This window comes from Leifsonia sp. 115AMFTsu3.1 (assembly GCF_004362795.1).
GTDB lineage: Bacteria > Actinomycetota > Actinomycetes > Actinomycetales > Microbacteriaceae > Leifsonia.
Window position 1 is genome coordinate 109,955 of record NZ_SNYB01000001.1, and the last position, 54,957, is coordinate 164,911.

At 69.0% G+C, this 54,957-nt stretch carries 60 protein-coding genes and 1 tRNA gene (2 of these 61 only partly in view); 26 read left to right on the forward strand and 35 right to left on the reverse strand.

The window, feature by feature from the left end:
- Positions 1-356: the 3' portion of a rhodanese-like domain-containing protein gene (locus AXZ95_RS00600; RefSeq protein WP_018189041.1), read on the forward strand. The gene continues 67 nt to the left of window position 1, outside the view; the window shows 356 of its 423 coding nt (coding positions 68-423); its start codon lies off the left edge, out of view; the stop codon is at positions 354-356.
- Between the two features lie 6 nt (positions 357-362).
- On the opposite strand, the gene AXZ95_RS00605 is transcribed toward AXZ95_RS00600, so the two are convergent.
- Positions 363-1,226: a DNA-formamidopyrimidine glycosylase family protein gene (locus tag AXZ95_RS00605; RefSeq protein ID WP_018189042.1), complete on the reverse strand. Its 864-nt coding sequence runs from the start codon at positions 1,224-1,226 to the stop codon at positions 363-365.
- 48 nt (positions 1,227-1,274) lie between these two features.
- Here AXZ95_RS00605 and AXZ95_RS00610 point away from each other — a divergent pair, with 48 nt between their 5' ends.
- Positions 1,275-1,700, forward strand: coding sequence for an NUDIX hydrolase (locus AXZ95_RS00610; protein ID WP_026306989.1), 426 nt, complete (start codon positions 1,275-1,277; stop codon positions 1,698-1,700).
- Here AXZ95_RS00610 and AXZ95_RS00615 read toward each other — a convergent pair.
- Positions 1,697-1,900 (reverse strand): PspC domain-containing protein, encoded by a 204-nt coding sequence (locus AXZ95_RS00615; protein ID WP_029042900.1) that lies wholly within the window; start codon positions 1,898-1,900, stop codon positions 1,697-1,699. The genes AXZ95_RS00610 and AXZ95_RS00615 overlap by 4 nt on opposite strands.
- A gap of 78 nt (positions 1,901-1,978) precedes the next feature.
- Entirely contained in the window at positions 1,979-2,557 is a 579-nt protein-coding gene (locus AXZ95_RS00620) for a hypothetical protein (RefSeq protein WP_018189045.1), read from the reverse strand.
- 121 nt (positions 2,558-2,678) lie between these two features.
- Between AXZ95_RS00620 and AXZ95_RS00625 the strand changes: the two genes are divergently transcribed.
- On the forward strand, positions 2,679-3,218 hold the full coding sequence (locus tag AXZ95_RS00625; RefSeq protein ID WP_018189046.1) for a peptidylprolyl isomerase: 540 nt from the start codon (positions 2,679-2,681) through the stop codon (positions 3,216-3,218).
- 23 nt (positions 3,219-3,241) lie between these two features.
- On the forward strand, positions 3,242-4,099 hold the full coding sequence (locus AXZ95_RS00630) for a rhomboid family intramembrane serine protease (RefSeq protein ID WP_026306991.1): 858 nt from the start codon (positions 3,242-3,244) through the stop codon (positions 4,097-4,099).
- Positions 4,100-4,311: 212 nt separating this feature from the next.
- Here AXZ95_RS00630 and AXZ95_RS00635 read toward each other — a convergent pair whose 3' ends face one another.
- Positions 4,312-4,572 carry a cell division protein CrgA gene (locus AXZ95_RS00635; RefSeq protein ID WP_018189048.1) on the reverse strand — a complete coding sequence of 87 codons (261 nt, stop codon included), beginning with the start codon at positions 4,570-4,572 and terminating at the stop codon, positions 4,312-4,314.
- Positions 4,573-4,681: 109 nt separating this feature from the next.
- Between AXZ95_RS00635 and AXZ95_RS00640 the strand changes: the two genes are divergently transcribed.
- From AXZ95_RS00640 to AXZ95_RS00645, 3 genes are read left to right on the forward strand one after another with little or no spacing between them, the layout of a single operon-like run.
- Positions 4,682-5,443: a class E sortase gene (locus tag AXZ95_RS00640; protein ID WP_231371155.1), complete on the forward strand. Its 762-nt coding sequence runs from the start codon at positions 4,682-4,684 to the stop codon at positions 5,441-5,443.
- Between the two features lies 1 nt (position 5,444).
- Positions 5,445-5,603 (forward strand): hypothetical protein, encoded by a 159-nt coding sequence (locus AXZ95_RS19535; RefSeq protein ID WP_018189050.1) that lies wholly within the window; start codon positions 5,445-5,447, stop codon positions 5,601-5,603.
- Positions 5,600-6,238: an anthranilate synthase component II gene (locus AXZ95_RS00645; RefSeq protein ID WP_018189051.1), complete on the forward strand. Its 639-nt coding sequence runs from the start codon at positions 5,600-5,602 to the stop codon at positions 6,236-6,238. The genes AXZ95_RS19535 and AXZ95_RS00645 overlap by 4 nt, the downstream gene beginning before the upstream one ends.
- Before the next feature lie 43 nt (positions 6,239-6,281).
- Here the strand turns inward: AXZ95_RS00645 and pknB are convergent, their stop codons facing one another.
- The 7 genes from pknB to AXZ95_RS00680 form a co-directional block, all read right to left on the reverse strand.
- Positions 6,282-7,976, reverse strand: a complete 1,695-nt coding sequence (gene pknB / locus AXZ95_RS00650) for a Stk1 family PASTA domain-containing Ser/Thr kinase (protein WP_196802415.1) — start codon at positions 7,974-7,976, stop codon at positions 6,282-6,284.
- A gap of 78 nt (positions 7,977-8,054) precedes the next feature.
- Positions 8,055-9,779, reverse strand: a complete 1,725-nt coding sequence (locus AXZ95_RS00655; RefSeq protein WP_018189053.1) for a serine/threonine-protein kinase — start codon at positions 9,777-9,779, stop codon at positions 8,055-8,057.
- Positions 9,776-11,230 carry a penicillin-binding transpeptidase domain-containing protein gene (locus AXZ95_RS00660; protein WP_018189054.1) on the reverse strand — a complete coding sequence of 485 codons (1,455 nt, stop codon included), beginning with the start codon at positions 11,228-11,230 and terminating at the stop codon, positions 9,776-9,778. Before AXZ95_RS00660 ends, AXZ95_RS00655 begins: the two co-directional genes overlap by 4 nt.
- Before the next feature lies 1 nt (position 11,231).
- Positions 11,232-12,638 carry an FtsW/RodA/SpoVE family cell cycle protein gene (locus AXZ95_RS00665; RefSeq protein WP_018189055.1) on the reverse strand — a complete coding sequence of 469 codons (1,407 nt, stop codon included), beginning with the start codon at positions 12,636-12,638 and terminating at the stop codon, positions 11,232-11,234.
- Positions 12,622-13,872, reverse strand: coding sequence for a Stp1/IreP family PP2C-type Ser/Thr phosphatase (locus tag AXZ95_RS00670; RefSeq protein ID WP_018189056.1), 1,251 nt, complete (start codon positions 13,870-13,872; stop codon positions 12,622-12,624). Before AXZ95_RS00670 ends, AXZ95_RS00665 begins: the two co-directional genes overlap by 17 nt.
- 3 nt (positions 13,873-13,875) lie before the next feature.
- Positions 13,876-14,466: an FHA domain-containing protein gene (locus AXZ95_RS00675; protein WP_018189057.1), complete on the reverse strand. Its 591-nt coding sequence runs from the start codon at positions 14,464-14,466 to the stop codon at positions 13,876-13,878.
- Positions 14,463-15,200, reverse strand: coding sequence for a DUF3662 and FHA domain-containing protein (locus AXZ95_RS00680; RefSeq protein WP_018189058.1), 738 nt, complete (start codon positions 15,198-15,200; stop codon positions 14,463-14,465). The genes AXZ95_RS00675 and AXZ95_RS00680 overlap by 4 nt, the downstream gene beginning before the upstream one ends.
- Before the next feature lie 142 nt (positions 15,201-15,342).
- Between AXZ95_RS00680 and AXZ95_RS00685 the strand changes: the two genes are divergently transcribed.
- A tRNA-Leu gene (locus AXZ95_RS00685) sits at positions 15,343-15,426 on the forward strand.
- 73 nt (positions 15,427-15,499) lie between these two features.
- Here AXZ95_RS00685 and AXZ95_RS00690 read toward each other — a convergent pair.
- Positions 15,500-16,762 (reverse strand): TetR family transcriptional regulator, encoded by a 1,263-nt coding sequence (locus tag AXZ95_RS00690; protein ID WP_231374287.1) that lies wholly within the window; start codon positions 16,760-16,762, stop codon positions 15,500-15,502.
- A 127-nt stretch (positions 16,763-16,889) separates the two neighbouring features.
- Here AXZ95_RS00690 and AXZ95_RS00695 point away from each other — a divergent pair, with 127 nt between their 5' ends.
- The gene (locus tag AXZ95_RS00695) at positions 16,890-18,194 is read left to right on the forward strand and encodes an MFS transporter (protein WP_018189060.1); all 1,305 of its coding nucleotides are present in this window, start codon (positions 16,890-16,892) and stop codon (positions 18,192-18,194) included.
- On the forward strand, positions 18,191-19,972 hold the full coding sequence (locus AXZ95_RS00700; protein ID WP_018189061.1) for a glycoside hydrolase family 3 N-terminal domain-containing protein: 1,782 nt from the start codon (positions 18,191-18,193) through the stop codon (positions 19,970-19,972). The genes AXZ95_RS00695 and AXZ95_RS00700 overlap by 4 nt, the downstream gene beginning before the upstream one ends.
- 72 nt (positions 19,973-20,044) lie before the next feature.
- On the opposite strand, the gene AXZ95_RS00705 is transcribed toward AXZ95_RS00700, so the two are convergent.
- A complete protein-coding gene (locus AXZ95_RS00705; protein ID WP_231374288.1) occupies positions 20,045-20,614 on the reverse strand; it encodes a hypothetical protein in 570 nt (189 codons plus the stop codon).
- Between the two features lie 127 nt (positions 20,615-20,741).
- On the opposite strand from AXZ95_RS00705, the gene AXZ95_RS00710 reads away from it, so the two are divergent.
- Complete coding sequence (locus AXZ95_RS00710) at positions 20,742-21,350, forward strand: sigma-70 family RNA polymerase sigma factor (protein WP_018189063.1); 609 nt, start codon at positions 20,742-20,744, stop codon at positions 21,348-21,350.
- A complete protein-coding gene (locus AXZ95_RS00715; RefSeq protein ID WP_018189064.1) occupies positions 21,347-21,853 on the forward strand; it encodes a hypothetical protein in 507 nt (168 codons plus the stop codon). The genes AXZ95_RS00710 and AXZ95_RS00715 overlap by 4 nt, the downstream gene beginning before the upstream one ends.
- A gap of 281 nt (positions 21,854-22,134) precedes the next feature.
- Here AXZ95_RS00715 and AXZ95_RS00720 read toward each other — a convergent pair whose 3' ends face one another.
- Positions 22,135-23,559: a PucR family transcriptional regulator gene (locus AXZ95_RS00720; protein WP_018189066.1), complete on the reverse strand. Its 1,425-nt coding sequence runs from the start codon at positions 23,557-23,559 to the stop codon at positions 22,135-22,137.
- A gap of 113 nt (positions 23,560-23,672) precedes the next feature.
- Here AXZ95_RS00720 and AXZ95_RS00725 point away from each other — a divergent pair, with 113 nt between their 5' ends.
- Both AXZ95_RS00725 and AXZ95_RS00730 read left to right on the forward strand, forming a co-directional pair.
- On the forward strand, positions 23,673-24,770 hold the full coding sequence (locus tag AXZ95_RS00725) for a Zn-dependent alcohol dehydrogenase (RefSeq protein WP_018189067.1): 1,098 nt from the start codon (positions 23,673-23,675) through the stop codon (positions 24,768-24,770).
- A gap of 32 nt (positions 24,771-24,802) precedes the next feature.
- Positions 24,803-26,236: an APC family permease gene (locus AXZ95_RS00730; RefSeq protein WP_018189068.1), complete on the forward strand. Its 1,434-nt coding sequence runs from the start codon at positions 24,803-24,805 to the stop codon at positions 26,234-26,236.
- A gap of 22 nt (positions 26,237-26,258) precedes the next feature.
- On the opposite strand, the gene AXZ95_RS00735 is transcribed toward AXZ95_RS00730, so the two are convergent.
- The 7 genes from AXZ95_RS00735 to AXZ95_RS00765 form a co-directional block, all read right to left on the reverse strand.
- A complete protein-coding gene (locus AXZ95_RS00735; RefSeq protein WP_018189069.1) occupies positions 26,259-27,479 on the reverse strand; it encodes a HAMP domain-containing sensor histidine kinase in 1,221 nt (406 codons plus the stop codon).
- Entirely contained in the window at positions 27,476-28,144 is a 669-nt protein-coding gene (locus tag AXZ95_RS00740) for a response regulator transcription factor (protein WP_231371152.1), read from the reverse strand. Before AXZ95_RS00740 ends, AXZ95_RS00735 begins: the two co-directional genes overlap by 4 nt.
- A 50-nt stretch (positions 28,145-28,194) precedes the next feature.
- Complete coding sequence (locus tag AXZ95_RS00745) at positions 28,195-28,947, reverse strand: FAD:protein FMN transferase (protein ID WP_018189071.1); 753 nt, start codon at positions 28,945-28,947, stop codon at positions 28,195-28,197.
- Positions 28,944-29,474, reverse strand: coding sequence for an FMN-binding protein (locus AXZ95_RS00750; RefSeq protein WP_018189072.1), 531 nt, complete (start codon positions 29,472-29,474; stop codon positions 28,944-28,946). The genes AXZ95_RS00745 and AXZ95_RS00750 overlap by 4 nt, the downstream gene beginning before the upstream one ends.
- Positions 29,471-30,856 carry a ferredoxin reductase family protein gene (locus tag AXZ95_RS00755; protein WP_018189073.1) on the reverse strand — a complete coding sequence of 462 codons (1,386 nt, stop codon included), beginning with the start codon at positions 30,854-30,856 and terminating at the stop codon, positions 29,471-29,473. The genes AXZ95_RS00750 and AXZ95_RS00755 overlap by 4 nt, the downstream gene beginning before the upstream one ends.
- Before the next feature lie 93 nt (positions 30,857-30,949).
- On the reverse strand, positions 30,950-31,639 hold the full coding sequence (locus tag AXZ95_RS00760) for an aspartate/glutamate racemase family protein (RefSeq protein ID WP_018189074.1): 690 nt from the start codon (positions 31,637-31,639) through the stop codon (positions 30,950-30,952).
- A gap of 12 nt (positions 31,640-31,651) precedes the next feature.
- Positions 31,652-32,980, reverse strand: a complete 1,329-nt coding sequence (locus AXZ95_RS00765) for an APC family permease (protein WP_043742104.1) — start codon at positions 32,978-32,980, stop codon at positions 31,652-31,654.
- A gap of 174 nt (positions 32,981-33,154) precedes the next feature.
- On the opposite strand from AXZ95_RS00765, the gene AXZ95_RS00770 reads away from it, so the two are divergent.
- The 4 genes from AXZ95_RS00770 (at position 33,155) to AXZ95_RS00785 (ending at position 36,654) form a co-directional block, all read left to right on the forward strand.
- Entirely contained in the window at positions 33,155-33,847 is a 693-nt protein-coding gene (locus tag AXZ95_RS00770; RefSeq protein ID WP_018189076.1) for a hypothetical protein, read from the forward strand.
- Positions 33,844-34,416 carry a GNAT family protein gene (locus AXZ95_RS00775; RefSeq protein ID WP_018189077.1) on the forward strand — a complete coding sequence of 191 codons (573 nt, stop codon included), beginning with the start codon at positions 33,844-33,846 and terminating at the stop codon, positions 34,414-34,416. Before AXZ95_RS00770 ends, AXZ95_RS00775 begins: the two co-directional genes overlap by 4 nt.
- Positions 34,417-34,521: 105 nt before the next feature.
- Positions 34,522-35,283 (forward strand): EAL domain-containing protein, encoded by a 762-nt coding sequence (locus AXZ95_RS00780; protein WP_018189078.1) that lies wholly within the window; start codon positions 34,522-34,524, stop codon positions 35,281-35,283.
- A 51-nt stretch (positions 35,284-35,334) separates the two neighbouring features.
- Positions 35,335-36,654: a diguanylate cyclase gene (locus AXZ95_RS00785; protein ID WP_018189079.1), complete on the forward strand. Its 1,320-nt coding sequence runs from the start codon at positions 35,335-35,337 to the stop codon at positions 36,652-36,654.
- 75 nt (positions 36,655-36,729) lie between these two features.
- Here the strand turns inward: AXZ95_RS00785 and AXZ95_RS00790 are convergent, their stop codons facing one another.
- From AXZ95_RS00790 to AXZ95_RS00800, 3 genes are read right to left on the reverse strand one after another with little or no spacing between them, the layout of a single operon-like run.
- Positions 36,730-37,308: a DUF3618 domain-containing protein gene (locus AXZ95_RS00790; RefSeq protein WP_018189080.1), complete on the reverse strand. Its 579-nt coding sequence runs from the start codon at positions 37,306-37,308 to the stop codon at positions 36,730-36,732.
- Positions 37,305-37,721 carry a phage holin family protein gene (locus tag AXZ95_RS00795; protein WP_018189081.1) on the reverse strand — a complete coding sequence of 139 codons (417 nt, stop codon included), beginning with the start codon at positions 37,719-37,721 and terminating at the stop codon, positions 37,305-37,307. Before AXZ95_RS00795 ends, AXZ95_RS00790 begins: the two co-directional genes overlap by 4 nt.
- Positions 37,718-38,536 (reverse strand): hypothetical protein, encoded by an 819-nt coding sequence (locus AXZ95_RS00800; RefSeq protein ID WP_018189082.1) that lies wholly within the window; start codon positions 38,534-38,536, stop codon positions 37,718-37,720. Before AXZ95_RS00800 ends, AXZ95_RS00795 begins: the two co-directional genes overlap by 4 nt.
- 159 nt (positions 38,537-38,695) lie before the next feature.
- Here AXZ95_RS00800 and AXZ95_RS00805 point away from each other — a divergent pair, with 159 nt between their 5' ends.
- Positions 38,696-39,628: a hypothetical protein gene (locus tag AXZ95_RS00805; RefSeq protein ID WP_018189083.1), complete on the forward strand. Its 933-nt coding sequence runs from the start codon at positions 38,696-38,698 to the stop codon at positions 39,626-39,628.
- 30 nt (positions 39,629-39,658) lie between these two features.
- On the opposite strand, the gene AXZ95_RS00810 is transcribed toward AXZ95_RS00805, so the two are convergent.
- The 4 genes from AXZ95_RS00810 to AXZ95_RS00825 all read right to left on the reverse strand — a co-directional run bounded on the left by AXZ95_RS00810 (position 39,659) and on the right by AXZ95_RS00825 (position 43,105).
- Positions 39,659-41,593, reverse strand: coding sequence for a PKD domain-containing protein (locus tag AXZ95_RS00810; RefSeq protein WP_018189084.1), 1,935 nt, complete (start codon positions 41,591-41,593; stop codon positions 39,659-39,661).
- 110 nt (positions 41,594-41,703) lie between these two features.
- The gene (locus tag AXZ95_RS00815) at positions 41,704-42,261 is read right to left on the reverse strand and encodes a dihydrofolate reductase family protein (protein WP_018189085.1); all 558 of its coding nucleotides are present in this window, start codon (positions 42,259-42,261) and stop codon (positions 41,704-41,706) included.
- Positions 42,262-42,316: 55 nt separating this feature from the next.
- Positions 42,317-42,574, reverse strand: coding sequence for a hypothetical protein (locus AXZ95_RS00820; RefSeq protein ID WP_018189086.1), 258 nt, complete (start codon positions 42,572-42,574; stop codon positions 42,317-42,319).
- A gap of 132 nt (positions 42,575-42,706) precedes the next feature.
- Positions 42,707-43,105, reverse strand: coding sequence for a MerR family transcriptional regulator (locus tag AXZ95_RS00825; RefSeq protein ID WP_018189087.1), 399 nt, complete (start codon positions 43,103-43,105; stop codon positions 42,707-42,709).
- A 92-nt stretch (positions 43,106-43,197) separates the two neighbouring features.
- Here AXZ95_RS00825 and AXZ95_RS00830 point away from each other — a divergent pair, with 92 nt between their 5' ends.
- Complete coding sequence (locus AXZ95_RS00830) at positions 43,198-43,425, forward strand: hypothetical protein (protein WP_018189088.1); 228 nt, start codon at positions 43,198-43,200, stop codon at positions 43,423-43,425.
- A gap of 7 nt (positions 43,426-43,432) precedes the next feature.
- On the opposite strand, the gene AXZ95_RS00835 is transcribed toward AXZ95_RS00830, so the two are convergent.
- From AXZ95_RS00835 to AXZ95_RS00845, 3 genes are all read right to left on the reverse strand, one after another.
- Positions 43,433-43,870, reverse strand: coding sequence for a MarR family transcriptional regulator (locus AXZ95_RS00835; protein WP_018189089.1), 438 nt, complete (start codon positions 43,868-43,870; stop codon positions 43,433-43,435).
- 28 nt (positions 43,871-43,898) lie between these two features.
- Positions 43,899-44,141 carry a DUF6458 family protein gene (locus tag AXZ95_RS00840; RefSeq protein ID WP_018189090.1) on the reverse strand — a complete coding sequence of 81 codons (243 nt, stop codon included), beginning with the start codon at positions 44,139-44,141 and terminating at the stop codon, positions 43,899-43,901.
- Between the two features lie 83 nt (positions 44,142-44,224).
- The gene (locus AXZ95_RS00845) at positions 44,225-45,040 is read right to left on the reverse strand and encodes a shikimate 5-dehydrogenase (RefSeq protein ID WP_018189091.1); all 816 of its coding nucleotides are present in this window, start codon (positions 45,038-45,040) and stop codon (positions 44,225-44,227) included.
- A 111-nt stretch (positions 45,041-45,151) separates the two neighbouring features.
- Here AXZ95_RS00845 and AXZ95_RS00850 point away from each other — a divergent pair, with 111 nt between their 5' ends.
- From AXZ95_RS00850 to AXZ95_RS00870, 5 genes are all read left to right on the forward strand, one after another.
- A complete protein-coding gene (locus tag AXZ95_RS00850; RefSeq protein ID WP_018189092.1) occupies positions 45,152-46,342 on the forward strand; it encodes an ROK family transcriptional regulator in 1,191 nt (396 codons plus the stop codon).
- A gap of 118 nt (positions 46,343-46,460) precedes the next feature.
- Entirely contained in the window at positions 46,461-48,008 is a 1,548-nt protein-coding gene (gene mmsA, locus AXZ95_RS00855; RefSeq protein WP_018189093.1) for a multiple monosaccharide ABC transporter ATP-binding protein, read from the forward strand.
- 2 nt (positions 48,009-48,010) lie between these two features.
- Positions 48,011-49,354, forward strand: coding sequence for a multiple monosaccharide ABC transporter permease (mmsB, locus tag AXZ95_RS00860; RefSeq protein ID WP_018189094.1), 1,344 nt, complete (start codon positions 48,011-48,013; stop codon positions 49,352-49,354).
- A 61-nt stretch (positions 49,355-49,415) separates the two neighbouring features.
- Positions 49,416-50,510 carry a sugar-binding protein gene (locus tag AXZ95_RS00865; protein WP_018189095.1) on the forward strand — a complete coding sequence of 365 codons (1,095 nt, stop codon included), beginning with the start codon at positions 49,416-49,418 and terminating at the stop codon, positions 50,508-50,510.
- A 234-nt stretch (positions 50,511-50,744) separates the two neighbouring features.
- Entirely contained in the window at positions 50,745-51,413 is a 669-nt protein-coding gene (locus tag AXZ95_RS00870) for a GntR family transcriptional regulator (protein ID WP_018189096.1), read from the forward strand.
- Positions 51,414-51,937: 524 nt separating this feature from the next.
- Here the strand turns inward: AXZ95_RS00870 and AXZ95_RS00875 are convergent.
- The 4 genes from AXZ95_RS00875 to AXZ95_RS00890 all read right to left on the reverse strand — a co-directional run bounded on the left by AXZ95_RS00875 (position 51,938) and on the right by AXZ95_RS00890 (position 54,617).
- On the reverse strand, positions 51,938-52,840 hold the full coding sequence (locus tag AXZ95_RS00875; RefSeq protein WP_018189098.1) for a DUF3800 domain-containing protein: 903 nt from the start codon (positions 52,838-52,840) through the stop codon (positions 51,938-51,940).
- 157 nt (positions 52,841-52,997) lie between these two features.
- Positions 52,998-53,303 carry an AzlD domain-containing protein gene (locus AXZ95_RS00880; RefSeq protein WP_018189099.1) on the reverse strand — a complete coding sequence of 102 codons (306 nt, stop codon included), beginning with the start codon at positions 53,301-53,303 and terminating at the stop codon, positions 52,998-53,000.
- Positions 53,300-54,040: an AzlC family ABC transporter permease gene (locus AXZ95_RS00885; RefSeq protein ID WP_018189100.1), complete on the reverse strand. Its 741-nt coding sequence runs from the start codon at positions 54,038-54,040 to the stop codon at positions 53,300-53,302. Before AXZ95_RS00885 ends, AXZ95_RS00880 begins: the two co-directional genes overlap by 4 nt.
- A gap of 31 nt (positions 54,041-54,071) precedes the next feature.
- A complete protein-coding gene (locus tag AXZ95_RS00890) occupies positions 54,072-54,617 on the reverse strand; it encodes a TetR/AcrR family transcriptional regulator (RefSeq protein ID WP_018189101.1) in 546 nt (181 codons plus the stop codon).
- Between the two features lie 89 nt (positions 54,618-54,706).
- Between AXZ95_RS00890 and AXZ95_RS00895 the strand changes: the two genes are divergently transcribed.
- Positions 54,707-54,957 carry the beginning of an MFS transporter gene (locus AXZ95_RS00895; protein WP_018189102.1) on the forward strand. Its footprint extends 1,006 nt past the window's final position, so 251 of the gene's 1,257 nt are visible here — the first part of the coding sequence; the start codon lies at positions 54,707-54,709; its stop codon lies off the right edge, out of view.

The window sequence follows — 54,957 nt, forward strand, 5'->3', positions numbered from 1 at the left end:
ACGCCGCGTTCGAGCGTGGCGAGCGCTTCGTCCTCATCGACAGCAGGGCCGCCGCCGCATGGAGTCACGGACGCGTGGCGGGAGCCGTTCACCTCCCGACCGCGGAGATCGAACGTCGGGCGCCGGGGTCGATTCCCCTGGACATGCCCGTCGTCGTCTACTGCTGGGGTCCGGGATGCAACGGCTCGACGCGCGCGGCCCTCGCGTTCAGCCGGTTGGGCTACGAGGTGCGGGAGATGATCGGCGGCTACGAGTACTGGGCGCGAGAGGGACTCCCGACCGTGGATGACTCCGGGCCGATCGAGCGGTCGGTCGACCCGCTCACCGCGCCTCCCGGGTTCGAGTGCGCCTGCTGAACCGGACTACTTCAGGAGCCGGGAGAGCACACGATCGGCCAGCGGCTTGCCGCCGGTCTGGCACGTGGGGCAGTACTGGAAGGTCGAGTCGTGGAAGATGACCTGCCGGATGGTGTCGCCGCACACAGGGCACGGCTGACCGGTGCGCCCGTGGACGCGGAGGTTCGACTTCTTCTCGCTCTTCAACTCTGAGGCGGCGAGTCCGTCCGCTCGGGCGAGAGCCTCCCGCAGCGTCGACTGCATGGCCTCGTACAGGCGGGCGATGTCGTCGGCCGCCATGTTGGCCGGCTTGTACGGCGACATCTTGGCGACGTGGAGGATCTCGTCGGAGTAGGCGTTCCCGATCCCCGCGATGAGCGATTGATTGCGGAGCACGCCCTTGATCTGCGCGCGCCCCTGCCCGGCGAGGATGCCTGCGAACGCCTCCTCGGTGAACGACGGGTCGAGCGGGTCGGGTCCGAGGCGCTGGATGCCGGGCACCTCGGCCGGATCGCGCACGACGTAGATGGCGAGGCTCTTCTTCGTTCCGGCCTCGGTGATGTCGAGTCCGGAGCCGTCGTCCAGAACGAGCCGGGCAGCGAGAGGGCCCTTGCCCAGGCGCCCGTTGGGCGGTGGCGGAGGGGAGTCGCGCCAACGGATCCAGCCGGCCCGCGCAAGGTGCACGACGATGTGGAGCTCTCCTGCGGCGATGTCGAGGAACTTGCCGTGACGGCTCACTCCCGTGATCGTCAAGCCGTGCAAAGCGTCGGCCGGCGGGTCGAAGGTCTTCAGTGCGGAGAAGGCGACGATGCTCAACCGGTCGATGACACGCTGCTTCAGCCGGCCATCGAGGTCGGCGGCGAGGGCGGTGACTTCCGGCAGTTCGGGCATCACCCCTAGTCTGCCCTCGACCACCGACAATGGCAGTACGTTGGTTCGATGGATATCAGAGTGGCTGCATATGGCGTCATCGTCGACGGCGACCGCATCCTGCTCGCGCACTGGAACGACGGCGGCCGCTCGGGCTGGACCCTGCCGGGCGGCGGCATCGACCCGGGAGAGGACCCGGTGGATGCCGTGGTCCGCGAGATCGCGGAGGAGACCGGCTATGTCGCCGAAGCCGGCGACCTGCTGGGGATCGACTCGAAAGTGATTCCGGCTGAGCACCGGTTCCTACCGGATGCGGGGCCGCTGCACGCCCTGCGGATCGTCTACCGCGCGCAGGTCGTCGGCGGATCGCTCACCAACGAACTCGACGGCACCACCGACGAGGCGGCGTGGTTCCCACTCGACCGCATCCCGAGTCGCCGCGTCGAGCTCGTCGACACGGCACTCGAGATGGCGGGACTGACCGGCCGTCGCTAGACCGTCGCGGCGCCGCGTCCCTGCTCGCCGGGGATGACGATCCACATCACCAGGTAAGCGATGAACTGCGGGCCGGGAAGCAGGCACGACAGCAGGAACAGGACGCGGACGGTCCACGGCCGGAGGCCGAACCGGTTCGCCAAGCCGGCGCACACGCCGGCGATCACACGGCCATCACGGGGACGCATCAAAGTGCTCATGCATCCCAGACTCGCAGCGGCGCGCACGCCGCACCATCGGGGTAACCCCCGAACAGACCCTGAGCGGGTGGTCGAACCCTACTGCTGCGCCGTGTCGGTGGCCGCGGGCGTCGTCGGGGTCGTGGGCTCCTCGTCGGCGACCCACAGCTCGTCGTCGGCGCGGAAGGTCTGCCACACGGCGTAGAGGAGGCCGACGGCGGCCACGATGCCGAGACCGATCGCGATCACACCACCGGCGCCGGGGCCGGACTTCTTCGCGGGTGCCTTCGGCTTCTTCGAGAGCTCCTTGCCCGCCTTCTTGAAGTCGCCGGAGAAGGCGGCCGCACGAGCGGCGCGCGCGTGGTCGACGACCGAGAGCGCAGTGCCGACGGCCGTGCCCACAGCGGGGATGACGTCCGTCACGACGCGCTGGCGTGCCTGGCCCGCGTAGTGGCTCGCCGTGTCCTTCGCGGTCTGAGCCGCGGGGCGCACGTACTGGTCGTAGCCGTCACGGACGCGCGGCGCGATCTCCTCACGCGTGTAGTAGGCCGCCTGCTTGCGCGCCTCGGCAGCGAGGGCGTTGGCGGTGGCCAGTACCTCCTGCTGCTGAGTCCACAGGTCCTCGGCTCCGCTGCGCAGTCGCTTGAGCTCCTTCTTGCGCTTCCGTGTCAGGCTCATCTGTTCCTCCGTTGGTCGGGGTGGCGACTGACTCCATCTTGCCACCGAAAGGGCTGGGGATGGCCCGAGAGGTCTCGAGCCCGCCCAAGTCAGCTATACGCGCTGTGCAAGAATTGATGCCATGTCTAAGCACACCGCTGTCGCCACGCTCCACACTAACTACGGAGACATCAAGGTCAACCTCTTCGGCAACCACGCGCCGAAGACGGTGCGGAACTTCGTCGGGCTGGCGACGGGCGAGATCGAGTGGACGCACCCCGCAACGGGCGAGAAGTCGAAGACTCCTCTCTACGACGGCGTGGTCTTCCACCGCATCATCCCGGGCTTCATGATCCAGGGCGGCGACCCGCTCGGACAGGGCGTCGGCGGACCGGGCTACCAGTTCGACGACGAGATCAGCCCCGATCTCGACTTCACGCAGCCGTACATCCTGGCCATGGCGAACGCCGGCATCCAGGGCGGCCGGGGCACCAACGGCTCGCAGTTCTTCATCACCGTCGCGCCGACCACCTGGCTGCAGGGCAAGCACACCATCTTCGGCGAGGTCGCCGACGACGCGTCGCGCAAGATCGTCGACAAGCTGGCCGAGGTCCCGACGGACGCTCGCGACCGGCCGCTGGACGACGTCGTCATCGAGTCCATCGACATCGAGCAGGTCTGAGGAAGGACGGGCGAGCAGGACACATGACTCAGCCCGTCGACGCACGCGCGAACTACTGCTACCGGCATCCTGACCGGCAGAGCTATGTGCTCTGCCAGCGGTGCGGCCGGACGATCTGCCCTGAGTGCCAGACCCCGGCTGCCGTCGGCGTGGTCTGCCCGGAGTGCATGGCGCAGCAGCGTGCCACCCACCCCCGCACGAAGCCGGCGTGGGTGACGCGGCTCACCGGCTCCGGCGCGCCGGTCGTGACGTACGCGATCATCGCGGTCTGCGTGCTCGTCTTCATCGTCCAGACGCTGGGATCGCTGCTCAACCTCCCGGTCAACTCGGCCCTGGTGTACGCGGGGGCTTACTCGTACCCGAGCGGGACGTTCGGTGTGGCCTTCGAGCCGTGGCGGATGTTCACCAGCGTGTTCGCGCACGCCAACATCATCCACATCGCCCTGAACATGTACACGCTGTTCATCTTCGGGATGGCGCTGGAACCCCTGCTCGGTCGTGCGCGTTATCTCGCGCTCTTCCTGATCAGCGGGTTCGCGGGCTCTCTGGGCGTGCTGCTGCTCGCATCGCCGGTCCAGCCCGTTCTCGGAGCGTCCGGCGCCATCTTCGGTCTGTTCGGCGCCTTCTTCATCATCCAGCGCCGTCTGGGCGGGAGCGCGACGCAGATGCTCGTGCTGCTGGCGATCAACCTCGGCATCGGATTCCTCCCCGGGTTCAACATCGCCTGGCAGGCGCACGTCGGCGGACTGATCGGCGGCGTCCTGGTCGGCCTCATCTATGTGGAGACCCGGCAGCCGCAGCGCCGACGCTGGCAGTTGCCGCTCCTCGTGTTGCTCTGCCTCATCTTCGTCGCCGTGAGCCTCGTCCACTTCTTCGTGTAATTCCCCACACGGCGTGGATAAGTTATCCACAGGCTTATTAACACTGTGAGGAATTACACGCCTGTAACTCTCCACAGGCTTATTAACACTGGGGAAATCAGCGCAGAACGCGCGGCAACTGTTCACAGGGTGCCTGTGGACAACTGTGGAAAACACGAAGCCCGGGGCGGCTGACGCCGTCCCGGGCCCGAAAAGACACGGAGAGTCGCGGGCTACCGCCAGCGGGTGGTCATCAGGAAGCCGATGAACGCGATGCCGAAGCCGACGAGGATGTTCCACGCGCCGAGCGCGGGGATGGGGTACTGGTTCTGGCTGACGTAGAAGACGATGATCCAGATCAGGCCCAGCAGCATGAAGCCGAACATGACCGGCTTGAACCAGACGGGGTTCGGAGCCTCTTCGCCGGATGCCGCGGCGCTGCGCTCGGCGCGGACGGGGCGCTCGGTTCTGGTCTTGGACTTGCTGCGTGCCATAGCACCACAGTGTAGCGGGGAAGCTCCGGAGGACGCTGATCCCCCCGTCCGGGGGAGGGCCTGTGGACAACCGTGACGATTCTCAGCGAGCATCCCTAGAATCAGCGACGTGACTTCGAGGGAAACCCGCGCCGGACGGCCGCATCGCCGCCCGACGGTGCTCGGCGTCCTCGGCGAGCTGCTGATCACGGCGGGAGTCCTGGTCCTGCTGTTCCTCGGCTGGCAGATCTGGTGGAACAACCTCGTGCTGGCCGGCCAGCAGACGAACGCGGCGGCGCAGCAGAGCCAGAAGTGGATCGACGACGCAGTGAAGGCGCCGAAGCCCACGCCCGACACGTCGACCGCTCAGGTCGATCCGCCGGTGATGGCGAAGCCCGCTCCCTACCAGCCGTTCGCGGTCATCTATGTTCCGCGCCTCGGCCCGGACTGGAAGCGCACCATCCGTCAGACCGTCGATGTCGAGCGCGTGCTCAACAGCTACACCGCGGGGGTCGGCCACTACATCGACACGCAGCTGCCCGGTCAGGTCGGCAACTTCGCCGTCGCCGGCCACGACTCGGGATGGGGCAACACCTTCATCGACCTCTCCAAGCTGCGGATCGGCGACCGGATCTACGTGCAGACCGCCGACGGCTGGTACACCTACACCTTCCGTAACTTCGAGTACGTGCAGCCCTCAGCCGTGCAGGTCCTGCTGCCCGTGCCCCGTCAGCCGCAGGCCACCCCGACCGAGCGGCTCATGACCATCACGACCTGCAATCCGCCGTTCCACGCGGGGGAGCGGCTCATCGCCTACAACGTCTTCCAGTCGTTCGCGCCGCCGCAGGACGTTCCGAGCGAGATCGCCGCAGCGGTCGGGCAGGGAGGCTGACATGTACGGAGCTCTGTGGCGCGTGCTGCCCGGTCCGGTCTGGCTGCGCATCATCCTGCTGCTCGTGCTCGTGGCCGTGGTGCTGTTCGCTCTGGTGACCTGGGTATTCCCCTGGGTGGATTCGCTCCTCGGGCCACAGGAAGGTACCGTGGGCCCGTGACTCGCGTACTCGTCATCGACAACTACGACAGCTTCGTCTACACGCTGAACGGCTACCTGCGCGAACTCGGCGCGGAGACCGACGTCGTGCGCAACGACGACGTCGCCGTGGCCGACCTTCCGGCGAAGCTGGCCGAGTACGACGCCGTGCTCGTCTCACCGGGCCCGGGCAAGCCGGCCGACGCGGGAGTCTCCATCCCGGTCGTCGAGCAGGCGCTTCGCACCGGTCAGCCGCTGCTCGGGGTGTGCCTCGGTCACCAGGCCATCGCGGAGGCGTTCGGCGGCGTGGTCACCAACGCCGAAGAGCTCATGCACGGCAAGACCTCGCAGGTCAGCCACGACGACAGTGCTCTGTTCGACGGTGTCGCTCAGCCCTTCACGGCCACGCGGTACCACTCGCTGGCGGTCGTCGATGGGACACTCCCCGAGGACCTCCACGTGACCGCGCGCACCGCCGGCGGCGTGATCATGGCCCTGCAGCACGCGGATGCGCCGATCTACGGCGTCCAGTTCCACCCCGAGTCGGTGCTCACCGAGGGCGGATACCGGATGCTCGGCAACTGGCTCGAGGTCGCCGGTCTGGCGGGCGCCGCAGAGGCATCCCGCGCCCTCAACCCGCTCGTCAAGCTGGGCTGACGCAGGCGGGGACGCAAAAGCGAACCCCGCCGGCCGCTCGGACTCAGCCCGAGCAGTACGTCAGGTCGACCGTGGTCCCTTGCGGCACGTCGCCCGGAGCGACCGACTGTGTGTGCACCATCGTCGCGCCCTTGTCCTGCGGGCAGCTGGGATCCGGCTTTGGATTACCGGTCAGTCCGAGCTGCGACAGGATCCCCGTGGCGGCCTGGATGGTCTGACCGGTCAGATCGGTCAGCGTCACCTTGCCGCTCGACACGTGGAGCCCGATCGCGTCGCCCTCGTGCGCCGAGGTGTTGGCGGCCGGATCCGTCTTGATCACCACGTTCGCGGGCACGCTCGACGAGTTCTCGGACGTTGTCGGGCCGACGGTGAGTCCGGCCTGCTGCAGCGCCTGTGTTGCAGCATCCACGGTCATGTTGTGGACATCCGGGACCGTGACGGTCTTCTTGCCCGTCGAGACGTAGAGCGTGATGGTGTCGCCCGACGCCACCACGATGCCGGCGCCCGGATCCGTCCGGATCACCTGGCCCTCGGCGTAGGTGGGGCTCGCCTCGGTGACCTGCGCCCACTTCAGCTTCATCTCGTCGAGCTGCGCGGTGGCCTTGTCGAGCGTCTGGCCCGACAGGTTCGGCACCTTGTGCGACGAGTCCGGCATGGTCGTGCTCGGTGCGAGACGCAGCACCCAAGCGAGCACGGCCACGATGACGACCGCCATGATCGCGATGCCGGCCCAGATCCAGATCACGGGTGGGCGACGCTGGGTGCGCGTCATGGTCTGGTCTTCGGCCAGCTGACGGAAGGCGGCCTCCGGACCGGAGACGGCGCTCGGCGGAGCGCCGAACAGGGTCTCGGCCAGCTCGTCCTCGTGCTTGCGCTTCGGGATGCGGCCCGCGGCGGCCTCTTCGAGGTCGGCTCGGAACTCCGCCACCGTCTGGTAGCGCTCGAAGCGGTCCTTCGTCATCGCGCGGGCGACGACGACATCCATCGCCGGCGACACCTTGGGGTTGATGGTGCTCGGGGGGACGGCGGTCTCGCTGACGTGCTGGTACGCGATCGCCACCGGGGTGTCGCCGCGGAACGGCGGACGCCCAGTGAGCATCTCGAACAGCACGACACCGGTCGAGTAGAGGTCGGTGCGCGCGTCGACGGACTCGCCCTTGGCCTGCTCCGGGGAGAAGTAGCTGGCGGTGCCCAGCACCGCGGTGGTCTGCGCCACGGTCGCCGAGGAGTCGCTGATGGCCCGGGCTATGCCGAAGTCCATCACCTTCACCTGGCCGGCCTTCGTGATCATCACGTTGCCCGGCTTGATGTCGCGGTGCACGACGCCGGCGCGATGCGAGTACTCGAGCGCGGTGAGGATGCCCTCGGTGATGCGCACGGCCTCCGCGCGCTCCAGCGGGCCCTTCTTGATCAGGTCTTTGAGGAGGACGCCGTCGACGTACTCCATCACGATGAAGGGCAGCTGCGCCTCGTGGCCGTTCGGCTCGCGCACCGTCTCTTCTCCGGCGTCGAAGACGCGGACGATCGTGGGGTGCGTCATGCGGGCGGCGGCCTGCGCCTCCTGCCGGAACCGGGTGCGGAACGCCGGGTCGGTCGCGAGGGACGGCTTGAGCAGCTTGATGGCCACGGTGCGGCCCAGGCGGGTGTCGGTGCCGCGATGGACGTCCGACATACCGCCCCGGCCGATGAGTTCGCCCACCTGATATCGGCCTGCGAGCAGGCGGCTATCTGGGCTCAATGCGAACTCCTTCTCGGTGACGACTCCGGCTAGTGTAGCGGGGCGATTCTGGATGTCTCCTCGGGCGTATTCGGCTGCTCAGCCGTTGCCGCCGCCCGTGTTGCCGCCACCGCCGCCGGCACCCGGCGTCGGAGTGGATCCGACGACCTCGTACGACGTTGCGGGCGACTGGCTCGACTCCACCGACTCGCCGCAGAAGATCGTGTACGTCAGCTGGTACGTCGCCGCGGTGCTCGGCGACCACACCATCTTGGTGTCGTTGACCGGAGTCTGCGGCTGCCCGTTGATGTACAGGCGGCGGCCGACCAGGTTCTGCCCTGCGGGGCAGGTGGCCGAACCGAAGTTCACCGTGATCTGCGAATTCGGGGTGCCCTGACCCGACGGTGGCGTGGCCGAGACGGTGTCGGTCGGCGTCGGGATCGGCGCGACAGGACCGTAGACCTTCACCGAGACGGTCGAGCCCTTCGGCACCGGACCGGTCGGGTTGACCGAGTAGACCTTGTTGGCCTGGTCGTTGGTGGTCGCCGCGTTGCCCTGCGAGACGTCCGCGACCATCCCGAGACCCTGCAGCTTGTCGCGGGCCTGGTCGGCGGTGAGGCCGAGGAAGTCGCTCTCGGTGATCTGGACCGTGTTGCTGGTGGGCGTCGGGGTGGGCTTCGGCGTCGTCGGCTGCGTCTGCGTCGGAGTGTTCGACGGCGTGGGCGTCGGGGGCGCCTTGGGTGCGACGACCAGGGTGATGATCGTGCCGATCAGGACGAGCGCGAGCAGCGCGATGAGGGCGATCAGCGGCCATGTCCAGCGGCTGCGCTTGCGCTCCTCGACGGGGGCGGCGGCCTCCTCGTCGACGACGGGCGCGACGGCGGTCGCGGGGAGCACGGTGGTCGCGGCCGTCGGTGCCGCTGGCGGCTGCATCAGGACGGTCGCGGCATCGGTCATGGCCGCGCCGCCGAGGATCGCGGGCACGGACTGAGCGGCGGCGCGCACGTCGCCGCGGCGGAGCGCCTGGGCGGCGCGCGCCAGGTGGGCGGCGGAGGCGGGGCGGTCGGCCGGGTTCTTGGCGATGCACGCGAAGACCAGGTTGCGAACGGGCTCCGCGACGGTGGCGGGGAGCTCCGGCGGCGCCTCGTTGATCTGCGCCATGGCGATGGCGACCTGCGACTCGCCCGTGAACGGCCGACGGCCGGCCAGGCACTCGTACGCGACGATGCCGAGCGAGTAGATGTCGGTGGTCGGCGAGGCGGGGTGACCGGACGCCTGCTCGGGCGAGAGGTACTGAACGGTGCCCATGACCTGACCGGTGGCGGTGAGCGGCACCTGGTCGGCGATGCGAGCGATGCCGAAGTCGGTGATCTTGACGCGGCCATCGGGCGTGATGAGGAGGTTGCCCGGCTTGATGTCGCGGTGGACGAGACCGGCGGCGTGAGCGGCGTGCAGGGCGGCGGCCGTCTGAGCGACGATGTCGAGCGTCCGGTCGGTGCTGAGGACGTGCTCCCGCTCCAGGATGCTCGAGAGCGCCTCGCCGGGGACGAGCTCCATGACGAGGAAGGCGCTGCCCTCCTCCTCGCCGTAGTCGTACACATTGGCGATGCCTTCGTGGTTGACGAGGGCGGCGTGACGCGCCTCCGCGCGGAAGCGCTCGAGGAAGCCCGGGTCGCCGAGGTACTCGTCCTTCAGGATCTTGATGGCGACGGTACGGCCGATGACGAGGTCGGTGGCCTGCCACACCTCGCCCATACCGCCGATCGCGATCCGCGACTGCAGCTCGTAACGTCCCCCGAAGGTGAGCCCTGCTGTGGGTCTCATTTATTCAGCACCGCCTCTAGTACTTTCCTCGCGATCGGAGCGGCGATGGAGTTACCCGTGCCGCTCTGACCCTGTCCACCGCCATTTTCGACAACTACAGCCACAGCGAACTCCGGGTCGTTCGCCGGCGCGAAACCGGTGAACCACAGCGAGTAGGGGTCGTCATCCCCGTTCTGCGCCGTGCCCGTCTTACCGCCGACCTGAACCCCACCTATTCTTGCATTGCTCGCCACGCCGTGATCGACGCCGTCGACCATCATCTGCTTGATGGTGTCGGCGTTCTGCTGGCTCAGCGGCTGCGAGAACTCCTTGGGCTGGAAGCTCTCCAGCGTCTGCAGATCGGGTGACCGGATGGAGTCCACCAGGTTCGGGGTCATCAGCGTGCCGCCGTTGGCGATCGCCGCCGAGACCATCGCCATCTGCAGCGGCGTCGCGCGGTCGTCCTTCTGTCCGAAGGAGCCCAGAGCGCGCTCCGCCGCGTCGGGATAGAGCGGGTACACGCTCTTCTCGACCGGGATGGGGATGCTGAACGACTGGTTGAACCCGAACTTGTCGGCCTGGTCCTTGATGACCTCGGGCTTCAGCTGCATGCCGAGCTCGGCGAACGGGATGTTGCACGACAGGATCTGCGCCGTCGCGATCGAGACCGTCGCGCCCGGCCCGCAGGTCGTGAGCGAGTCGTTCTTGACGACCGTGGGGGAATCGGGCAGCGGGAGGGAGGCCGGGTTGGGGAGCTGGCTGTCCTTCGTGTACTGCCCGGTGCCGAAGGCGGAAGCGCTCATCACCGGCTTGAACGTCGAACCGGGCGGGTTGAGGTCTCCGCCGATCGTCCGGTTGATGAGCGGGTCGCCCGGGGCGGCGAGGAGCTGGTTGTAGGTCGACTCGACCGCCTTGCCGTCGTGCGACGCCAGGGTGTTCGGGTCGTACGTGGGCTTGGACACCATCGCCAGGATCTTCCCGGTCTTGGGCTGCAGCAGCACCACGGCGCCCTGGTAGTCGCCCAGCGCATCCCACGCCGCCTGCTGCGCAACGGGGTCGATCGTCGTCTCGACCGTCGCGCCCTGCGGGTTCTTGCCGGTCAGGATGGCGTTCACGCGCTCGAAGAACTGGGAGTTCGACGAACCGCTCAGCTTGGAGTTGAGGGCGCCCTCGAGGCCGGTCGGCTCGCCGTTGATCGGGAAGAACCCGGTCACGGCCGAGTACAGGGGACCGTTGCTGTAGACGCGCTGCCACTTGTAGACGTCGTTGGACGGCACGGACTGCGCGATCGGCTGACCGGCGACCAGGATCGCGCCGCGCTGCGCCGAATAGCTGTCGTTCAGGGCACGTGTGTTGCGCGCATCGGCGCCCAGCGCATCCGCCTGGAACACCTGGAGGATGGAGGTGGACACCAGCAGCGCCAGGAACATCGCCAGCACGATCGTGCTGACGCGCTTGATCTCGCGGTTCATCTCAGCTCACCACCAGCCGGGGTTGGTTGCGGACGGTGTCGGACAGTCGCAGCAGGAGCGCCACGATGATCCAGTTGGCGACCAGCGACGACCCTCCGGCAGCGAGGAACGGCGTCGTCAGACCGGTGAGCGGGATGACGCGGGTCACACCGCCGATCACGATGAAGCACTGCAGGGCCACGGTGAACGACAGGCCGACCGCGAGCAGCTTGCCGAAGTCGTCCGCGCCGGCGAAGCCGATGCGGAGGCCGCGCGCCACGAAGACCAGGTACAGCGCGAAGATGGCGAAGATGCCGGCGAGACCGAGCTCCTCGCCCAGGCTCGCGATGATGTAGTCGCTCTGAGAGACGGGGGTGATCCACGGCTGGCCTTGGCCGAGCCCCGTTCCGATCAGCCCGCCGTGCGCGAGCCCGAACAGCCCCTGGACCAGCTGGAAGCTGCCGCCCTGTGCGTCGTAGACGCCCTGCGAGAAGGGGGTCAGCCAGTTCGCGAAGCGGTCGTGCACGTACGGGAGTACCTGGCTGGCGACGACGGCGCCGCCGACGATGAGCAGGAGGCCGAGGATCACCCAGCTGATGCGCGCCGTGGCGACGTAGAGCATGACGAGGAACAGGCCGAAGATGAGCAGACCGGTTCCGAGGTCGCGCTGGAAGACGATGACGGCCATCGACATCAGCCAGACGATGAGGATCGGTCCGAGGTCTCGAGCGCGCGGGAACCGCATCCCGAGGAACTTCTTGCCCACCATGGAGAGGGAGTCGCGCGCCTGGACCAGGTAGCCGGCGAAGAAGATCGCGAGGCAGATCTTCGCGATCTCGCCGGGCTGGAAGCTGAACGGGCCGATTCCGATCCACACGCGGGCGCCGTAGATCTCGCGGCCGATGCCCGGGAGCATGGGCAGCAGCAGGAGCACCAGCGCGGCGAACCCGAAGAGGTAGGTGTAACGCTGCAGGATGCGGTGGTTGCGGATGAGGACCACGACGAGGATCGCGCAGATGATCGCGATGGCGCTCCACACGATCTGCTTGACGCCCGCGCTGTCCCATCCGGCGTCCTTGTAATGGATGTCGATGCGGTAGATCTCGGCGATGCCGATGCCGGTCAGCAGCGTCGCGATCGGCAGCAAGAATGGGTCGGCCTGCGGGGCGACGAACCGGAGCGCGATGTGCATGCCCAGCACCAGAGCCGAGAGCCCTGCCCCGAGGTAGACCAGCGTGAGATCGACGTGGCCGAGCGCGCCCAGCTGCACCAGCACGACGGCCGCCGCGTTGATCGCGCACGCGATGACCAGGAGGAACAGCTCACGGTTGCGGAGCTTCGCGGGCAGGCGCAGCCGTTTGACCGGCCCGGTCGCGTTCCGGGGCGGCGTCGCCTGCTCGCGCGCGGCCGTTCTACTGTCCGCCGGCATCGCTCAACTGCTCCACGATCGTCTTGGCCGCCGGAAGGTCGTCGGCGTTGATGGTCTGCTCCACCTGCTGTTTGTCGTACTCGGGGAGGTCGTCCACCTTCACGTCGGACTCCTCGTACAGGTGCGAGAGGCTGATGGGCCCGATGCCCTGCTGGACCCCCTGGTAGATCGCGACGTGGCGGTCCGGTGACATGCCCACGAAGTAGCGGGACTGCGTCCACTGGTAGCCGAAGAAGATGGCGAGCACGATGGCGACGACCAGCAGGATGAGGCCGATCATCCAGGTGAGCCGGCGGCGACGGACGCGACGGGCGTCCTCCTCGATCAGCTCGTCGAGGTAGTCCTCGGACTGCGGCTCGAAGTGGGTGGGGCCGGTGGCCGGGCGGATGGGATGCAGGCGCAGTCCGGGAAGGCGCGCCGCGCGGGTGGTCGGCTTCGGCTCGGTACCGAACTGGAGAGGCGACGCGGCGGACCCGACCGTGACCGGCTCTTTGAGCACCTCGCCGCGGGACGTGTCGGCGATGTCGACGATGACCACGGTGACGTTGTCGGGCGCGCCGGCGTCGAGGCTGTGTTTCAGCAGCCGGTCGGCGACCTGCTTCGGGCCGTCCTTCGACGCGAGCGCCGCCAGCATGTCGTCGTGCTTCACCACGCCGCTCAAGCCATCGGAGCAGATGAGCCAGCGGTCGCCCGGGCGCGTGTCGAGCGTCCAGGTGTCGATCTCGGGGGACGCATCCACATCGCCCAGAACGCGCATCAGCACGGAGCGGCGGGGATGGACCATCGCCTCCTCCTCGGTGATGCGTCCGCTGTCGACCAGACGCTGCACGAAGGTGTGGTCGGTGGTGACCTGCTTCAGCTCGCCGTCGCGGTAGAGGTAGATGCGGGAGTCGCCGATGTGGGCGAACGCGATCTGGTCGCCGACGCGCACCATCGCACTGACGGTGGTGCCCATCCCGGTGAGCTCGGGATGCTCGAACACGGTCTCGGCGAGGAGCGAGTTGGCGGCGATCAACGCGGACTGCAGGGCGAACTCGGCTTCGGAGGCGGAGGCGTACTCACGGTCGGCCTCGCGGATGCGGGTGACCGCGATCGCCGAGGCGACGTCTCCGCCGGCGTGACCGCCCATGCCGTCGGCGACGACGAACAGGTCCCGGCCGGCGTAGCCCGAGTCCTGGTTGTTCGAGCGGATCTTCCCGACGTGGGAGAGGGCCGCCGCCTTGTTCGCCGCCACCGTCTACCGCCGCAGCTCGAACGTGGTCGTGCCGATCTTGATCGGCGTGTCGAGCGGGACCTGGGTCGGGACGGTCACCCGGCGGCCGTCGAGGAACGTGCCGTTGGTGGAGTCGAGATCCTGGATCATCCACTCGTCGTTCCAGAGGAGCAGGCGGGCGTGGTGGGTGGAGGTGTAGTCGTCGCGGATGACGAGGTTCGATTCGCCGGAGCGGCCGATGGTGATGGGATCGCGGCCGAGGGCGAGCTCGGTGCCGGCGCGCGGTCCGGACGTGATGACGAGGCGGTGCGCGCTCTGGACGCTGGCGTTCGTGTGGCCGCCCGCGCGGTTGGCGCCCGACGGCAGCGACGAGACCGGTGCCGACTTCATCACCGGTTCGGTCGGGCCGGCGGGCGCAGCGGCAGCGGGGGCGCTCGCCGCGGCTCCGGCCGGGAACGGCGAGGCGGGTGCGGGCTGAGCCGATTCGGGCAGCTTGCGGACACGCTGGCCGAACATGTCGCTGCGCAGTGCGTAGACGATGCCGAAGACGAAGAGCCAGAGGACCAGCAGGAAGCCGAACCGCAGCACCAGCAGGGTCAGCTCGCTCGGGTTCACGATGGGCTCCAGAAGTTGCCGACGTCGTGCCGCCGGGTGGCATCCTCCGCACGGCCACGGGGGGCGGGCGCCGCCTGGGGGAGGACACGGAACACGATGCGGGTGCGCCCGAGGGTCACGACGGATTCGGGCTCCAGGATCGCCTTGCGCAGGGGCTCTCCGTCGAGCTTGGTTCCGTTGGTCGAGCCGAGGTCCTCCACCTGGGCGCGGCGGCCATCCCACGTGATCATGACGTGGCGGCGGGAGATGCCGGCGTCGTCGACCGTGATGTCGGCGTCCGCCCCGCGCCCGACGACGGTGCGGGAGTGGGTGAGCGGGTAGTGCTTGCCGTTGATGTCGAGGACCGGGGTCCAGGCGACGTCGCCCTTCACGTTCTCGGACTCGACCTGGAGCATCCCGACCGACAGGTCCGGGTCTTCCGCGAGGTCGATGGAGATGCCGCCGGCGAACGCGTAGTGCTGGCTCGCCGCGTGCTTCTGGACGAAGTCGATCAGCTCGTCGGTGAGGGCGGCGCCCATCGATCGCATGCGCGCGTAGTCGGCGGACGACATCCGCAGCACGAAGCTGTTGGGGGCGAGGACGCGGTCGCGCGCGACCACGGCGGCCTTCGTGTCGAGTTCCTTGCGGAGCGCGCTGGTGAGCTCGACCGGCTGCAGCCCGGAGCGGAAGGTCTTCGCGAACGCGCCGTTGACGGCGCGCTCGAGCCCCCGCTCGAAGTTGTCCAGAATGCCCACAGTCTCCCGCTTCCGGCTCGATGACTACATGCATGTTAGTCGGAACCCTGGAAAAGGGACTGGCTATACGGTGAAGATCAGCCCTGCGGAGGACGCCCGGATTCGTGAACGATCCCGGCGTCGTGTTAGAGTTCCTGGGTTCGCGCGAGTGGCGGAATTGGCAGACGCGCTGGCTTCAGGTGCCAGTGCCCGCAAGGGCGTGGGGGTTCAAGTCCCCCCTCGCGCACGGACGTGAAAGGGCCGGATCGAGACATCGATCCGGCCCTTTCCGCATGTCCGGCAGGCGTGCGCGAAACCGGTCAGCTTCGCGTTTCGGGCAGGATGTCCGCGAAGTGTGCGCGCAGCTGCGCGGCTACGTCGACCGTGTCGTGGTCGTAGAGCCACTGGTATTGCAGGCCGTCCCAGAGGGCGAGGAGCCACAGCGCTTCGTGGTCGGGATCGCGGTGAGGCGGGAGGACGCCGTCGTCCGCGGCGGCCCGGAGAAGGGTGGCGAAGCCGTCGAGCGCGACGGCGAAGCGGTGCTCGAAGTAGGCGTGCGCATCGTGGGTTCGCGGTGTCGCCTCGGAGGAGATGACGGCGTAGAGCTCGATCAGTCCGGGCTGCTCCGCCTCGTTGGTGGCGGCTCCGTCGGCGAAGCTGCGGAGGACATCGGCGGCGGATGCCCCCGCGTCCGGCGTACCGCGGTCGTCGATGCGGCGGTCGCGCTCCCGCATGACCTCGTGCAGCAGAGCGTCCTTCGAGGAGAAGTGGTGGTACAGCGCCGACTTCGAGACGCCGACACGTGTGGCGATGTCGAGGAGGCTGGTGTCGCCGTAGCCCTCCCGCGCGAACAAGGTCATGGCGCCGTCGACGATCTTCGCGCGGCGCTCCCGTCCGGTGCGGTAGCCCGTCTCTGCGGCGGACGGCTCCTCGGCGATCGGGGGGAGCGGGGGCGCAGGCGGAAGCGGATGCGTCGCCGGGTGCGTTCCGGGCTCCCGCCAGCCGAGTGGACGCGCGATCAGCTCCTGATGGCGGTCCAGGGTGGCGGCGACATCGACGCGGTCCCGAAGGTACTGCTGCAGCATCCGCAGGCCGTCCCAGGCTGCGGTCAGGCGCAGCGCCTCGTCCTCGACCGACCGGTCGGCCGCGACGAGGCCGCTGTCGACGCCCGCGGCGAGGGCCTCTGCGCGCCGGGCTCGCAGCTCGGAGGCGCGGTCGCGCATCCATTCGTGCAGGGGATGCGAGGGTGCTGAGGCCTCGCCGGTGAGTGCGGCGAAGAGGGCCGCGTGACCCGGGACGGCGTCCTGTCGGTGCGCTGTGGCGGCGAACGGCAGCGCGTCGGGCGGGGTCGCTGCTGCTGCTGCGGAGGCATCGAGCCGGCGGGCGACCTGGCCCAGCAGCTCCTCTTTGCCGGCGAAGTGCTTGAGGAGCGCGGGATGCGTGATGCCGGCCTCCGCCGCGATGTCGCGCAGCGACACGAACCGGTAGCCGTTGCGGCAGAACAGATCGGTGGCGGCGTCGAGGATCGCCTGCCGTGTCGCGGCGGCGCGCGCGAACCGTGTCCCATCGATGACCGACGTCACGTGCACCTCCCCGACCTCATCATCGTAGTCAGGTTACCGTAGCGTCGGATTTCAGTTACCACGCGGTCGCTTTTGTGTGTATGCTGGCCGCCATCGTCAAAGCCGACGGTACGAAAGGACTCGAGAAATGACAGAGCTGTCTCCCGCCGCGACAGCGGCGGCAACCGGGACCACCGGTATCAAGACGCCCGGCACTACGCCGGCGCGAACTCCCCGCGGCTACACGCCGGCGCTCTCGGCCGTGAACTTCGGCGTCCTCCTGGCGCTCCTCACTCCGGTGCTCGTGTCGATGGCCTTCAAGGTGCAGCACCTCAGCGCATCCACGGAGGAGGCGACGGCGCAGCTCGGACTCGTCCTCGGCGTCGGAGCCCTGTTCGCCCTGGTGGCGAACCCGCTCGCAGGCCGGCTGTCGGACCGCACCACCTCCCGGTACGGGATGCGTCGCCCGTGGATCCTCGGCGGCAGCATCGTCGGCGTCGGCGCGTTCCTGCTGATCGGTGCGGCGACATCCATCTGGGTCGTGCTCATCGGATGGTGCCTGGTGCAGGCCTCGCTCAACGCCGTGCTCGCAGCCGCCAACGCGACGCTTCCCGATCAGGTACCCGCGGCCAGCCGTGGCAAGGTCTCGGGCCTCGTCGGCGTGACCACGCCCCTTGCGATCCTCGCGGGCAGCTTCCTCATCAACTTCATCGGCGACGACCTCCTGCGCTTCCTCATCCCCGGCCTGATCGCGCTCGTGCTCGCGGTGATCTTCGTCGCAGTGCTCAAGGACCGCCGCCTCATCGAGAAACCGCGCCAGAAGTTCACCGTCGGGCAGTTCTTCGGTTCGTTCGTCTTCAATCCGGTCAAGCACCGCGACTTCGGCTGGACGTGGCTGACCAAGTTCTTCGTGATGTTCGGCTACGCGGGCATCGCGACCTTCCTCCCCTTCTACCTGACCGAGAAGTTCCACCTCGACGAGCAGGGCGCCATCTCGACGATCCTGCTGGCGAACCTGGCGTCCACCGTCGGCATGGTGATCTCCAGCCCCATCGGCGGTTACCTCTCCGACCGGCTCGGCAAGCGCCGCCCGTTCGTCGCGGCGGCGGGCGTCATCATGGTCGTCGGACTGGTCGTTCTCGCGTTCGCGCCGACGGTGGCGATCGTCATCCTCGCGCAGGCCGTGATCGGCCTCGGAGCCGGGTCGTTCTTCTCCGTCGACCTCGCCCTCGCCACCCAGGTGCTGCCGAGCCCCGACGACACGGCCAAGGACCTCGGCGTGCTCAACATCGCCAACGCCCTTCCGCAGTCGATCGCTCCCGCCATCGCACCGGGGATCATCGCGCTCGGCTCCGCGACCGCGATCGGCGGTTACTCGGTGTGGTACCTCTTCGGCGCCCTCATCGCACTGCTCGGCGCCGTGCTCGTCTACCGGATCAAAGGAGTGAAATGACCGACACCGCCACGGACACCGCCCTCGCCACCCGCCCTTGGCTGGACGCGCAGCGTCCCGTCGCCGAGCGCGTGGAGCTGCTGCTCGCCGAGATGACCCTGGAGGAGAAGGCCGGGCTCTTCTTCCACACCATGATCGGGATGGGTCCCCTCGACGAGCCGAACCCGACGTTCTCGCTCCCCTCCGCGGTGGAGTACGTGGAGCGCCGGCACATGTCGCACTTCAACCTGCTCGGCGTCGCGCCGACCGGGCGGGAGATCGCGGAATGGCACAACGCTCTGCAGCGGCTGGCCGCATCCACTCGGCTCGGGATTCCCGTGACGCTGTCGACGGACCCGCGGCACTCATTCACCGACAACCCCGGGACCGCGATGCTGTCCGGGCCGTTCTCGCAGTGGCCGGAGCCGCTCGGGCTCGCGGCGATCCGCAACGAGGACACGGTCGAGCGTTTCGCTGACATCGCGCGCCAGGAGTACCTGGCGGTCGGCCTCCGCGTGGCACTCCATCCGCAGGTCGACCTGGCCACGGAACCGCGCTGGTCGCGCCAGGCGGCGACCTTCGGCGAGGATGCCGAGCTCACCTCCCGGCTGGGCGCCGCATACGTCCGCGGCTTCCAGGGCCGATCGTTCGGCGCAGGATCCGTGTCGACGATGACGAAGCACTTCCCGGGCGGCGGTCCGCAGAAGGACGGGGAGGACCCGCATTTCGCCCACGGACGCGAGCAGGTTTATCCCGGCGACGCCTTCGAGCTGCACCTCCGGCCGTTCGAGGCGCTCATCGAGGCGGGCACGCGCCAGATGATGCCCTATTACGGGATGCCGGTCGGAACCGCGTACGAGGAGGTCGGGTTCGGCTTCAACCGGTCGGTCATCACCGGTCTGCTCCGCGAGCGCTTGGGATTCGACGGGCTGGTGTGCACGGACTGGGGACTGATCACCGATGCCGAGATCTTCGGGCAGCCGTTCCCCGCGCGGGCCTGGGGCGTGGAGCACCTGACGCCGCGCGAGCGGATGAAGAAGATCATCGACGCCGGCGCCGACCAGTTCGGGGGAGAGGCGTGCCCGGAGCTGCTGATCGACCTCGTCGAGTCCGGCGATGTCCTCGAGTCGAGGATCGACGAGTCGGCGCGGCGCATCCTGCGCGAGAAGTTCGAGCTCGGACTTTTCGAGTCGAGCCTGGTCGACGCGGAGGCCGCTGACGCGATCGTCGGGAAGGACGACTTCCGTGCCGAGGGAGAGAAGGCGCAGCGCGCATCCATCACCCTGCTGGTCAACGGTCACGATGGCGAGCCGGTGCTGCCGCTGCGCGGGCGCCCGCGGCTCTACGTCGAGGGCATCGACGCTGAGCGCGCTGCAGCCTATGGCGATGTCGTCGCGACGCCCGCCGACGCCGACGTGATCGTGGTGCGGCTGCAGGCGCCGTACGAGGAGCGTCCGACGGTGTTCGAGAGCCTGTTCCACTCGGGGTCGCTGGAGTTCCCCGCCGAGGTCGTCGACCACGTGCGGGAACTCGCCGAGCACGCGCCGACGATCGTCGACGTGTACGCCGATCGGCCGGCGATCCTCGAGCCCCTGGTGGATGCGGCCAGCGCTCTGACCGTCAACTGGGGCGCAAGCGCCGAAGCGCTGCTCGATGTGCTCACCGGCCGGTTCTCGCCGCAGGGGTCGCTGCCGTTCGACCTGCCGCGCTCGATGCGCGCCGTGGAGGAGTCGCGCCCTGATGTGCCGTTCGACACCGCCGATCCGCTGTTCCGGTTCGGCGACGGGCTGCGTTACTGACGCGACCGAGTCGCACGCCCTGCCCGAGCGGGACCCCCGATCTTCCCGGGGGTCCCGCTTTCGTGTGCCGGGCTACCGGAGGGTCACCGAGTTGGCCTGGTCGTTCATGCTGCCGAGCGACGACGCGTTGACGGCGTAGCCGTAGGACGCACCCGTGTATGCCGTGCCCTGCCACAGCTTGGTGCTGCATCCGGAGAAGCTCTTGAACGAGCTGACCCGGCCCGACCAGCCGACGTTCCCGAGCGGGCCGAAGTACCAGGTGGTGCTTCCGTTGCAGGCGCTCGAGTTGGTGATCTGGAAGAACGATCCGCCGTACCCGGCGTCGTCGAAGAGCTGGCTCTGCACGAAGGTGGCGCGCACACCCTCGGGAAGGACGCGGGCGGCGGGTGCGGCGTCGGTGGCGGCGACCGGCCAGCTCGGCGGCGTGACCACCAGCAGGTGGGTCTGGTCCAGCACGGCCCGGTTGAGATCCTCGCCGGCATCCACGCACACCAGCGTGCGCGTGCCCAGGTCGTAGGAGCAGGACTGCGCGGGCGGCTCGGCAGCGGCAGCGGGCACGACCGTCACGAACGTCGCCGCGATGGCCGCCGCCGCAGCCAGAACCGACGCCGCACGGCGCGTCAAAACAGACGATCTCTTCATCGACTTCCCCCCGAAGCGGATACTGCCCGGCCCCTGCCGAGCACGCCCATTCTGCCCCACCGACGTCGCGGCCGACCGATTTCGAGATTCGTTGAGAGGATTCGGCGGGGGGACACATTTCCTGGATATGAGCGAGTTGGCCGAGCCGCACCGTGCGGCGGATGCGGGGGAGGAGTCCGTTCCGACGGACCTCGACCTGCTGCGGCGACTCGCCGACGGCAGCAAGGCTGCGCTCGCCGCCCTCTACGACCGGTACAGCCGCGTCGTCTACGCCTACACCGCCGCGCGCCTCGAACCCCGCGAGGATGTGGAGGAGATCAGCCAGGACGTGTTCGTCACCCTCTGGCGAAAACGGGCGACCATCACCATCGCCGGCGAGTCGGTCCTTCCCTGGCTGCTCGTCACCAGCCGCAACCTGATCGCCAACCGCCGCCGCTCCCTCCAGGTGGTGGAGAAGCGCCGAAGCGACAGCCCCGTCGACGGATCACTCGCCGACGCCCGGCCGGGGCCGGAGGAGCTCGCCGAACGCGGCCAGCTGCTCGCCTACGTCGAAACCGTGGTCGCCGCGCTCACCGAGCCCGACCGCACCGTGTTCGAGCTGTGCATCCGAGGCAATCACAGCTATGAGGAGGCTGCCCGCCAGGTGGGCCTGAGCGAGGGCGCCGTCCGCAACCGCCTCTCCCGGCTCCGCGGGCGCCTCCGGAACGAACTCCGCACCCTCAGGGGGATGCCATGACCAATCACGACCTCCTGCCCACCGACGAGCGCTTCGAGCAGATCAAGGCGAACCTGTTCGAGACCATCGCCGTCGACGACCGCCGCCGGACCCGGAAGCACCGCATCATCGCCATCGGAGTGGCCGGCGCCATCGTCGCAGGGACCACGGCCGGCGCGATCGCGGTCGCCCTCGCCTCCCAGGGTCAGATCAACAACGTCACCGATTGCTACGCGGCTGCCGACCTGAATTCCCGTCACGGCACCTCGGTGATGGTGACCGCCGACCTGGACGAGAAGACGCCCAACCCGCTCGATGCACGCATCCGCCTCGCCGAGGACATGTGCGCTGCCACCTGGCGCACCGGCGTGTTCTCACCGGAAGGGTCGTCCAGCACGGCGGAGTATCCGGTGCCCCACCTGGAGACCTGCCAGCTGCCCGACGGGCGACTGGCCGTGTTCCCCTCCGACCAGGCCCTCAGCGAGCTGTGCTCGCGGCTGGGCCTCACGATCCCGCGCGAGTGACGAGAAGGGGTACTCCACCACGCGCGGGAGAAGGGACGGTGCCCGCCGCAACAGACGCCTGGGGGAAGGCGGCGGCGGGCACCTCCCGGCCTCACATCCGAGAACGACGAACCGACGACAGACAGAGAAGCAAGACAGAGAAGAAGGAGACGCCATGAGGACCATCGACCCGGCCGCACTGGAGCTGCCGCCCACGGAGCCCATCGACATGACGGCGCTCATCCAGCAGGCACTCGCGGGCGAGGGCTGAGCGGGGCCGTTCGGCCCGCGCCGGGCTCGGTTCACGCGTGCAGGGCGCGCAGGGCGAGCCACGCCGCCGTGCGGTCGTCCGCATCGGCCAGGGAGAGCCCTAGGAGGCTCTCGACGCGGTGGATGCGCGCGGTGAGCGTCTGGCGGTGGACGCCGAGCCGCTCAGCCGCGGCGCCCCAGGCGCCGTTCTCGGCGAGGAACACGCGGAGCGTCTCCGTCAGCTCGCCGTGCCGGCCCGTCGCATCCCGCAGCGGGTCGAGCAGGCGCGCGATGCGCTGGGCGTCATCGTCGTCGAGCCGGTCGAGGACGAGCGAGATGGTCGGGATGGACCGGTAGCGCACGACCCGCCGGCCCTCCGCCCGTGCCGATTCCACCGCGTGCCGTGCCTCGGCCGCGCTCCCCGCCAGCGTGTCGGTCGGCGCGGGCGCGCCCACACCGAGGAACATCGCGGACGAGTACGCCTCCACGCGAGTCGCCACCGCATCCACGTGGTCGTCGCGGAGGAACCCGGTCACCAGGCCGTGACTCTCGGTATGGATGTGGGCAGCGCCCAGTTCGTCGAGCCAGTGCGATACGAGGCGCTCCACTTCGACGGATGCCGACCGCGCGGTCAGGGCGAACGCGGTGAGCGAGCTCTCGTGCACACCCCACATCCGCAGGAGGGAGACGGCGGGAGGGCCACCGGCCAGCAGCGCGTCGATCATGACCGCGCGTCCGAGACGCTCGGTGCGGGTCGGGTCGTCCGTCCGCAGCACAAGGTCGAGCAGAGCGGCCGCCTGCGACCCGAGTTCGCGAGCGCGGCTCGACGACTCGGTCCGCGGGCTGACGACGAGCCGGGCCGAGAGGTCTTCGCCGGAGCCGACCGTGTGCACCTGCAGCGAACGGTGGCGCACGCGCACGGGACGGGAGAGTGCGACCGCCATCGCATCCTGCACGTGCAAGCCGCCGGCGCCCGCGCTCGTGATGACCTGGCCGTGCCGATCGAGGAGCACGGCCCAGCCGTCGATGCGGTGCGCCAGCTCGGCGACGACGCCGGAGACACCGCCGCGGCGGGCAGCCAGAGTCAGCACCTTCATGGCACTGGTGACCGCGCGATCCTCGGCGGCCTGGTCGACGGCCAGGAGCGCGGTGAGGCTGGGGGCGAGCAGCGCGTCGGAGGCCGAGGTACCGACGATCGCGGTCGTGCCCGTCCGGTCGAGCGCCCTCAGGAGAGCCGTGTCGGCGCCGTGGCTGACGATGACGGCGTGCCGGAGTGCCTCCGTGCGTTCGTCCTCCGCGGTCAGGGCGGCCACAGCGGCTCGGGCGGGCGCCACGACGAGTGTCGCGAACGCGGGATGGCCGACCACCGAGAAGTCGTCGAGGCCGACCACCGCATCCACGCGCGTCCCGGCATCGAGGCGGCCTTCGACCAGCCGACCCTGAACGGAACGCGCGACGGAGGCGATGTCGCGGCTCATGGCCTCAGTGTACGGAATGTCGAGTCAGCCCGAGGCATCCACACTTTCTGTGAATGACAACGCCCGCGAGCGCTTCCTAGCATCGAGCGAGACCCGCGCACGAAGGAGTACCCATGCAGGCCGTCATCTTCACGGAACCGTCCGAGCCCATCCAGTTCACCGAGGTGGACCTCGCGGCGCCCGGCCCGGGGGAGGTGCGCGTACGTATCGCCGCGGCGGGCGTCTGCCACTCGGACCTGCACGTGAAGCGCGGAGAGTGGGATGCTCCGGCACCGCTTGTCATGGGACACGAGGGCTCCGGTGTGGTCACCGAGCTCGGGGAGGGCGTCACCTCGCTGGCCGTCGGCGATCATGTCGTCCTCAGCTGGGTGCCGCCGTGCGGCGACTGCCGGTACTGCCGCTCCGGGCACGAGGCGCGCTGCCAGAAGGTCGCCACCATCGTCGCGCCGAAGGGCGTGCTCTTCGACGGCACCTCCCGACTGTCGCGCGACGGGGAGACCATCCATCACTACCTGGGTGTCTCGTCCTTCGCCGAAGAGGTCGTCGTGCCTGCATCGGGCGCCGTGAAGGTGCGCGACGACGCACCCCTCGACGTGATCGCGGTCGTCGGCTGCGCAGTCGCGACCGGCGTCGGCGCCGTGCTCAACACCGCTGCGGTCGAGCCGGGCTCCACCGTCGCCGTGATCGGCTGCGGCGGCGTCGGCCTCAACGTGGTGCAGGGCGCGCGACTGGCCGGGGCCGAGCGGATCGTCGCGATCGACGTGCTCCCGGACAAGACCCAGATGGCCCTGCAGTTCGGAGCGACCGACCGGATCGACGCCTCCCGAGCGGACGCGGTCGAGCAGCTCTTCGAACTCATCCCGGACGGCGTCGACTACGCGTTCGACGCGATCGGCCGCACCTCCACGACCGAGCAGGCGATCCGGATGCTCGGACTCGGCGGTGCCGCCGTCATCGTCGGCCTGCCGCCGACAGGCGCGAAGGCGTCGTTCGAACCGCTCGTGCTGGCGGAGGCCGACCAGCGCATCCTCGGTTCCAACTACGGCTCCGTGCGCCCGTCCATCGACATCCCCGCGCTGGTCGACCGCTACATGGACGGACAGCTGCTGCTCGACCCGCTGATCTCGGGCCGGCGACCCCTCGCGGAGGCGGCGGAGGCCTTCGACGATCTCGAGGCCGGCTCCGTGCTCCGCACCCTCCTCATCCCCTAGCCCCCGAACCCTAAACGACTCACTGGAGAGCCATGTCAACCACCGAAACCCGGGCGAGCAGCCCGACCGACGCCGGACTCCGGCGCGGAGTCATGAGCGGGCCCGAGCTGGCGGCTCAGGCGATCGCGAACATCGCGCCGAGCGCCGTCATCGCGTTCACGGCGATGTCGATCTTCGTCGGCGCCGGCAACGGGACGATCTACTCGTTCGTGCTCGCCACCATCGTCATCCTCTGCGTCGGCTACTGCGTGGTCGTCTTCGCCCGCAAGCACGCGTCGGCGGGCTCGCTTTACACGTACGTGGCGAAGGGCCTCGGCCCCACCGGCGCGTACCTCGCGGGCGTCACCCTCGTCATCGGCTGCTGGGGCATCGCCGCCGGCTCGCTCGGCGGCGCGGTGTCGTACTTCAACCAGTTCCTGGTGCTCCTCGGAGTGCCCGCGGGCGGCGTCGGCTGGTACATCGGCCTCGCCATCGTGCTGGGCGGCCTCGCGACGCTGTTCACCATTCGCGGCATCCGGCTCTCGGCCCGGGTCTCGCTGGTGCTCGAACTCGTCTCGGTGACGATCATCACCATCCTGCTCATCGCCGCGCTCGTCTGGGCCGGACCCGCCGCGTGGGATCCGGCGCAGGTGTTCGCCGAGGGAGCCCCGTTCCAGGGCATCGCCGCCGGAATGGTGCTCGGCATCCTCGGGTTCGTCGGATTCTCGTCGGCCGACGCGCTCGGCCGCGAGGCCAAGAACCCGTACACCGCCATCCCCCGCGCCATCATGTGGAGCGCCGTCGTGGTCGGCGTCCTCTACGTCTTCGCCGCGTACACCCAGATCGCAGTGCTCCACGGCGACCTCGCGACGAGCGCCAGCCCGCTGGAGGACATCGCGAAGCTGATCGGGATGCCGACCTGGTTCGGCCCGATCCTCACGTTCGGCGTCGGCGCCTCGTTCTTCGCCGTCGTCGTCGCGCCGCTCAACGTCGTCGGTCGCGTCATCTACGTGATGGGCAAAGAGGGCGTCGTCCCGGAGCGGTTCGGCCGCACGCACGAACGCCACCTGACCCCGCACCGCGTGCTGCTGGTCGCCGGTCCCGCGGCCATCGTCCTCGACGTCATCCTGCTGGCTGTCGGCGCGAACCCGATGGACATCGTCGTCTGGGTCGACACGTACGGCACCTATGGCTACATGGTCGCGTACGCGCTCGTGGCGATCGCGTGCATCGCCTACACGCGCCGCGCGGGCATCCCGAACACGCTGGTCTGGGTGTGCGCCGTCGTCGCGGTCGCCGCCATGGCTTATGTGTTCTTCGCGAACGTCTGGCCGGTTCCGGCGTTCCCGCTCAACGTCATCCCGTACCTGTTCCTGCTGACTCTGGTCGCCGCGGTGGCCTGGTTCGTCCACCTGCGGAGGCGCCGGCCGCAGGTCATCCAGAACATCGGCAACACCGAGACGGACGCCCTGGAGGGTGTCGGCTAGGGGCCCCGAAAGGCCGCAGGAATCACAGACGACGCGGGAAGCGCACGGTCACGACTGCGCCTCCCGTGTCCCCATTCGCGGCCTGGACGGTTCCGCGATGGCGGTTCACCACCTCGGCGACGAGGGCCAGGCCGAGGCCGTAGTGGCGGCCGCGGTCGTCGCCCGGCTGCGCATCCCGCGCGGTCGCGAAACGCTCGAACGCGCGGTCCTCGACGCCGGCCGAGAACCCGGGGCCGTCGTCCTCCACGGTGAGGATGACGCGGTCGCGTGAGGTGGAAACGCTCACCCGGACATCGGCGGCGGCGTGATCCAGTGCGTTGTCCACCAGGGCGACGATCATCCGCCGGAGGGACACGGGTGCGCCGGTCACGACGGCGCCCGGCTCGCTCTGCACGACGATCGTGAGGCCGCGCTCGTCGGCCCGGCCCTTCGCCGAACGGACGACCGTCGCGGCCAGGTCGCCGAGGTCGACTCCCTCGCTCTCCGCCGTCTGCCGCGGATCGGCGGCGGTCAGGAGATCCTGCACGATCTCGGTGAGGGCCCGGCTGTCGTCGACGATCTCGTCCAGGCCCGACCGCAGTTCTTCGTCCGGCGCGCCCGTCGACTGCGCTGAGACATGGCGCCGCAGCAGCTGGGCGCGCGTGCTGAGCAGGGTGAGCGGGGTGCGGAGCTCGTGCCCGGCGTCGGCGACGAAACGTCGCTGCAGGGCGAGCGCGTCCGCGAGGGGCCGGATGGATCGCCGGGCCAGGATGAGGCCGATGCCCCCCGCGGCGATGGTCGCGATCACCCCGGAGACGACCAGCGCGATCACCAGCCGGCTCAGCTCCTCCTGCTGCTCGCCGAGTCCGTAGGCGACCTGGACCACCTTGCCGTTCCGCACGTCCGTCACGGTGAGGTAGCGCTGCCCGTCGGTCTCCACCGACCCGGAAACCGGGTTGCCGGTGCGCACCACCTGCTCGATCGCGTCCTCGTCCGGGAGCCCGTCCGGCATGTCGGGGGAGCTCTGCCGGCCCTGCGGTGTGACCACCGTGACCAGCAGATCGCGGGGCGCGTCGTGTACCGAGTCGACCATGGAGGCATCGGAGAGCGCCCGTTTCGCGGCCTCGGCCTGCCCGGCAGCCACGACGCTGTAGACGACGATGCCGAGCGCGACGAAGAGGCCGACGATGATCAGCGCGAACTGGGCCGCGAGGCGCCGGGAGGCGGAGCGGAGCTCGGTGTCGCGCAGCGTGCGGTCGCTCACGGGAGCGACCCCATCCGGTAGCCGACGCCGCGCACGGTCTCGACGAGGGAGCGTCCGAATTTGCGGCGCAGATGGTGCACGTAGGTGTCGACCACGCCCGGGTCGTCGGCGGCCGCGAACACCTCGTCGAGCAGCAGCGTGCGGGGGAAGACCTGGCCCGGTCGTCGGGCGAGCAGCTCCAGGAGGTCGGATTCGCGCTCCGAGAGCACCGTCCGTGAGCCGTCGTCGAGGGTGACCGTGCGGCTGCCGGTGTCGAGCCGGCCGCCGGGAAAGCGGACCATCGGCACCACGGCAGCGGCTCGGCGGGTCAGCGCGCGAACACGGGCGACGAGCTCGTCGATGTCGAAGGGCTTCGCCAGGTAGTCCTCGGCGCCCGCGTTCAGGCCGTCGACGCGGTCGGGGGCCGTTCCGAGGGCGGAGAGCACGAGGATGGGCGTGGTCACGCCGTCGTCGCGGAGGCGGCGGAGCACATCCAGCCCCTCGACGGCGGGGAGCCCGCGATCGAGCACGATCACGTCGAATCCCGCGGTGAGGCCGAGATGCAGGGCCCGCTGACCGTCGCGCGCGACCTCGACCTCGAAGCCCTCGGACCCGAGGAGCGCGTCGAGCATGCTCGCGAGGCGGCTGTCGTCCTCGGCGACCAGCACACGCGGCTTTCCGCTCACATCCGCAGTATAGGAGCCGGATGCGCCGTCCACCGGCGGGGCACCGGCCGTCACGAGGTGGCCGCCGGGCGCGCGAACGCGAGGTCGCCGGCGGCGAGGATACGGCCGGACGCATCCACCGCGAGGACACCGCGGGCGCCGGAGCGCAGCGCGTGATCGACGCCGTCGGGTCCGATCGCGAAGACGGTGGTGGCGAGGACATCGGCGGTCGTCAGGTCGTCGGCGACGACGGTGGCGCTGAGCAGCCCGGCCGCGGAGGACCCGTCGCGACCGTCCACGATGTGCGCTCCGCGCTCGTAGGCGCCCGAGGTCGCGACAGCCGCATCGGTGACCTGGAGGACGGCCAGCATCGCCGTCGGCTCATACGGTGAGCGGACGCCGACGCTCCACGGGCGTCCGTCGCCCGGGCTGCCCGACACGACCACGTCACCGCCGGCGTTGAGGCAGAAGTCGCGGAGGCCGGCCGCGTGCAGCTCTCGTGCCGCGCGTGCTGCCGCCCACCCCTTCACAACCCCGTCGAGGTCCCATGAGCCGTCGGGCCGGCGGATGCGGAAGGCGCCTCCCGAGTCGCGCGCGGCAGTCTCGCCGATCGCGACGACCTCGCGGAAATCGTCGCTGAACGGGGCAGGGGATTCGCGGGAGGCGTTCGCGCGGCTCACCTCGCTGTCCGGCCGGTACGTGCTGAAGCGGCGGTCCGCCTCCCGCAATACCCGGAACGCGCGCTCGGCCGCGGGTCGCGCATCCACGTCGTCCCGCACATCGATGGACATCGGTATGCCCATGACCGTCTCGAGGAACTTCATCGCTGGTCGATCGCCGACTGCACCGATTGGATGTAGCCCTCGGACGTGTAGGTCGCACCCGACACGGTGTCGATGTTCGCCGACTGCGATGCGAGGACTTCCTGCTGCAGGATCGGCAGGGCCTGGTCGTTGATCTCGATGTCGCGCCCGTCGCGGTCGGGCGACTGGAGGGTCTTCACGGCCGTGATCGTGGTGCCGGAGAACGTGACCTCGACCTGGACGGTGCCGTAGCGGGTTTGGACGGCCGACCCCGTGACGGTGGTCGTGGCCGCTGACGAGGATCCGGACGACGAGGACGCCGACGGGGCCGGAGTGGAGGGAGTGGACGAGCTGCCGCTCGTCGCATCGGACGATTCCGACTCCGACCCGGAACTCGTGGTCCCGGTGCCGGATGCGGTCGAATGGACGGAGGTGGACGCCGCGGTGACCTGGTCTCCGACGCCGTACAGCTTCAGGCCGACGGTCGCGCCCATGACGACGAGGATGACAGTGAAGAGGACGGTCCCCCGCCAGGATCTGCTGTTCATGACATGCTCAGTTCTTCTCGGTGGATGAAACGCTTGGGCATCCGGAGGGCACGAAGCGAGGACTCGACGCGCTCGCCCATCCCCTCCGGCCCGCAGATGAAGGCCTCCCAGTCGTGGAGGTCGGGGATCAGGCGGCGGAGCGGCTCGACATCCAGCGGGTCGTAGCCGAGCTCAGAACGCCGTCCGACGAGCGGGATGACGGTGACGCCGGGGAGGGCCTGCAGTTCGCCGAGGAGGGCGAGGTGCCGCGGCGAGCGGGCCCGGTAGAGGACGACAGGGCGGGCGCCGCGCCGCACCAGTTCTTCGGCCAGGGCGCGGATGGGGCCGATGCCGGCGCCGCCCGCGACCAGCAGGATGCGCGCCCGGCTCGCCCGGTCGGCGGTGAAGCGGCCGAACGGTCCCTCCGCGAAGACCAGCGAGCCGGGCTTCAGAGCGGGGAGGCGGGTCGAGTGGTCCCCGATGGCTCCGACGGTGATGCGCAGGTAGCCGTTGGCCGGGACCGCCGACACCGAATACGGATGCGCCGTGCCCAGGTGGCCCCAGGCGAGGAAGCGGAACAGGAGGAAGTTGCCCGCGCGGACGCCCAGCTGGTCGACCCGCGGCCCGGTCAGCCAGACGCTGTTCACGCCTTCGCTCTCGGGCACGACCGCGGCGACGCGCATCCGTCCCTTCCAGGCGTCGAGCGCAGGCAGGAGGAACCGCCACGTCAGAACGGCGGCCGCGGTGCCGAGGTAGAGCACGATCCAGAGGGCCCGGTTGATGGGGTCGGAGACGAAGTGGGCGCCGCCGCTCAGCTGGTGGAAGAAGGTGAGGAAGATCGAGACGTACGTCGTGACATGCAGCCAGTACCAGACCTCGTAGGACAGCTTCGCGCGGATCAGCCGGGCACTGCTGAGGCCGACGACCAGAAAGGCGATCGTCCCGACGAGAGCCGTCAGCATGTCCGGGTAGTTCTGCAGGATGCTGACGAACTCCGTCCACGGCGGATTCTTGTCCACCAGCTCGCCGCCGAAGACCAGGAAGAGCACGTGCGCGACGATCAGGAACAGCACGGATGCGCCGAGCGAGCGGTGCCAGGAGACCAGCCGGTCGAGACCGACGGCTCTCTCGAACCAGGGCACGCGGGCGATCAGCAACACCTGCGCGCAGACCAGGAACCCGCCGACCATGCCGGCCAGCTCGCCGATCGAGGTGAGGGCGTCGGCGGGGGTTGCGGCGAAGCCGGCGGGCACGCTCAGCCACCACATCCCGAGAACAGCGACGACCCCGAGCGCGAGGACGGCGCGAACGGTTCTGGCGCCCCGGCGCGGGTCGCCGACAGCTCTGCGGCTGCGGCGCGGCGCCGGCGGTGCCGACACGGGAACGCTCAACGTCTGATCCATGTATTCCACGATGCAGACGCATTCTTTGTGGATTCTTACGTGGGCTGGGAGCGCCCTATGCGCACTGTATGAGTTGTGGAAGCCCGCTGAGCGTCAGCCGAGCGCGAAGTCGACGGCCGCAGCGGCATGCAATGCCGTGGTCGGGAACGTCGGCACGGCCGAGTCCTCCGGACGCACCAGCAGCTCGATCTCGGTACAGCCCAGGATGACGCCCTCCGCGCCGCTCGCGATCAGGCCGGCGATCGCCTCCCGGTAGACGGCTCGGGAAGCGTCGGTGACCACACCGAGGACGAGCTCGTCGTAGATGATCCCGTCCAGGATGGCCTGCGTCTCCTCGGGCGGCACGATTACCTCGAGGCCGTGCGACTCCAAGCGCTCGCGGTAGAACGGCTCGCGCATGGTGAACCGCGTGCCCAGGAGCGCGACCCGGTGGACGCCGGCATCGACGACGGCTGCAGCCGTGACGTCGGCCAGATGAAGCAGCGGGATGCCGACTGCCGCCTGCACCCGGTCGGCGACCTTGTGCATGGTGTTCGTGCAGATCACGACGCAGGAAGCGCCCGCGCGTTCGAGCCGGATCGCCTCCTCGGCCAGGATGTCACCGGCGCGCTCCCAGTCGCCCGACGACTGCAGCCTCTCGATGTCGGCGAAGTCGACCGAGATCATCACCAGATCGGCCGAGTGCAGTCCGCCGAGCCGTTCGCGCACACCCTCGTTGATCGCCTGGTAGTAGAGAGCGGAGCTCTCCCAGCTCATGCCTCCGAGCAGCCCGATCCGCTTCATGGCGTACCTCTTCTATACGGCCTTGTTGAACCCGGTCACCGGCTGGCTCTCGTCGAACGCGGCGACCGGGCGACGGAAACCGCGCGTGAGGAAGAGGAGATAGGCGAAGCCGATCACCGCCCAGACGATGCCGCCGATCAACGCGTCGGCGTGGAGGTTCACCCACAGGATGCCCGTGAGCACCGTCCCGATCGCCGGGAGCACGATGAACCGCACGATGTCCTTCGCCGTGCGGCGGCGCCCTTCGCGGATCGCGAACCAGGCGATCACCGAGATGTTGACGAAGGTGAACGCGATCAGGGCGCCGAAGTTGATGAAAGCGGAGATCAGCTCGAGCGAGAACGCCATCGCCAGCAGCGAGATCACGCCGACCAGCACGATGTTGAAGATGGGCGTCTGCGTCTTCGGGCTGATGTACCCGAAGAAGCGGCGGGGAAGGACGTTGTTCCGTCCCATGACCAGCAGCATCCGGCTGACGGACGCGTGCGACGCGAGTCCGGACGCCAGGGTGGCGCAGAAGCCGGCGGAGACGAAGATGGCCTGGAACACGGGCCCGCCGACGATCCGGCCGATCTGCGGCAGAGGGTCGTCCGTGAACTCGCCGAACGGCGCATTGGTCGGGAAGCGGAGCTGGGTGAAGTAGGCGGCGACCAGGAAGATCGCGCCGCCGATGATGACGGTGAAGAGGATGGCGCGTGGCATGATCTTCGGCGTCTTGGCCTCCTCCGCGTACATCGTCACCGCGTCGAAGCCGATGAACGAGAAGCAGACGACCGTCGCTCCGGTGAGGACCGCCCCGAGTGTGACGCCGTCGTGCACGAACGGCTTGACCGAGGCGACCGTGCCGTCACCGGCGCCGCCGGCGAGCTGGACGACGACCATCACGACAAAAACGGTCATCACGGCGATCGCGAAGACGAGCAGGATCATGTTGACGTTCGAGGTGCCGCGCATCGTCACGGCGATGAGCGTGGTGACACCCGCGCAGTACACGACCACCCAGATCCATCCGGGGACGGCGGGGAACAGCTGCTCCAGGTACAGCCGGATGATGAGGCAGTTCACCATCGGGAGCAGCACGTAGTCGACGAGCGAAGTCCAGCCGACCATGAATCCCAGGTTCGGGTGGATGGACTCGCGTACGTACGTGTAGGCGGAGCCGGCGCTCGGGATGGCGCCCGCCATCTTGCCGTAGCTGATCGCCGTGAACATCATCACGACGAGGGCGACGAGGTAGGCGGCCGGGACGACGCCGTTCGTCTGCCCGGAGACGATGCCGAACGTGTCGAAGACGACCGTCGGCGTCATGTAGCCGAGACCAAGACCGACGATGGCCCACAGTCCGAGGCTGCGCCGCAGCGACGCGCCCTTCGCGGTCGTCGTCGGCAGGGTGGTCGTCACGGGCGTCTCCTTCGGTACCGGTTCTGACTGCCCCTCGACGTTAGCCGATTCCCCCGCCCGGCTCGGAACTCGCGCCGGGGGATGCGATGCTGGCAGGGACGAAGGGAACGAGCAGTGGACGACAACGCGTTCTTCGAGCGGGCGATCCTCGCCTCGGCCGCCGGCCCTGGCGACGACGACGCCATCCGGCAGCTGGGCGAGCTGTTCAGCGCAGACGAGCTGGCGGCCTGGAAGGCCTCCCGCACGGAGGCGACGCGCGTCACCGTCCCCGTGGGCCACGACGACGAGGGCGATCGCTACTGGGCCGACTGGGGCGATTTCGGCATCCGGGGGACATCGCCGACGTCGTACGAGGAAGCCATCGCGGACCTCGCCGGCCACGTCCGTTCGTGGGCCGAAGCGCCGGATGACGGTGAGCACGCCCTCGGTCGCACGGATGCCGTGCGGGCGCTCGCCGCGGAGGTGGCGGCGCTCGACGACGACGCGCTGCGCACCTACCTCCTCGTCCGGGCCTCCTTCGACCGAGGCCACCTGACGTTCGGCATTGCCGACTTCGTCGAGGAGGACGGCACCACGACGCAGCGTGCCGTCCCCCTCGACGAGGGGCGGCCGCCGGCCGAGATCGACCTTCCGGTGGACGGACGGATGAAGACGTATCAGAGCAGCGTCCGCGGCGACCGCGCCGCGTTCTCGCCCGTCGGATCGGGCCCGAGCATCGTGGACACGCTGCGCCAGGAGGATCCCACCGGCGACTTCGACGCCGAATTCCCCCGACCGGACCTGCGGCCGAGGGAGCCCGAACTGTGAAGCCGGAGGTGGCGCTCGCCGAGCTCACCGCCGTCCGAACGCTCGACGGCCCGCGCATCCGGCTGGTCCCCCTCGGACCAGAGCACCTCGACGACGTCTGGTCCGGGCTCGACGACGCCGAGAACCTCCGCCTGACGGGGACGCGCGCCGAGTTCACCGAGGAGGTCATCGCCGCGCACCTTGCACGGATCGGCGCCGCCCCGGACCGCGCGGACTGGGCGATCCTCGACAGGGCCACCGATCGCTTCCTCGGCGAGATCGTGCTCAACGAGCTCGACGAGGACAACGCATCCATGAACACGCGCATCGCGTTGGCACCCGGGCAACCCGGCCGCGGGTACGGCACGGAGGCGATGACCGTCGTGCTCGATCACGCCTTCGCGGAGATCGGACTGCACCGCGTCCAACTCGACGTGTACGCGTTCAACCCGCGGGCGCTGCGGTCGTACGAGAAGGCCGGATTCGTGGTGGAGGGCCGCCAGCGCGACACCCTGTTCTGGGACGGCGAGTGGACCGATTCCATCCTCATGAGCGTGCTCCACACCGACCCGCGACCGACGTTCCGCTGAGCGCGTCCGGCGTCCGGTCCGGGGCCAGCCCGTTGACAGCGGCTGCGCACGCGGGCACTATCGCGTCCAGGCCAGCGGAGCCGGCGGCCGGCGAGGGAGGTGTGCGTGGTGACGTGCGAGGTGGAGGCGCGAGAGCTGTCCCACGCCATCGCCGCGCACGAACTCGAGGTGCACGTCCAGCCGCAGATCGACCTGGCGACGGGTGAGATCGTCGCCGTCGAAGGTCTCAGCCGCTGGACGCATCCCACCCGCGGTCCCATCCCGCCCGCAGAGTTCGTGGCGCTCGCCGAGGCCAGCGGAACCATCCACGAGCTGGGCCTGTTCGCGTTGCGCGAGTGCTGCCGCATCGGCCGCGACTGGCGCGAGCGCGGCTACCAGCTCGCCATCGCCGTCAACGTCTCGCCCCTGCAGCTCGAGACCGACCGCTTCTTTGACGAGTTGGAACGTCAGCTCGCCGAGTCGGGTCTTCCTCCCGCCGACCTCATCGTCGAGGTCACGGAAGCCGAGCGCATCGAGGACTACGCGGTCGTCGCCGGGCGCCTCGACATCGTGCAGCAGTGGGGGGTCACCGTGTCGATCGACGATTTCGGCGCGGGACACTCGTCGATCGAACGGGCGGTCGGCGTCCACGCGCGTGAGCTCAAGCTGGATCGCAGCCTCGTCGCGCGGGGAGACTGGGATGCCGTCGGCGACGCGGTGGCGATGGCCCAGGACAGCGGGATGCGGGTCGTCGCCGAGGGCATCGAGACCCGCGAACAGCTGGAGCAGATCCGCACCTCCGGATGCGACCGCGCCCAGGGCTACTACATCGCACGTCCGTGTCCTCCCGATGACCTCGGTGACCGTCTGGGTACATTCGTGCGCTAAATTCATTGTGTCCTCGCCGCGAAGCGGCCCAGCCATCCGAAGGAGAGTGCGGTGCGGCCCATTGCTGCGGACGACCTGCCCTGCGCTCTCGTCGAGGTGGACGGAGACGGCCGCATCCAGGACGCCAACGAGCTCTTCGTCACCTGGACCGGCCTCTCGATGTCCGAGCTGCACGGCCGGTCGTTCAGCTCGCTGCGCATCCGGATCCCCGGGGTCGACGGCCGCGACGACGGCCTCGTCCGGTTGGCGCACGTGGACGGGTCATCGAGAGCCGTCATCGTCGGCCGCCGCCCCTCGGAGACCGGTGAGCTGCTGACGCTGGTGGATGCGACCGAGCGCGCCGAGCACGAGCAGGAGATGGTGCGCTCGCACACCCTCCAGGAACGTACGCGCAACCGACTCGAGCTCATCATCGACTCGTCGATCGCCTTCTCGGCCGCGACGGACGAGCAGTCGCTTGTCGACATCCTCGCGTCGACCGTCGCCAAGGCGTACCAGGCGGAGCAGTCCGCGGTGTTCCTGATCGACGAGCTCGGGAGGTTCACACAGGCTTCCGGCAGCAACCCGCTGCGCTCTCTGGAGCAGACCGGATCGCTGGTGACGCAGGCCTCGCAGCTCCGCCGGGTGGTCGCGCTCAGCGGCGCGGCGGCTGCGGACGAGATCGCCCCGGTGCTCGGGCAGGCCATGCGCGACGCGGGCGTGCACGCCGTCCTGGTGGCGCCCATCCAGCACGACGACGTGCTCTTCGGGCTGTTCGCCGCCTTCTTCCTCCACCCGCGTCAGTTCGACTCCGAGGCGGCACCGCTGGCCGACGCGCTGGCCGGACAGGCGGCGCAGGCGATCACCACCCTGCGGCTGCAGCGGCAGCTCGAGCACGCCGCCATGCACGACGAGACGACCGGGCTGCCGAACCGCCGACGCCTAGAGACGCAGCTGATCGAATACCAGCAGTCGGCCTCCACACTCGTCGCCACGCTGTTCATCGACCTGGACGGGTTCAAGCGCGTGAACGACGCCCTCGGCCACCACACGGGCGACCTGCTGCTCCGGGAGGTCGGGCTGCGGCTGCAGGCGGCCGTCCGTCAGGAGGACCTGGTGGCCCGCTACGGCGGCGACGAGTTCGTGGTGGTCTGCGAGGTGCCGGAGGTGGCGGCCGCCGAAGACGTGGCCGACCGCATCCGCCGTTCCATCGAGCAGCCGTTCCAGGACATCCCGGAGGGCTTCCCGATCAGTGCGAGCATCGGCATGTCGCTCGCGCGCACCCAGGACCCCGGGTGGAACCCGGACCGGCTGATCCGCGAGGCCGACCACGCGATGTACTCGGCGAAGAACGCCGGGGGCAACCGCGTCGTGGGCGCCACCGTCGCCTGACCTTCTTCGCTCGCTGAAAAAGGGAAGCGCGGCGGAGGCCCGGGGGAGGCCTGCCGCCGCGCTTCGTCGTGGGTGCTACTGGTCGGACTGCAAGCGCTGTCCGGACTGCTTGGCGTCATCGGCGACGTCGGACGCGCGATCGGTGGCCTCCTCCTTGACGGTGGACACCCCCTCCTGCGCGGTCTCCGTGACCGACTGAACGGCCCGCTGCGCCGGCTCCTTGAGGTCGTCGGCGACCTGCTTGCCGACCTCCGCGGCCTCATGGAGCAGAGGCTGCGCGGCATCCTTGGCGGCGGATGCCAGCTCCTGCTCCTTGGTGCTCGGCGGGATGAGGGAGGCGATCAGGGCGCCGATGCCGAAGGCGATGAGGCCGACGGCGAGCGGGTTGCCCTGCGCCTTGTCGACGACGGTCCGGCCCGCGTCGGCCACCGAACTGCCGGCGTCGGAGACGGCGCCCCCCACGCCGCTGCGGACGTCGTCGGCGGATCCCATGATCCGCTCGCTGATGGAATGGAAGGCGCCCTTCACCTTGCGCGTCTGGCGCTGGGCGATCTTGCTTGGCGTGACCTTGTCGGCCAGGGCATCGACATCACCGCTCAGGTTGCGGCGCGTCGCCTCGATGTCGGCGCGGATCGCGTCGGGGTCGTCGCTCATCGGTTCTCCTCATTTCGCTTCAGTGTCTCGGGGAATTCTTTGACCGTCTCCACGGTCTGGGGGGCACCCTTGACGGTCTCGAGCTGCTTGCGACCGCGCAGGTACAGGATCAGTGCGACGACGCCCCAGATGACCGCGACGATCACCGCGGACCAGGCGTTGCCCACCAGGTAGCCGAGCGCCCACCACAGGGCGATCGACAGGAAGAAGACGGCCATGAGGCCTGCGTAACCCGCGCCGCCCAGCAGCCCTGCGCCCTTGCCGGCACGCGTGACGGTCTGCTTGATCTCGGCCTTCGCGAGCTCCATCTCCTGGCGGATCAGTGTGGAGAGGTCACGACTGACCTCTCCGAGCAACTCGCCGAGCGAACTGTTCGCGGCTTGCTGCTCCGAAGGGGTGGGTTGATCGGTCATGCCCGGCCTCCGGTGTATCCGGCGCCCGGCAGCTCGGGAAGGTCGTTGCCGGAGTCGTCGTAGAGATCGCCGGTGGCACTTCCGTAGCCGCCGGCGGTGGATCCGGTGCCCGCGCCGCCGACGCCGGTGGTGCCGACGGCGGTGATATCAGGGCTCGGCGCCAGGCCAGTCGTCCCGGTGGTGCCCGTGGTGCCGGTCGTCGTGCCGGTGCTGCTGCCGGAGTCGTCACCGCCGCTGGCGAGGGCTCGGGTCAGCCGGCCGGCGAGGGCGCCGGCGATGGCAGCCGCGGCGATGAAGGTACCCGGGTTGCGCCGCGCGTACGACTTCACCTCGTTCAGCAGGGAGCCGGGGTCGCGCTCGTTCAGCCAGCCGGCGATCGCGTGGGTGCGCTGCGCCGCCTGCCGTACCAGGTCGGTCGCCAGGCCGTCCGACTCGGAGGAGGACGCCATCTGGTCGAGTTCGTCGCCCACAGAGCGGAGCCCGCTGGCGACCCGCTCCTGCTGCTGCGCCGCCTGCGTCCGGAGCTCCTCCTGTGTCTGGCGGTAGAGATCCCTCGCCTGCGACTTCGCCTCGCCCGCGACGTTCTTGGCCTGCTCCTTCGCGGTGGCCGCGACGTCCTTGCCGGCCTCTGCTGCCGAGCCGGCGACGCGCCCCGCTTCTTCGCGGACGCCGCTCTGCTCACCGGTCGAGGCGCCGCCGCCCAGCGAGCCGCCGGTCGGCTGCACCGTCTCGGGGAGGCCCGCCTCCGGCTCGAGCGCGTCGCGTCTGCTGTCGAAGATCGGTGTGTCCGCGGACTGGTCGTCTGACATGGTCATGACTGCCGTTTCCTTTCGGTGGATGTGTCCGGTTGGGATGTTGAGGACCACTCAAGACACCGGAATGAGGCGGGTACAGCGATTGACCGTCCCCCGGGCGGGGGGTATTCGTGCGCGGAGCACTGCCCCTCGCCGCGGGTGGCGACTACGGTGACCGGAATGGACGTACAGGACTGGCTGCTCGACTCCGACACGGCGATCCGCTGGCAGGTGCTTCAGGATCTGGTGGGAGCCCCGCCGGAAGAGGTCGCCGCCGAACGTGCCCGCGTGGCGACGGAGGGCTGGGGGGCGACGTTCCTCGCCGAGCAGGCGGAGGACGGGCTCTGGGATGGCGGCACGTACCGTCCCGGGTGGATTCCGCCCGAGCGCGACGGTTTCGACGCGTGGAGCGGCACCCACTTCAGCCTCCAGCAGCTCGTGGACTTCGGACTCGACCCGTCGAGCGAGGAGGCGCGCCGGGCCGTAGCCCGCGTCCGCGAAAATGTTCGCTGGGAGCACGCCGGCGAGCCCTACTTCGAGGGCGAGACCGAGCCGTGCATCAACGGCGTCGCCCTGACGATCGCCGCCTACTTCGGCGAGGGCGGCGACCGGATCGCCGAGACGCTCGTCGGCTCCCGGCTGGACGACGGCGGCTGGAACTGCTGGGCCGAGTACGGCGCCCGGGTGTCGTCCTTCCACTCCACGATCTGCGCCGTCGAGGGACTGCGCGCGTGGATGCGCGCCGGAGGCGACGACGCGCGCGCGACCGAGGTCGTCGAGGCCGGCGAGGAGTACCTCCTCGAGCGCGGCCTCTACCGGCGGCGTACGGACGGCTCCACTCCGGACCCGAGGATCACGATGCTGTCGTATCCCGTGCGCTGGTACCACGACATCCTGCGCGGGCTGGAGCACTTCCGGCAGCAGGACCGTCGCGACCCGCGCCTGGCGGATGCCGTCGAACTGGTCCGCGGCAAGGCCGACGCCGAAGGCAGGTGGGTGCTCGAGAACATCCACGAGGGGCCGGTGATCGTCGAGTTCGACATGGAGGGGTTCCAGAGCAAGTGGGTGACGCTTCGGGCGCTCCGTGTCCTGCGGTGGTGGGACGCCGCCTGACGCCGGACTACCGGCGCCGGCCGGCCCTGCTCACGGCTTCACGGCGGTCAGATCGTCGACGGTCAGGGTGACCGGCGCGTTCACGACCCCGCCCGACAGGTACCCGGTCACCGCCAGTCCGCCCGCACCCTGGAGTGCGGCCGTGCTGTCCGTCGCCGACCGCTGCCACGCCGAGGGCTCGGGGGTGCCGTCGGCCCACGCCTTCGTCTCGACGAGCGTCGGCGATGTCCCGGTGGTCCGCATCCGCACGTTCAGGCGCATGCCCGCGGTGTAGGTGACGTTCGGAACGGTGGCCGACGTCTGCACGACGACCTCGTTCCCGCCGTTCTGGTCGACGCGGACGATCTGGATGGTCACCTTGCCCGCCGACGAGATGATCACCTTGGACCCGTAGGAGCCGGTCGTCGCGATCCGCCGTCCCTGGACCGTCACGTACACGTTGCCCGAGGAGGGCAGCTTGTCGATCGTCAGTCCGAGTCGCAGGTCGATGCCGGTCGCGCTGACTCCGGGAAGCCGGGCGGTGCCGCCCGAGCCCGCGGGGAGCTGGATGCGTCCCGTCCCGCCCGCGACCGAATACAGGCTGGAGCTGCCCGAGACCGACCAGTTCCCGCCGGTCGGAGCGGTTCCCCAGCCGTTGGTCACCGCGCGCTCGAACGGATCGGCGGCGAGCGTGTCGGCGGGTGGGGGTGGCGCGGTCACGGTCAGCGTGCGGGTGGTCGACGCTGTCGCCCCGCCGTCGTCCAGCACGGTCAGCCGCGCGGTGTAGGTGCCGGCGACGGCGTAGGTGTGCGTGATCGTGCCGCCGGTGCCCGACGAGCCGTCGCCGAAGTCCCAGGCGAACGAGGTGATCGCGCCATCCGGATCGGTCGAGCCCGTTCCATCCAGCGAGCAGGTCAGGTCGGCGCAGGAGGAGGCGAACACGGCGCTCGGAGGCTGGTTGCCGGCGGCCGGCGGCCCGATCGAGAAGCCGTCCGTGAACGACGGCCCCGCGGCCCGGACGAACGACGCCGTCAGCTGGCTCGCCGTCGCGCTGACGTCGAGCGAGCCGTAGAGCGGTGTGGCCGCGCTGCCGTACGACGCGGCGAAGTAGTTCGCTTCGCTGTCGGCCGGGTGGACCTCGTAGTTGCCGTTGCCGCCGGTACCGACCGTCGCGAAGACGGTTCCCGCGCCCTTCACGAGTGTCCCGTCCGAATCCGCCACGCAAGCCGCGGTGTAGGTGCCCGGCGAGATCGTCGGACAGGCCGCTCCCGTCGCCAGCTGCTTCGTGCGCTGGTAGAGGTGCTCGTGCCCGGTGAGCACCAGATCCACACGCTTCGACACCAGCAGGTTGAGGATGTCGGCTCCGGCCTCGCAGGGGTAGTCGCCCAGCGAGAGGCAGGGTTTGTGCATTCCGACGACGACCCACGGCGTTCCGGCCGCGCGTGCTCCGTCGATGGCGGCCTGCGTCCACGCGTAGTGGGAGGTCCCCGATGCGTAGGTCCACGTGCCGTCCGAGAAGGGGAGGCCGGGGGAGATCATGATGAAGCGCACGAGGGGAGCGCCCTGCGGGACGTCGACGTAGTACTCGCGGCCGTAGGTCCCGACCGCTCCGGGGAGCTGGTTCGGGAGGCAGGCGGAGAAGTCGTTGATGTTGCCGTTCTGCCCGCTGCTCTCGTGGTTGCCCGAGACGAGTTCGAACGGGAAGCCGGCGCCGGTCCGGCTGGTGACGAGGTCGCACCAGGCCTGCTCCTGGCCCGTTGTGCCGTACGAGAGGTCGCCGAGGGCGAGGTGCAGGTCGGGGCTGAGGTTCTTGATGCCCGTGAGGACGGCCTGCGCCGCGGTGCCCGGGCCGTAGTCGCCGGATGCCGTGAAGTGGACGGTGCCCGCTCCGGCCGCCACGCCCTGAACACTCTGGGGCACGCTGACGCTGAGGATGACGGCAGCGGCGGCCAGCCCCGCCACGGTGAGGAATCGATGCTTCGCCATCGTCGACGCTCCCCGGCCCGTTCCGTCGCGGGCCTGTCGCGGCACACGCTAGCGCGCCGCGGGGCTCGCGGGGAGTAGAAGACGAGGTTTGCTCAGGAATTGTCGACGAGTCAGGACTTCTCGACCGCGTAGTGCAGCCCGAGCGTGCCCCCGCCGAAGGCGCGTTCCTCCAACAGTCGCAGTCGCAGGAACTGCCCCTGGGGGAGGGCCGGGGTGCCGCCGCCGACGGCGACCGGGACGAGGAAGAGCCGGACGTCGTCCACCAGCCCCGCCGTGAATGCCGCGGCGGCGAGGGTCGGACCGCCGATGGAGACGTCGTGGTCGGCGCCCGCGACCAGGCGGCGCACCTCCTCCGGATCGAATCGCGACAGCAGGCGCGTCTTCGGCGTCGTCACCTCGCTCAGGGTGGATGAGAACACGACCTTGTCCGAGCTCTGCCACACGGCCGCGTAGTCGGCGATCACCGGCTCCTCGCTGTCGCCCAGGTCCTGCCAGACCCGCATGGTCTCGTACATCCGCCGGCCGTACAGGTAGGTGCCGATGTCACGTTCCCGGTCGTTGACGAACGCATGGACCTCCTCGTCGGGCTGCGCCCAGTCGAACGATCCGGAGCTGTCGACGGTGTAGCCGTCGATCGAGGCGATGGCCGAGAAGATGAGACGTCCCATGCAGGGACTCTAGGGGCGGCCGATCGCCGGGGCCAGAGCCCGGCTCACCCGACCGTCAGCCGATCTGCGGAAGAAGGGTCTTCAGTGCGCGCAGCTCGTCGTCGAAGATCCACGGCACCGCGACATCCAGCACCAGGCCGATCCCGATCATCAGGAGGGTCGCCCCCGCTGCGATCAGCACGAGAGTGACCAGCAGCTGCAGGTAGGGGTTCCCGGTGACGGCGGCGAGCAGCCCCCGCGCTCGCCGCCGCACCGGCACCGATGCCGTACCGAGGGTCGGTGCGGTTCGCAGTCCGTGTCCCAGTGTCGTCATCGGTCTCCCCCTTCATGTCGACGCTCGAGACGGGAGCTCGAGCGGACATGTCCGAGTCAACCGGGTGCGAGCCGGACGGGCATCGACCCCAGGTCGGGAGGAGGTCATCCCTGGGGATGATCCCGGCGTCGGTCAGGAGGGGTCGATGGTGCACCCGCAGCCGTCGGCCGGCTCGGGGATGCGGTGCTCGGCTCCAGCCAGACGGCGGGCGAGGAGGTTCCTGCGGCGCTCCAGAGCGGCGATCGCCGCATCCAGCTCGGCCAGTCCGTCGCGGTAGGCGTCGCGTGAGGCGGGGCATTCGTCGCTGTGTGCGTGGCCAGAGCCGAGGCAATCGATGAAGGGACGCGCCTTGCCCGGCGGGATGCCCGTGTCGGCCAGTTCGCGGATCTCGAGCACAGCGCGCAGATGCTCGTCGCCGTACTCGCGGTAGCCGTTGCCGAGCCGGTCCGGCGAGACGAGCCCGAGCCGCTCGTAGTACCGCACGGCCTTGACCGTCACACCCGCCCGCTCGGCCAGTTCGCTGATGCGCATGTCGTCCTCCGCTGTCAGCGTAGACCTTGCCCCGCGGGTCAGGGTCCAGATGGCGTACACTATTCGTTAGTGCACTAATGAATCGAGGGATCATGGCCGGACGCTTCGCCAGCTGGTATTCGCGGTGGAACGAGAAGCTCATCCGCATCGCCGGTCCGGCGCAGCTCGGCGCGGGCCACCCGGAGGCGCCCGACCGGCGTTCCGCCGCGGCTCCCTGCCCGATGTGCGGCCGGCCGATGACCGAGCACGAGGTGCTGCGGCCCGGCGGCCAGCGCGACGCGACGCGGCTGGTGTGCCCCGCGCCTGTTCAGGCGGCCTGAACCCGCGTCATCCGGTGCGGACGGCCGCGCCGATGATCGTCTGCAGGCTCTCGCGCAGATTCTCGAGCTCTGAGACCGGAAGGCCGAGCCGCTCCACGATGCGCGGCGGGATATTCTCCGCCTCCGCTCGGAGCGCCCGCCCGGACTCCGTCAGGCGCACCTCGAGCGCGCGCTCGTCGGCGGCGCTGCGCCGCCGTTCGACGTAACCGGTCGCCTCGAGCCGCTTCAGCAGAGGGGAGAGGGTGGCCGGCTCCAGGGCCAGGGTGTCGCTGAGGTCCTTGACCGACCGCGGCTCGCGCTCCCACAACGCCAGCATCACGAGGTACTGCGGATGCGTCAGCGACAGCGGTTCGAGCACCGGGCGGTAGAGCGCGATGACACTCCGCGCGGCCACGGCGAGGCCGAAGCACACCTGGTTCTCGAGTGCGAGGAGGTCGTCGGACATCCGGCCATTGTATGGCTGGGTCCTGGCCTCAATACTCATCGGTGCGCCGCTCGACCCGCTGGCCGGTGACGGGGTCGATGCCGTCCTGCCGGATCGACGTGCGCGGTCTGCGCCGCAACGCGAACGCCAGCGAGATGATGAAGACGACCAGGCCGGCGCCCATGAGGATGTACCCGGTGATCTTCAGATCGATCCAGCTCACCTGCACCTGCAGGGCGAAGGCCAGGATGAGGCCGACGACGAAGATGAAGATGCCGCTTCCGATGCCCATGCGCACGCTCCTTCACGTCCGGGGCTCAAGCTACTCCCCGACGCGCCGGAGCGCATCACACCGGTCCGTCGATGCGACCGGAGCTACTCGGCGCGCGAGAACTCGGACGCCCGGGCCACCTGCTCCGGCGTGAGCCGCACACCGGTGTATCGCTCGAACTGACGCGCGGCCTGCAGGGCGATGACCTCCGCCCCGGTGATCACCGCTGTCTCCGTCGCCCGCGCGGCGCGGATCAGCGGCGTCTCGGAGGGGAAGGCGACGACGTCGAAGACGGTCGTCGCGCGCTCGATGAACGCCTCGTCGAACGCCATCACGTCCTCCGCGTCGCCGCGCATCCCGAGCGGCGTCACGTTGACGATGACGCCGAAGCCGGGCTCCGGGTCCTCCGCCACCCACTCGTAGCCGTACCGCTCGGCGAGAGCGGGGCCGGCCTCGGCATTGCGCGCGAGGACGGTCAGCTCGTCGAATCCCGCGCCGCGGAACGCCGCGACGACGGCCTTCGCCATGCCGCCCGACCCGCGCACCAGAACGCGCTGCGCGGTGTCGACCTCATGCTCGGCGAGCAGCTGCGCGACGGCCTCGTAGTCGGTGTTGGAGGCGGTCAGCAGGCCGTCCTCGTTCACGACGGTGTTCACGGACTCGATCGCCACGGCCGACGCCTCGAGGTTGTCGACGAGCGGGATGATCGCCTCCTTGAACGGCATGGAGACCGAGCATCCGCGGATCCCGAGCGCGCGGATGCCACGCACGGCGCCCTCCAGGTCGTCCGTCGTGAACGCCTTGTAGACGAAGTTCAGGCCGAGCTCGTCGTACAGGAAGTTGTGGAAGCGCGTCCCGATGTTGCTGGGCCGACCGGCGAGCGAGATGCAGACCTGCATGTCCTTGTTCAGGATGGGCATGACTCCATCATCGCAGTAGGTGTCAGCATTCTCAGGTCCGTCACCCGATCTGGGGCGAACTCTTGCGTTCACAGCTTGACTCCAACAGCCCGATCGTTCACGCTTGTCGCTATGACCGCCACCCAGGGGCTGATCCCTCGTGGCGCACTCAATCCCGGGTCGCAGGGCGCACTGAGGCACTTGAACCAGGAACGACTCGTCGAGTTCCTCCTGGCCAACGGACCGTCCACCCAGGCTGAGCTGGCGCGCGGGACCGGCCTGTCCACCGCCACCGTGTCGAACATCGTTCGCGACATGGCGGCCAAGGGCGTGGTCACGACCTCCCCGGTGACCTCCAGCGGGCGGCGGGCCCTGCTCGTACAGCTCACCGACACCGGCGACATCGCCGTCGGCGTCGACTTCGGCCGCCGCCACGTGCGCATCGTGCTCACCACCCTCGGCTATGACGTCATCGCCGAGGAGCAGGTGGCGCTCGAACCCGGCTACGACGTGCTCGGCGCGGTGCGGGAGGCTGCGCGACTGCTCGACCGGATGCTCGCCGAAGGCGGCCACGACCGCGAGTCCGTGCTCGCCGTGGGCGTTGGCATCCCCGGACCCATCGACCGCCGCACCGGCACCGTGCTGCAGGGCGCCATCCTCCCCGAATGGGTCGGAATCACCCGGCGGGAGCTGGAGGACGTGTTCGGCTTCCCGGTCGTCGTCGACAACGACGCCAACCTCGGTGCGCTCGCCGAAGTCACCTGGGGAGCGAACCGCGGAGAGCGCAACCTGATCTTCGTCAAGATCGGCACGGGGATCGGCGCGGGCCTCATCCTCAACGGCCAGCCGTACTACGGGTTCCTCGGCATCACGGGCGAACTCGGTCACACACCGGTCGCGGAGCACGGCGTCATCTGCCGCTGCGGCAACCGCGGCTGCCTGGAGACGATCGCGTCGACAAGCGTGATGCTCGAGTCTCTCGGGCGGGGCGACGGCGCGCGCACGGCTTCGGACATCCTGCGCCGCGGGCTCGACAAGGACCCGGCCGTCCTCCGCGTCGTCAGCGACGCGGGCACGGCGATCGGCCAGGCGATCGGCAACATCGCGAACGTCATCAACCCGGAACTGGTGCTCATCGGCGGACCGCTGGTCGGCCTGGGCGACGCCCTGCTCGACCCGATCCGGCACGGGATCCGGCAGAACGCCATCCCGATCATCGCCGGCACTACGACGGTCCGGATCTCGTCGCTGGGCGACCGCGCCGAGTCGCTCGGTGCAGCCGCGATCGTCATCAAAGGCGCCCTGGCCGGGCAAGAGGGATGACCCCTCCCGCCGCTCCTTCTGGCCGTTATCGCATCGTTGTCTTCACTATTTGACGACAAGTGCGAAGATAGCGTTTACTACTTAGGCACATCCATTCCCGAGCCCGCAAGGAGCGACGATGCCGTCGAACGCAGTCATCCTCGAGATGCGCGCGATCACCAAGGAGTTCCCGGGGGTCAAAGCGCTGGAGGATGTCTCCCTCACCGTCCATGCTGACGAGATCCACGCGATCTGCGGCGAGAACGGCGCGGGGAAGTCCACCCTCATGAAGGTTCTCTCCGGCGTGTACCCCTATGGGACATACAGCGGAGACATCGTCTACCAGGGCGACGTGATGCGGTTCAAGGACATCAAGTCCAGTGAGCAGCAAGGCATCGTGATCATCCACCAGGAGCTCGCGCTCATCCCCGAGCTCTCGATCACCGAGAACATCTTCCTCGGCAACGAGCCTAGCCGCGGCGGCGTGATCAACTGGGGCGAGGCGAAGACCCGCGCCATCGAGCTGCTCGCCCGTGTCGGTCTGACGGACGACCCGGACACCCAGATCAAGAACATCGGCGTCGGCAAGCAGCAGCTGGTCGAGATCGCCAAGGCGCTCAACAAGAACGTCAAGCTCCTCATCCTCGACGAGCCCACCGCGGCGCTCAACGAGGCCGAGTCGCAGCACCTCCTCGACCTGATCCTCGGACTCAAGGGTCGCGGGATCAGCTCCATCATCATCAGCCACAAGCTCAACGAGATCGAGCAGGTGGCCGATCAGATCACCATCATCCGTGACGGCCGCGCCATCGAGACGCTCGATGTGAAGGCTGACGGCGTCGACGAGGACCGCATCATCCGCGGGATGGTCGGCCGGACGCTCGAGAGCCGCTTCCCGGAGCGCACGCCGAACATCGGCGAGAAGTTCTTCGAGGTGAAGGACTGGGTCGTGCAGCACCCCCAGATCCCGGAGCGGCTCGTCGTCAAGAACTCCAGCTTCTACGTCCGCCGGGGCGAGATCGTCGGCTTCGCGGGCCTCATGGGGGCGGGTCGCACCGAGCTCGCGATGAGTGTCTTCGGCCACTCGTACGGCACCTGGGTCTCGGGCGAGATCTACAAGGACGGCAAGGAGATCCAGGTCCGCAACGTCTCCGAGGCGATCGACAACGGCATGGCCTACGTGAGCGAGGACCGCAAGGTGCTCGGCCTGAACCTCCTCGACGACATCAAGCAGTCCGTCGTCGCGGCGAAGCTCAAGAAGATCGCCAAGCGCGGCGTCGTCGACGACCTCCAGGAGTACGCGGTCGCCGACGAGTACCGCAAGCTCCTGCGCATCCGGACGCCCGACGTCGACCGCGGTGTCTCCACGCTCTCCGGCGGCAACCAGCAGAAGGTCGTGCTGGCCAAGTGGATGTTCACCGATCCGGACATCCTGATCCTGGACGAGCCGACGCGAGGCATCGACGTCGGCGCCAAGTTCGAGATCTACGGGATCATCCAGCAGTTGGCAGCCCAGGGCAAGGGCGTCATCGTCATCTCCTCGGAGCTGCCCGAGCTGCTCGGAATCTCCGACCGCATCTACACGATCTTCGAGGGTCAGATCACCAACGAGCTGCCCATCGCTGAAGCGACCCCGGAAACTCTCCTGAAAAGCATGACATCCGCCAAGAAAAGGGTGACCCGATAACCATGAGCACGCAGATCGCAGAGAAGAAGAAGTCCGGAGGCATCCGCGACCTCGGGAAGATGTTCGGTGGCGGGCAGTCCACGGGCCGCCAGTTCGGCATCCTGGGCGCGCTTGTCATCATCATCCTGTTCTTCCAGATCGCCACCGGGGGGAAGACCCTCGATCCGGTGAACCTGATCAACCTCGTCAATCAGAACGTCTACGTCCTGATCCTGGCGATCGGCATGGTCATGGTGATCATCGCGGGTCACATCGACCTCTCGGTCGGTTCGGTCGCGGCGCTGGTCGGCATCGTGGTCGCCGAGGCGATGACCAACTGGAACGTGCCGTGGCCGCTCGCCATCGTGCTCGGCCTGCTCGTCGGCGTCGTCATCGGCGCGTGGCAGGGCTGGTGGGTCGCCTACGTCGGGGTCCCCGCGTTCATCGTCACCCTGGCCGGCATGCTCATCTTCCGAGGCCTCAACCAGCTGATCGGCAACGCGAACACCATCCCGGTGCCGGACGGCTTCACGTACATCGGCGGCGGCTTCCTGCCCGAGTGGGGCCCGAACACCGGCTTCAACAACTCCACCCTGCTGCTCGGCCTCATCATCGCGGTCGTCATCGCCCTGGCCGAGGTCCGCACCCGTCGCAAGCAGACCAAGATGGGCTCCGAGAAGGCGCCGCTCTGGGTGAGCGTCTTCAAGGTCGTCATCCTCGATGCGGTCGTCGTCTACGCGGCGGTCCTGTTCGGCAGCGGCCGTGTCGGCACGTCGTTCCCGGTCGCCGGCGTCATCCTCGGCGTGCTGATCATCCTCTACTCGTTCATCACCCGGAGCACGATCTTCGGTCGTCACATCTACGCCGTCGGCGGCAACTGGCACGCCGCAGAGCTCTCCGGTGTGAAGATCCGCCGCATCAACTTCTTCGTCATGATGAACATGTCGGTGCTCGCGGCGCTCGCCGGAATGATTGCGGTCGCCCGTTCCGTCTCCTCCGGGCCGCAGGACGGCCTCGGGTGGGAGCTCGACGCGATCGCGGCCGTGTTCATCGGTGGTGCTGCGGTCTCCGGCGGTATCGGAACCGTGGCCGGCTCCATCATCGGTGGTCTGGTCATCGCGGTCCTCAACAACGGCCTCCAGCTTCTGGGCGTCACCAGTGACAAGGTGCAGATCATCAAGGGCCTTGTCCTGCTGATCGCTGTCGGCATCGACGTCTACTCGAAGCGCCGCGGCGGCCCCTCGTTGATCGGCAGGATGTTCAACCGCGACCGCACGCAGCGCGTCGACGCGGCCGCCCAGGAGCAGCCGGCCGTCGTCCCGACCGGTGACGAGGCCGAGGACACCTCGCGGTCCCTCACCTCGTAACTCCCCTCACGCTTCACCTCGTACCTGCACCATCCCCAACACACAGAGAAAGTAGATAGCAATGCGCAAAATCGCACTCGCGACAGTGGCCGTCGCAGCTGCCGCGGCGCTCGCCCTGAGCGGCTGCTCGAGCAGCCGCTCCGGTTCGGACAGCAGCGGAGCAGCGTCCGGCTTCGACAAGAACGCCACCATCGGCGTCGCCCTCCCGACCAAGACGTCGGAGAACTGGGTTCTCGCCGGTGGTCTGTTCGAGGACGGCCTGAAGGAGGCCGGCTTCAAGGACGACGTCCAGTACGCCGGCGGCTCGGGCGTTTCCGACCAGCAGTCGCAGATCCAGTCGATGATCACCAACGGTGCGAAGGTCATCATCATCGGCGCCGTCGACGGCGGCCAGCTCGCCGCGCAGGCCAAGGCCGCGCACGATGCCGGCGCGACCGTCATCGCCTACGACCGCCTGATCCTGAACACCAACGACGTGGACTACTACGTCGCGTACGACAACGAGAAGGTCGGCGAGCTGCAGGGCCAGGCTCTGCTCGACGGCATGGCGAAGAAGTACCCGGGCAAGAAGAACTTCAACATCGAGCTCTTCTCCGGTTCGCCCGACGACGCCAACTCCGCGGTCTTCTTCAACGGCGCCATGAAGGTGCTCGAGCCGAAGATCAAGGACGGCACCCTGAAGGTCGTCTCGGGTCAGACCGAGATCAAGCAGACCTCGACCCAGGGCTGGCTGCCGGCGAACGCGCAGACCCGCATGGACACCCTGCTGGCCGCGAACTACGGTTCGACCGAGCTCGACGGCGTCCTGTCGCCGAACGACACCCTGGCCCGCGCCATCATCACCTCGGTGAAGGGTGCAGGCAAGCCGGTCCCGATCGTCACCGGTCAGGACTCGGAGGCCGAGTCGGTCAAGTCCATCATGGCGGGCGAGCAGTACTCGACCATCAACAAGGACACCCGCAACCTGGTCAAGCAGGCCATCACCATGGTGAAGGACCTGCAGCAGGGCAAGAAGCCCGAGATCAACGACGACAAGTCGTACGACAACGGCAAGAAGGTCGTCCCGGCGTTCCTGCTGAAGCCGGTCATCGTCACCAAGGAGAACGCGGCCGAGGCGTACGCCAACGACCCGACCCTGGAGCCGCTGACCAAGTAACGGTTCTCACACCCCGCGTGTGAAAACGAAAGGGGCCGGAGTGCGATGCACTCCGGCCCCTTTCCCGATCCGTCCCCCGACGGGATCGGTCCCCCTGGCCGAGCTTGATCACAGGTTAGGACGCGGCTCTCGCCGCCGGCATCGGTGGCAGCACGGATATGCAGCTCCGTGCCACCCGAAGCGGCTGGTATGTTAGGACAGGTATGAGTCGTTTCTGACGTTGAGGAGCCGTGGGTGGAGCAGGATGCGCGTGCGCGATACGACGGCCGTCGGCTGCTCCGCAACGATGTCTACGAGCTCGTGCTGGAGCGTATCCTCTCGGGGGAGCTGCAGCCGGGCCAACGTCTGCGCGACGCCGACCTGACCTCGTGGCTGGGCGTCTCGCGCACACCGGTCCGTGAGGCGGTGAGCCGTTTGACGGCCGTCGGGCTCATGTCCACCTCGCCCAACCGCTACACCGAGGTCGCCGTGCTGGACGAAGCCGAGGTCGCGGATGCGGTGGCGGTGCTCCGGCTGCTCTGGCCGGCGGTGCTGGCGAGCTTCCCGGACGCTTCCTCTCTGGAGCGCGAGGTCGAGCTGACCCTGCTCGCGCGACGGGTAGAGCGCGGCGACGTCGATCCGGCCCACGGGCTCCATCGCGCTCTGTCGGTCGTGGTCGACACCCTCCCCAACCGTGTCCTCGCCGAGGCCGTGCGAGCGGCGGACCTCCGTGTGGTCCGGTATCTGCTGCTCGAGCCGGCCGCGCGTGCGGTGCTTCAGCCCGCCAGGGTCGTGGCGCTCATCCGCGCCCTCGGTGCCGAGACGCCTCCGGAGGCCGGCGCGGGTCGGGCTGACGAGCTCGGGGTGGATCTCCTCACGGAGCTGGAGGGCGTGCTGTCCGCCCGCCGCAGCGCGGCCCGATAGAACCGGACGAGTTCTGCGGCTGACGGGCGCTGCGCGGCCATGGTCGCGGCATCCGTCCGGCGGGCGGCCATGTGGTGCCGCCACGATTCGGCGGCGCAGCGGTGATCCCAGGCCGCTGCGGCCGCGGCTTCGAGCGTGCGGCACCAGCCGATCAGCTCGCGCCCCTCCGAGGTCGGCGCCCAGGTGACGACGCGGAACCACACCTCCGGCCGGTTGGGGTCTCCGAACGTGAACCGGCGGATCACGCCGTACGGCGTGCCGAGCGTCCCCTGGCGGAGCAGCCACTCGCTGGGCTGCGCATTCGCCACCGGGTGCCAGGATGCGCTCACGGCGTCACGGTATGCGACGCCGCCGACACCGCCACGCCCGGCTTCGCCGCGCTCTTGTACACCGCGTCGGGAACGCGCGGCGCTATGGACGTCATGTACATCGGCAGGATCTGCTCCTCCGCCCTAGCATCCCTGCATGACCCCCAGTGCCGCAGTCGACCAGGAACGCACCGACGACGACGTCGTCATCCTCGGCTACGACTGAGCGCGCTCGGCAGCACCTTTCATCCTCCGCCAAATGGCAGGATCGACGCCGCTGCTGACCAAGTGTCCGGATGGCTTTGGGTGAAGCACACGCTGACTCTTGAAAACGTCCGAGTGGTTCACGTCTGGAACCGATCGGTGCCACAGGTGGACTTTGGACTCGTGGGTGAAGGCACCTCGGACCGATGGCAGCGCCTTTCGGTCGGTCACCCAGGTGTAAGGCGAATCACTGATCAGTTGGTAGTCGATCGCCCGACTGACGCACGCGGCGACCCAGTCGGCGAATTGGATGTTCGAACTGAGCACGCTGTCCACGTGCATCGGCGGCTCGATGATTCGCCGCATCTCCGGATAGTCGTTGGCGCGCCCGAGGATGTGGCCGTACATGGCGGGGAGGCGTTCTGCTCGCGTCTTCTCGTTCACTTGGTCGATGATGACCATGACATTCGAACCCCGGCCGTCGGCATGGCGCGCGATTCGGTTGAGGGCCTCACGCATTGCGGCCGTCTCGCGGCCGGAAACATCGAGTCCTGTCTGTTTCGGTGTCCCGAGAGGCTTCTCGTCTGCGTAGTAGAAGAGGGCACCATCGAGGCGACGAATCTCTTTCACCAACCAGTCGAAAACCCGAAGATATTGGGGAAAGCGCTCCGCCGTGTCTCGTCGGAAGACGCTCGCCCCCTTCTTCTCCCACCGCCCGGCATGGGGTGCGTTCTCCATGTCCTGTGCGAAGAGTGATCGCTTGTTCTGGTTGAAGACGCTCCCGAAAGGCCGGGCCTGATCGTCCGGGAGGATGAATCCCGCGTAACCGAAGGCAGGACTGGTGTTGAACCGATCGTGATCCCGCGCGACGAACGCGCCCGGTTCACCAATTTCGTCGATATACGCGAGGAGCACGCCCCGATTATGCCGTGGAACGCAGAAACCCACGCCGGAGCGTGGGCTTCTCGAATCGGCGCTCGGGGAACTATTTCATCCCTAGCTACCTGTAGTAACTCTACGAAGTAGTACGACTGTTCGCAACGCTAAACCGGGACTGAGCGCCCAAGGCAGGTCAGGTGAACAGCCGGATGAGCGCCGCGACCACCGCGGCCGCCGGCACGACGACGATGAACGGCACCCGGAGCGCGTAGAGTCCGGCGGCGATCGCGACGGCGGCCAGCCGCGCATCGAGCTGCAGCGACTGGCCGGCCCCGAGGGTCTGCACGCAGATCAGCGCGGCAAGCAGTGCGGCCGTGAGGAGGTCGCTCACCCGCGCGACCGTCGGGTGGTCGAGCGCCTTCGGCGGCACCATCCAGCCGACGGCCTTGAGCCCGAGCACGCAGATCGAGGCGAGCAGGATGACATGCCAGGTGGTCACGGCTCCACCTCCCGTTCCATGGGCACCGCTTCCGGATGCGGTGGGTCGTTCCGCCGGCCGAACAGGTTGAGGACGCCGACGACGATGGCGACGACCGCCGCCGCCAGCACGGGCAGGCCGGGCGTGAGGAACGGGGTGAGCAGGGTCGCGACGAATCCGCCGGCGACGGCGACGGCCTGCGTCTGGCGTGCCTTCAGCCGGGGCCAGAGCAGGCCGAGGAATGCGGCGGCCGCAGCCGCATCCAGCCCGTAGGCCTTCACGTCGCCGATCAGGTCGCCCAGGAGCGCGCCGGCGAGCGTCATCAGGTTCCAGCCGATGTACACGACGAGGCCGGTGATCCAGAACCCGATGCGCTGCGCCCGCGGCTCGCTCTGGGCGGTCGCGACGGCGGTGGACTCGTCGATGGTCAGCTGGGTGGCGGCGGCTCGCTTCCAGAATCCCGGCCCGATGATGCGCGACAGCCGCAGGGCGTAGAAGGAGTTGCGCACGCCCAGCAGCGCGGCGCTGATGATCGCGGTGCCACCGGCCGCGGCTCCGCCGGAGGCGAGCACGCCGATGAGGGCGAACTGCGAGCCACCGCTGAACATGACCAGGCTGAGCACGCAGGTCTGCCAGACGTCGAGCCCGGAAGCCGTTGCCAGGGCGCCGAAGGAGATGCCGTAGACGGCGGTCGCGATCCCGACGGCCCAGCCGGAGCGGGCCGCGGCGCGTTCCTCGCTGGTCCGTTCCTGGCGCATCGCCTCCCGACATTACCGGGTGGCGGTCGGGTCAGCGGAACAGTCGCTCGACCAGGTGTTCGGCTGTGGAGTCCTCGAGCGTCCAGGGCACGAAGATGACGCGGTAGATGATCGGCGCGACCACGACATCGAGGATGTCGTCGTCGGTGACGGGGGAGTCCGGATAGCGCTGCAGGATGAGGCCCGCCTCGGTGCGCCGGTTGCGGAGGCAGTTCGACTGTCGCTCGCCGGCCGCCGAGGCGCCGCCGCGAAGGAGCGCCGCGTTGACCGGGTTGCGGTAGTGCTCCACCAGCTCGGAGGCCCAGGCGGTGAGGTCGCGCTGCAGGTCGCCGTTGTCGGGCAGGGGTCGCTCGGGGTTGAGCTGGTAGGTGGCGATGTCGTTGATGAGGGTCGGGAGGTCGCCCCAGCGGCGGTAGATGCTGGTCGGGTTGACGCCGGCGCGCTCGGCGATCATCGGAACGGTGACGCGGTCCTGGCCCTTTTCCTCGACGAGCTCTTCGACGGCGGTGCGCACGTTGTGGATGACCGCGGCGCTGCGTCCGCCCGTCCGCTTCGACGGAGTGGTCGTAGTTTCCATGGGAATAGCTTAAAGCAAATTCCGTTGCTTTATCCCACATCCCCTCGTATAGTCGCTAAAGCAATCAAGTTTGCTTTAAGGAGCTCGACATGACCACAGCCGAAGAGACCCTCCCCACGGGCGGGATGCTCGCCGTCCGGCCCGCCCGGTCGACGGGCGGTGCCGGCCCCCGCCGGCTCCGTCCCGCGGTGGCGTTCGCGGGCACCGCGCTGGCCTTCGTCGCCGTCGCCCTGGCGGTCGGCGCCCCGAGTCCGCTGTTCGTGCTGTACGAGCAGGAGTGGGGCTTCCAGCCGTGGCTGCTCACGGTCGCGTTCGCTATCTACGCCGTGACGCTCCTCAT

Coding starts and splice junctions, on each gene's coding strand:
- AXZ95_RS00605 (WP_018189042.1), bottom strand. CDS start 1,226: ATGCCCGAACTGCCGGAAGTCACCGCCCTCGCCGCCGACCTCGATGGC.
- AXZ95_RS00610 (WP_026306989.1), top strand. CDS start 1,275: ATGGATATCAGAGTGGCTGCATATGGCGTCATCGTCGACGGCGACCGC.
- AXZ95_RS00615 (WP_029042900.1), bottom strand. CDS start 1,900: ATGAGCACTTTGATGCGTCCCCGTGATGGCCGTGTGATCGCCGGCGTG.
- AXZ95_RS00620 (WP_018189045.1), bottom strand. CDS start 2,557: ATGAGCCTGACACGGAAGCGCAAGAAGGAGCTCAAGCGACTGCGCAGC.
- AXZ95_RS00625 (WP_018189046.1), top strand. CDS start 2,679: ATGTCTAAGCACACCGCTGTCGCCACGCTCCACACTAACTACGGAGAC.
- AXZ95_RS00630 (WP_026306991.1), top strand. CDS start 3,242: ATGACTCAGCCCGTCGACGCACGCGCGAACTACTGCTACCGGCATCCT.
- AXZ95_RS00635 (WP_018189048.1), bottom strand. CDS start 4,572: ATGGCACGCAGCAAGTCCAAGACCAGAACCGAGCGCCCCGTCCGCGCC.
- AXZ95_RS19535 (WP_018189050.1), top strand. CDS start 5,445: ATGTACGGAGCTCTGTGGCGCGTGCTGCCCGGTCCGGTCTGGCTGCGC.
- AXZ95_RS00655 (WP_018189053.1), bottom strand. CDS start 9,779: ATGAGACCCACAGCAGGGCTCACCTTCGGGGGACGTTACGAGCTGCAG.
- AXZ95_RS00660 (WP_018189054.1), bottom strand. CDS start 11,230: ATGAACCGCGAGATCAAGCGCGTCAGCACGATCGTGCTGGCGATGTTC.
- AXZ95_RS00665 (WP_018189055.1), bottom strand. CDS start 12,638: ATGCCGGCGGACAGTAGAACGGCCGCGCGCGAGCAGGCGACGCCGCCC.
- AXZ95_RS00695 (WP_018189060.1), top strand. CDS start 16,890: ATGACAGAGCTGTCTCCCGCCGCGACAGCGGCGGCAACCGGGACCACC.
- AXZ95_RS00700 (WP_018189061.1), top strand. CDS start 18,191: ATGACCGACACCGCCACGGACACCGCCCTCGCCACCCGCCCTTGGCTG.
- AXZ95_RS00705 (WP_231374288.1), bottom strand. CDS start 20,614: ATGAAGAGATCGTCTGTTTTGACGCGCCGTGCGGCGTCGGTTCTGGCT.
- AXZ95_RS00710 (WP_018189063.1), top strand. CDS start 20,742: ATGAGCGAGTTGGCCGAGCCGCACCGTGCGGCGGATGCGGGGGAGGAG.
- AXZ95_RS00715 (WP_018189064.1), top strand. CDS start 21,347: ATGACCAATCACGACCTCCTGCCCACCGACGAGCGCTTCGAGCAGATC.
- AXZ95_RS00720 (WP_018189066.1), bottom strand. CDS start 23,559: ATGAGCCGCGACATCGCCTCCGTCGCGCGTTCCGTTCAGGGTCGGCTG.
- AXZ95_RS00725 (WP_018189067.1), top strand. CDS start 23,673: ATGCAGGCCGTCATCTTCACGGAACCGTCCGAGCCCATCCAGTTCACC.
- AXZ95_RS00730 (WP_018189068.1), top strand. CDS start 24,803: ATGTCAACCACCGAAACCCGGGCGAGCAGCCCGACCGACGCCGGACTC.
- AXZ95_RS00745 (WP_018189071.1), bottom strand. CDS start 28,947: ATGAAGTTCCTCGAGACGGTCATGGGCATACCGATGTCCATCGATGTG.
- AXZ95_RS00750 (WP_018189072.1), bottom strand. CDS start 29,474: ATGAACAGCAGATCCTGGCGGGGGACCGTCCTCTTCACTGTCATCCTC.
- AXZ95_RS00755 (WP_018189073.1), bottom strand. CDS start 30,856: ATGGATCAGACGTTGAGCGTTCCCGTGTCGGCACCGCCGGCGCCGCGC.
- AXZ95_RS00760 (WP_018189074.1), bottom strand. CDS start 31,639: ATGAAGCGGATCGGGCTGCTCGGAGGCATGAGCTGGGAGAGCTCCGCT.
- AXZ95_RS00790 (WP_018189080.1), bottom strand. CDS start 37,308: ATGAGCGACGACCCCGACGCGATCCGCGCCGACATCGAGGCGACGCGC.
- AXZ95_RS00795 (WP_018189081.1), bottom strand. CDS start 37,721: ATGACCGATCAACCCACCCCTTCGGAGCAGCAAGCCGCGAACAGTTCG.
- AXZ95_RS00800 (WP_018189082.1), bottom strand. CDS start 38,536: ATGACCATGTCAGACGACCAGTCCGCGGACACACCGATCTTCGACAGC.
- AXZ95_RS00805 (WP_018189083.1), top strand. CDS start 38,696: ATGGACGTACAGGACTGGCTGCTCGACTCCGACACGGCGATCCGCTGG.
- AXZ95_RS00810 (WP_018189084.1), bottom strand. CDS start 41,593: ATGGCGAAGCATCGATTCCTCACCGTGGCGGGGCTGGCCGCCGCTGCC.
- AXZ95_RS00815 (WP_018189085.1), bottom strand. CDS start 42,261: ATGGGACGTCTCATCTTCTCGGCCATCGCCTCGATCGACGGCTACACC.
- AXZ95_RS00820 (WP_018189086.1), bottom strand. CDS start 42,574: ATGACGACACTGGGACACGGACTGCGAACCGCACCGACCCTCGGTACG.
- AXZ95_RS00825 (WP_018189087.1), bottom strand. CDS start 43,105: ATGCGCATCAGCGAACTGGCCGAGCGGGCGGGTGTGACGGTCAAGGCC.
- AXZ95_RS00830 (WP_018189088.1), top strand. CDS start 43,198: ATGGCCGGACGCTTCGCCAGCTGGTATTCGCGGTGGAACGAGAAGCTC.
- AXZ95_RS00835 (WP_018189089.1), bottom strand. CDS start 43,870: ATGTCCGACGACCTCCTCGCACTCGAGAACCAGGTGTGCTTCGGCCTC.
- AXZ95_RS00840 (WP_018189090.1), bottom strand. CDS start 44,141: ATGGGCATCGGAAGCGGCATCTTCATCTTCGTCGTCGGCCTCATCCTG.
- AXZ95_RS00845 (WP_018189091.1), bottom strand. CDS start 45,040: ATGCCCATCCTGAACAAGGACATGCAGGTCTGCATCTCGCTCGCCGGT.
- AXZ95_RS00850 (WP_018189092.1), top strand. CDS start 45,152: ATGACCGCCACCCAGGGGCTGATCCCTCGTGGCGCACTCAATCCCGGG.
- mmsA (WP_018189093.1), top strand. CDS start 46,461: ATGCCGTCGAACGCAGTCATCCTCGAGATGCGCGCGATCACCAAGGAG.
- mmsB (WP_018189094.1), top strand. CDS start 48,011: ATGAGCACGCAGATCGCAGAGAAGAAGAAGTCCGGAGGCATCCGCGAC.
- AXZ95_RS00865 (WP_018189095.1), top strand. CDS start 49,416: ATGCGCAAAATCGCACTCGCGACAGTGGCCGTCGCAGCTGCCGCGGCG.
- AXZ95_RS00885 (WP_018189100.1), bottom strand. CDS start 54,040: ATGCGCCAGGAACGGACCAGCGAGGAACGCGCCGCGGCCCGCTCCGGC.
- AXZ95_RS00890 (WP_018189101.1), bottom strand. CDS start 54,617: ATGGAAACTACGACCACTCCGTCGAAGCGGACGGGCGGACGCAGCGCC.